Raw genomic sequence first — 54,803 nt, forward strand, 5'->3', positions numbered from 1 at the left:
GGGGAAGGCCTGTGAAAGCGCCTGTGCCGACTCGCGCAGGAAGTCGCCCGAAATGTCGATCGGCACATAAGCGGCGGGTTCGACGCAGCGCAGCAGCGTGGGTGTCTTGGTCGAGGAACCCGAGCCGAACTCGACCACTGCGCGCCCCGGTCCGGCGAGCCGGCGCAGTTCCGGGCAGAGGTCGTGCAACAGCGCGGTCTCGGTGCGGGTCGGGTAATATTCGGGCAGCTCCGTGATCTGCTCGAACAGCTGCGAGCCGCGGTGGTCGTAGAACCAGCGCGCCGGGATCGCGCGAGGGCGACGCGTCAGCCCGGCGAGCACGTCGGCGCGGAACTGGGGATCGGCGAGGCTGGCCTGGCCGTCGTCGATCTCGGGCTTGAGCATGTCAGAGGTCCTTCGCGAGACGAACGCCGGTGAACTGCCAGCGCTGATGGGGGTAGAAGAAGTTGCGGTAGCTGGCGCGCGCATGGCCGCGTGGCGTCGCGCAGCTGCCGCCGCGCAGCACGAACTGCCCGCTCATGAACTTGCCGTTATACTCGCCCACCGCCCCCTCGACCGGGCGGAAGCCGGGGTAGGGACGAAAGGCCGAGCCGGTCCACTCCCACACGTCGCCGAAGAAGGCGGGACCTTCGCTCGCGGGGCGCGGCTCGACCGCGCCGGCGCGATCGAGCTGGTTGCCGCCGACGGGATCATGGCTCGCCGCCGCGGCCTCCCACTCGAACTCGGTCGGCAGCCGCGCCCCCGCCCAGCTGGCGTAAGCGTCGGCCTCGTAGAAGCTGACGTGCGTGACCGGCGCGGCGGGATCGATCGCGCGGCGGCCGTCGAGGCCGAAGCGGGTCCATAGGCCGTCGCGATGCTCCCAGTAGAGCGGCGCACCGACGCCCTCGCGCTGCACCCAGGCCCAGCCATCGGCGAGCCACCAGCGCGGCGTCGCATAGCCGCCGTCGGCGATGAAGGCCGCCCATTCGCCGTTCGTCACGGTACGATCGGCGAGCGCGTGCGGCGCGAGCAGCGCGCGATGCCGAGGTCCTTCGCAGTCGAAGGCGAACCCCTCGCCGGCATGGCCGACCTCGACCACGCTCTCGCCGCGCTCGTTCCAGCCGATCGGCCCGGGCATCGCCACCGGCACCTTGCGCGCTGCCGGCCAGATCGCTGGCTCGAGCGGGTTCTCGCCGAAGAGATGGAGCATGTCGGTGACGAGCAGTTCCTGGTGCTGCTCCTCATGGTGGCAGCCGAGCGCGACCAGCTCGCGCGCCGCCTCCGGTAGTTTGGGGAGCGCGTCGAGCAAAGCGGCGTCGACCGCGGCGCGATAGCCATGCACCTCGTCGAGCGTCGGGCGCGTGATCATGCCGCGACGTGCGCGCGCGTGGCGGCGCCCCTCGGCCTCGTAATAGCTGTTGAACAGAAAGGGGAAGCGTTCGTCGTGGCGCTGATAGCCGGCGACATGGTCGCGCAGCACGAACGTCTCGAAGAACCAAGTGGTATGCGCGAGGTGCCATTTAGCCGGGCTCGCATCGTCCATCGACTGGACGGTCGCGTCGGCGTCGGAGAGCGGCGCCACCAGCGCCTCGCTCAACCCACGGACATGACGATAGCGCTCGCCCAGCGACGGATCGCCGGTCTTCGGCTCGGGCAGCGCTGCCATCGGATCGTCTCCCATCCGCCGCGCCCGACCCCACGCCAGCGCGACGCTCGCGGGCGCCTTATCCTAAGTTAACGATTGGCCCCCGCGATCCACAGAACGTCGCCACCCGCCGTTTTGTTCACCGTGCGGCACAGGACGAACAGGAAATCGGACAAGCGGTTCAAATACATGACAGCGGCGGGGTTCGCGTGCGGCAGTACCGCGACGGCACTGCGCTCGGCCCGGCGCACGATCGCGCGCGCGAGATGGAGCGACGCGGCCGCGCCGCCCGGGAGCACGAAGCTCGTCAGCGGCGGCAGATCGGCGTTGAGCGAGTCGATCTCATGCTCGAGCCGCTCGACCTGCGCCGGCACCACCCGCAGCACCATCTCGGACGGCGTAAAGTCGTCGCCCGGCGTGGCGAGATCGGCGCCAAGATCGAACAGATCGTTCTGCACGCGACGCAGCGCCGCCACGTGCCCGGCGTCGGACACCGTCTCGGCCGCGACGCCGATCGCGCTGTTGGCCTCGTCGACGTCGCCGATCGCGGCCATGCGCGCGTCGTCCTTGCGCACGCGGCTGCCGTCGACCAGCCCAGTCGTCCCCGCATCGCCGGTGCGGGTGTAGATGCGGTTGAGCTTAACCACCTTACCGAGTCAGGTGCGACCGGCGGCGAACAGCAGCACGACGACGACCAGCACCGCCAGCGCCTGGAATAGGATCCGCTGCTGCATCATGCGGTTGCTCTTGAGCTGCGCCGCCGTCGGGCCGCCGCCCTCGCCGCGCGCGTCGGCGGACGCTTCCTGGAGGAAGGAGACGATGCCGCGCACCAGAGCGACCACGGTGGCGATCATCGCCGCCACCAGCAGGATCACGAGGAAGGTGTTCATGAGGTGAAGGTAGGGACTACGGCGGCCTTTGGGAAGTCGCCCGCGCGCAGCCGCTCGGCCAGCGCGCGCCCGTCCTCGCCGCGTTCGCGCAGCACCGCCAGGGCGGGCGCCCCGTGGCGCTTGGCGAGCCGCTCGCCGTCCGCGCCGGTGAGCAGCGCGTGATGGTGCCAGCGCGGCACCGGCAGACCGAGCAGCGCCTGGAGCAGACGGTGGACGTGCGTCGCCGCGAACAGGTCGACGCCGCGCACGACGTCGGTGACACCCTGCGCCGCATCGTCGACGGTGACCGCGAGATGGTAGCTGGCGGGCGCGTCCTTGCGCGCGAGCACCACGTCCCCCAGCGCGAGCGGATCGCCCGGGACGATACGGCCTGCGTCGCTCCACTCCAGCGCACCGGTGCGTGCGACCGCCGCGGCCATGTCGAGCCGCCAGGCATGCGGGCGCGACAGGTCGGGTTCAACGATGGCGCGGCAGGTGCCCGGATAGAGCGGCGCGGCGCCGTGGGGTGCGCTCATCGCCTCGGCGATCTCGGCACGGGTGCAGAAACAGGGATACAGCAGCCCCATCGCGCGCAGCCGCTCCAGCGCGGCGGCGTAGCGATCCAGCCGCCGCGACTGGTGGATCACCTCCCCGTCCCACGTCAGCCCGAGCCAGGCGAGGTCGAGGAGGATCGCGGCAACATGCTCGGGGCGGCTGCGGGTGCCGTCGATGTCCTCGATGCGCAGCAGCAAGCGTCCGCCGCGCGACCGTGCATGATCGTGTGCCCGGATTGCCGAGTAAGCGTGGCCGACATGCAGCCGCCCGGTCGGCGAGGGCGCGAAGCGGGTGACCACCGGATCCATGCGCCGCGATGTGCGCGGCGGCAGGTCGCCGCGCAAGGGCGCCGCGACCAGATACGAGAAGGGGGCGGGCCGAAGCCCACCCCCCGAACGTCTCGTCGGTAAGACGCGATCAGAACTTGATGCGCGCGCCCACCACGAAGCGGCGGCCCAGAGCGTCGTAGGTCGACGGATAGGTGTTGCCGCTGTTGAACGAGGTCGACCCGACGGTGCCACCGACCAGCGGCGGATCCTTGTCGAGCAGGTTGGTGACCGTCAGCGTCAGGTCGAAATTGTCGGTGACGCCGAAACGGGTGGCCAGGTCGAGGTAGTTGTAGGCCGGGATGCGGCCGAAATTGACCTGACGGCCCGCCAGCGGGCCCGACTCGATCGTGCCGCTGAAGGTCGTCACGCCCGGCTCGACGCGCATCTTGTCGAGGTGACGCCACAGCAGCGAGATGTCGGCCGAACCGATCGACACCGTGGTGCGCTGGTTCCAGGTGAGCTCCGGCTGGAGCGAACCCGCCGACGAGCTCGGACCGGCCGAACCCGGCGAACCGCAGTTCTGGCCGTACAGACCGACGCAGCGCAGCACGTCCGAGCCCGGCGCCGCCTGGAACTGCGAGCGCGACGTCCAGTTGCCCTGGAAGCTCAGGTTCAGCTTGGCGACGCCCAGATCACGGCGGTACCCGACGTTCAGGTCGATGCCGTCGGTCAGGATCGTACCGGCGTTGCTCGGCGTGATGATCAGACCGCGCGTCGTCGCCGGATCACCGTCCAGCGCGCCCGTGACGGGGTTGCGGACGATGTTGAGGCACGCCGCGCTCGTCGCGCTGGCCGAGGTGATGCCGCTGCCAGCCTGATCGCCGAAGCACAGGTTGTAGGCGCTGCCCGCGGTGAGCTGCGAGATCGCGTCCCGGATCTTGATGTTGTAGTAATCGACCGAGATCGAGAGGCCCGGCACGAAGTCGGGCTGCAGCACCACGCCCACGGTGAAGCTGTTCGCCTTCTCCGGACGCAGGCTGAGGTTGCCACCCGCGGTGAAGTTGGCCTGCGCCGCGGTCGGCGTCTCGATGCTGCCGATCGTCGAGGCCGGGGCACCCTGCGCGATACACACCGCGGCGAGCGTCGCGTTGTTCACCGGCGCGGCGCCGGCGCACGCGTCATACGACAGGTTGGTCAGCGCGGTGCTCACCGGGTTGAACAATTCGCCGATGTTCGGCGCACGCACCGCACGCTGGTAGTTGCCGCGGATCTTCAGGCCGCCGAACGGCTCCCACGTGCCCGCGCCCTTGTAGGTCCAGGTATCGTAGCTGGGGCTGCCGACCGCATCCACCTTGTACGCCGAGTAGCGCACGCCGCCCTCGACCGTCAGGCTGTTGAAGAAGGGCTTGTCCTCGACGAGCGGGACGATGACCTCGCTGTACGCTTCCCAGACGTTGTAGCCGCCCGCGAAGGTCGGCGCCGCGCCGCCCGCACCGCCGAGCTCGCCCGCGGTCTGCGACAGCGTGTCCGAGTTCTGGCTGGCGGTGTACTTGCGATACTCGCCGCCGAGCGCGAAGCCGATCGGCTCGTTGGCGAAGGGCGAGGAGAAGCCGACGTCGCCGGTCAGCAGCGCGCGGACCTGCGCCAGCGAGGTGCGGTTCGACGAGGTGCTGTCCGCGGTGAGATACGACACCTGATCCGACGAGATCGAGCCCGCCGGGCCGAACAGGTTGACCGGGACGCAGCCCGTGCCCGCCGTGATGTCCGCGCCACCCGGCGCGCCAGCGAGGCAGGTCGTGGTGTTGGTGGCGAACGCCGCCGAGCGGAAGCGCGACGTCAGCGCGTAGTTGCGGATCGTCTGCGTGTTCTCGGACTCACCGTACGACCCGCCGAGATCGAGGTTGATGCGATCGGTGATGCCGATCTTCACGCCGGCGTTATAGTCGAAGATCGTCGTGACGTAGTCCGAGATACGCGACCCGGTCTCGGTGGTACGACGGTTGGTCGTGGTGGTGAAATAGCGGAAGTTGGGGTCGCTAGGATCGGTCGCCACCGCCGCCGCCGCGCACTGCGCCGCGGTAAGCTGCGCCACCTGCTGGTTCTGCGCGTTGAAGGTCGGGTTGTTGGCGCAGAACTGCGCGCGCGCCGCCGCCGGCAGATACGGGTTCGAGAACGGGATCGCGAGCGACGAGCCGAAGATGCCCGACGGCGCGATCACGGTGCTCACCGTGTTCTTCGAGAACAGACCGCGGCTGTAGACCTGCACGCTGTCAGAGACGTCGTAGTGGCCCGCGGCGTAGATGTTGTAGCGCTGGAACGGGACCTGGAAGACGTTGTAGGGGTTGAAGTTGAACGGCTGCACCGGCTGCTGCAGCCCGCCCGAGGTCGGGTTGATCTGGAAGTTGCCCGACTGGAAGCCGGCGTTGCCGCGGCCGGCGAGGCCGGCGAGGTTGAAGCGCGACGGCACCGTGGTGCCCGAACCGCCCGGCGAGCCGCTGGTCGAGGTGTAGCTGTTCTGCGAGAAACGACGCGCGTCCATGTAGACGGGGTCGGAATTCTGGTAACCGATCGACAGCACCGCGTTACCGCGACCGTCGTCGAAGTTGGCACCGACGGTCAGGTCGACGCGAGTCTGCTCGCCGTCGCCGCGCTCGGTGATGCCCTCCGAGACGTTCAGCTCCATGCCCGAGAAGTCCGAGCGGGTGATGAAGTTCACCACGCCCGACACCGCGTCGGCACCGTAGGTGGTGGCCGCGCCGCCGGTCAGCGTGTCGACGCGCTCGACCAGCGAGAGCGGGATGTTGTTGAGGTCGACGCGACCGACGGTGCTCGACGGCGCGATGCGCTTGCCGTCCAGCAGCACGACGTTGCGGAAGTTGCCGAGGCCGCGAAGGTCGACGAAGGCCGAGCCGCCGTTGCCGTTGTTCACCGCCGAACCGATCGACGGCGCCACGCCCGGCAGGTCACGCAGCAGCTCTTCCGCGGTATTACGCTGACGCAGCTGAATCTCTTCCTGCCCGATCACCGCGACGGGGCTGGACGCGACCAGGTTCGGGTTGCGAATCAGCGTGCCGGTGACGACGATGTCACCCGAGCTGGTCTCGCCGGCGGGCGGGGCCGAGTCCTGGCTCGAGATGCCGGCGGCCGGCGCGTTGGGATCGGTGCTCTGCACGCCCGTCTTGGGCTGGCTGGCGGGATCGGCGGTCTGCGCGGTCGCCGGGGCGGCGATGACCGCGGCGCCGACCAGCAGCGTCGAGGTGAGCAGGCGCGAACGATAGGCGTTCAGCATAGAGTTCAGTCCCCTTTTGTGGCCGGTTTTCCGGCATTCACAGAATGTGCTCCGGGCCGGCGCAGCCGCCCGGGATGGCGTTGGCTACCGTGAAGCCACGCTGCACAGCAACATGGCGCGCCTGTTCGATGGCGTTTTTGAAAGAGTGTAACTTCAATGACACAGATAAAGAATGGTGTGCTACCGGCGCTGGCGGGTCGGTGACCAGGGGAGGAGTGTGACGATGCGGCCACTTTGGACGGCTACCGCCAGCATGGCGGTCCTCGCGACGGCGCCGGTCAGCGCGCAGTCTGGCGGCGGCGCGCAGCGCGTGCTCGGCGACTTCGCGACCTGCCGTGCGATCACTGACGCGGGCGAGCGGCTCGCCTGTTATGACAAGGCGAGTGCCGCGCTCGAGCAGGCGGTCAAGCAGAACGACGTGCGGATCGTCGATCGCGCGGACGTTCGGCGCGCGCGACGCTCCGTGTTCGGACTCAATCTTCCCGATCTCGGTCTGCTGGGCGGCGGCGCCGACCGCGGCGAGACCGATCAGCGCGAGACGTTCAGCGAGATCAACACCACGGTCCGCAGCGCGCGCCCCGGCGCCAACGGCCGCGGCGAGATCACGCTCGCGGATGAGGGCAATCCGGTGTGGCAGACGACGGACGCCATGCCCTTCCCGCCCAAGGCGGGCGCCAAGGTGCGGATCCGCAAGGGCACGATGGGCGCCTTCTTCCTCAACGTCGACGGCCGCAGCTATCGCGCGCTGCGGCTGCGCTGAGCTAGCCGGCGGGCATCGCCCCCGCGACCGGCTGCGGATCGATCCGCGCGCCGCGCCACGTCATCGCCCAGTGCAGGTGCGGCCCGGAGGCACGACCGGTGCGGCCCACCAACCCGATGGGATCGCCTTGGCGCACATGCTGCCCCACTTTAACGTCGATCCGCGACAGGTGGAGGAAGGCGCTGGTCAGCCCGGCGCCATGGTCGAGGATCAGCAGCCGCCCCTCCAGCGTGAACGGCGGGTCGGCGGCGAGCGTGACCACGCCGTCGGCCGGGGCGACCACCGGCGTGCCCTCGCCGCGCGCGACGTCGACCCCGCCGTGATAGCTACCGGGCTCGCCGCGATAGATCCGTTGCGCGCCGAACAGCCCCGAGATCCGCCCCGTCACCGGCCAGCGGAAGCGCTGGCGCCAGCCCACTGAATCCGCACCGACGGCGCGTGCGGCGGCGATCTGGCGCAGCTCGGCGGGGCGGCGGCGCGCGAAATCGGCGTCTGGCACGGGCACCTTGGCGACGCGGTCGAGCCGCTCGAGCCGCCACGCGCGCTGCGTGAGCGGCAGCGTCGCGGTGAGCGTCCGCGCGCCGGGCAGCGCCGCGGTCAGCGTCAGCGCACCGGTGGCATCGCGGTCGGCGGCCACCAGGAACCGGCCGTCCGGCGCGAGCGGCACCGGCGCGCCGTCGAGCGTCAGGCGCACCGTCCCCGACGGCGCAGTGCCGAGCGCGACGCCGCCCTGCGCGATCGCCGGCGGAAGCCCGAGCCGGACGGGCGAGACCAGCTCGGGCGGTGGCGGCAGCGTCGGCCGGAGCGCCGGTTCGTCACGCGGGGCCGTCACCGGCTCGGGCGGGGCAGCGAGCGGCGCGGCCGTGGGCGACGGCACACAGCCGGCCAGCGCCGCCGCGCTCGCCAGCATCACCGCCATCGGTTGTCCGCTCACCGCGGCGCCAGCGCCTCGGTCGCGATCGCCGCGCTGGCGAAGGGGCGCTGCGTCGCCGCGTCCCAGTAGCGCAGGTCCTCCAGCGCGATGCGCGCGCCCGACACCGCGCACACGACATGGTCGCCCGGCACCAGCACGCGAAAGCCGTTGGCAAGATAGTGGAGCTTGGCGGGTCGGTCGGTGTGGCTCATCAGCATGGGGGCAACTCTCAGAACAGGCGCGGCTGATCGGGCTTCTCAGGATAGGCCCGCGGCGGCTTCGGCTCAACCTTGGCGGGGCGTGGCTCGCGCGGCGCCCCCTCCCCCACCTGCGCCGGCACCGCACCGTCGCGGAAGTGGAGCAGCAGCGCCCCTGCGGCGCACGCCGCCTCCGCGCTGGTCACCGTGCCGCCCGCCACGGCCTCTACGCGTACATAGCCGCGTTCCAGCAGCTTGTCCGGGTTGAGGCTCTCGACCAGCCGGCCCAGATCGGCGAGACGCGCCCGCCCCGCCTCCAACCGCCGCTCCAGCGCGGCGGAACGGATCGCGCCCGCGGTACGGTCGAGCTCGCCGCGCGCGCGAGTCACGCGCCGCTCCAGCCCGCGGTCCAGCCGCGCGCCCAGCTCGTCGAGCCGCTGGCGCTGCGGGCCGAGCAATCGATCGCGCGTCGGCATCACCCGCGCGAGCGCGTCAAGCCGCTCGCGCCCGCGCTCGACGTAGCGGCGCGCGCAGCGCTCGGTCCGCTGACGCATCGCGTCGAGCGACAGCCGCAGCTCGGCGAGCACGGGCACCGCGATCTCCGCCGCTGCCGTGGGGGTGGGCGCGCGCAGGTCGGCGGCATGGTCGCACAAAGTCGTGTCGGTCTCGTGCCCAACCGCGGAGATGATCGGGATCGAGCAGGCAGCGACGGCGCGCACCACGACCTCCTCGTTGAAGGCCCACAGGTCCTCGACCGAGCCGCCGCCGCGCGCGACGATCACCAGGTCGGGGCGGCGCACCGGGCCTTCCGTCGGGAGCGCGTCGAACCCGCGTACCGCCGCCGCCACTTCCTCCGCGGCGCCGGCGCCCTGCACCTTGACCGGCCAGACGATGACGTGCGTGGGGCAGCGGTCCTCGAGCCGGTGGAGGATGTCGCGGATCACCGCGCCGGTCGGGGAGGTGACGACGCCGATCGTGCGCGGCATGAAGGGCAGCGCCTGCTTGCGCTCGCGGTCGAACAGCCCCTCGCCCGCCAGCTTGAGCCGCAGCTTCTCCAGCAGCGCCATCAGCGCGCCCGCGCCGGCCAGCTCCATCCGCTCGATCACGATCTGATATTTCGAGCGGCCCGGATAGGTCGTCAGCCGCCCGGTCGCGACCACCTCGATCCCGTCCTCGGGGCGGAAGGCGAGCCCGGCGGCGCTGCCCTTCCACATCACGCCGTCGATCACCGCGGCATCGTCCTTGAGGCACAGATAGGCGTGCCCCGAGGTCGCGCGCTTGTAGCCCGAGATCTCGCCGCGCAGCCGGACATGGCCGAACTCGCCCTCAACCATGCGCTTTAGCCGTCCCGACAGCTCGCTGACGCTGACCGCCATCGCATTGTCGCCGGGCGTGGCCTCGGCTACCAGCCGGCCCGCCTGAGTATCGTAGAGGGGGTCGGCCATGAACATCCTGCTGGTGGGATCGGGGGGACGCGAGCACGCACTCGCGTGGAAACTGGCGCAATCTCCCCGTCTCGATACGCTCTTCGCGGCGCCGGGCAACCCCGGCATCGCGCAGCACGCCACGATCGCGGAGCTGGACGTCGACGATCACCGCGCGGTGATCGACTTCGTCCGCCGCCACCAGATCGGACTGGTCGTCGTCGGGCCGGAGGTGCCGCTGGTGCGCGGGCTCGCCGACAACATCCGCGCGATCGGCGTGCCCGTCTTCGGCCCCGGGCGCGAGGCCGCGAAGCTGGAAGGATCGAAGGGCTTCACCAAGGATCTGTGCGCGCGCGTCGGCATCCCGACGGCGCGCTATTTCAAGGTGACGACGCGCGACGGCGCGCTCGCCTGCCTCGACGATTTCGGCGAGACCTGCGTGATCAAGGCCGACGGGCTCGCCGCGGGCAAGGGCGTGGTGGTCGCGATGTCGCGCGCCGAGGCGGAGGCGGCGATCCGCGACCTCTACGCGCAGGGGCCGGTCGAGGCGGTGATCGAGGAGCGGCTGGAGGGGCCGGAGGCGAGCCTGTTCGTGCTGAGTGACGGCACCTCCACCGCGTCCTTCGGCTCGGCGCAGGACCATAAGCGCGTCGGCGAGGGCGACACCGGACCCAATACCGGCGGGATGGGCGCCTACAGCCCCGCGCTGGTGCTCACCCCCGAGCTGGAGGAGCAGGCACTGGGCGAGATCGTGCGCCCGACGATCGACGCGCTCGCCGCCGCGGGCACACCTTACGTCGGCGTGCTCTACGCCGGGCTGATGCTGACCGCGGATGGCCCCAAGCTGATCGAATATAACGTCCGCTTCGGCGATCCCGAGTGCCAGGTGCTGATGACGCGCTTCGCCGGCGATCTCGTCGAGGTGCTGCTCGCAGTGGCCGAGGGCAGACTCGCCGATCTCCCTGCCCCCGCCTTCGCCGACGACGCCGCGCTGACGGTGGTGATGGCGGCCGAAGGCTATCCCGGCGTACCGCGCACCGGTGGCGCGATCGGCGGGATCGACGCCGCCGAGGCGACCGGCGCGACCGTATTCCAGGCGGGCACGCGGCAGGACGGCGACACTTTGGTGGCGAGCGGCGGCCGCGTGCTCGCGGTGACCGCGACCGGCGCCGACGTCGCCGCCGCGCGCGATGCGGCCTATCGCGCGGTGGACGCGATCGACTTCCCTACCGGCTTCTTCCGCCGCGACATCGGAGCGAAGGCGCGCGCCGATGGTTGACCCGCAGATGCTGCCCGACGTTAGGACCCGCCGATGAACTCTTCCAGCTTCGCCCTGGAACCGATCTCGCAGGATCAGGTGCTCGTCACCGTCGCGCTCGCGTTGGTCGCCCTGCTGGCGGTGCTTACCGTCATAGGTATGATCTGGGGCGCGCGACTCAAGGCCCGGCGCCGCGCCGCCGAGGCGGAGGAGCAGCAGCGGATCGAGGAGCTACGCGCCGACGGCGTTGAGGTGACCAACACCGCCGACGGTGTGCCGCCGATCATGCGCGGGGACGACGACGCGCGTGGCGAGCGTCGCGCCGTGGAGCAGGAAACACGCCCGGTACCGCCTCCCACGGCGACCCGAGAGACGTCGCTCGACGAGGCACCGCCCGAGCGATCGCTCGCCGACGAACCGATCGTCGCCGCAGCGCCGCTCGACGCCTCGCCCGCCAGCACGGCGGCAGACGCGCCGGCGACGGTGGCGGACGAAGGCCCGGGAGCGCAGCCGATCACGCTGCTCAAGGGCCTCGGCCCCAAGATCGCGATGCGGCTGGGCGAGCTCGGCATCACGCGCGTCGACCAGCTCGCCTGGCTCGACGACGCGGAGGCGGCGCAGCTCGACGCGCAGCTCGGTGTCTTTGCCGGGCGGATGGAGCGTGACCGCTGGCGCGACCAGGCGCGTCTGCTCGCCCAGGGCGATCGCGCCGGCTACGAGGCGCAATTCGGGAAGCTGGGATGAGCGTCGCCTTCCGCCGCGAGAGCGACGACGAGCATCTCGAGCCGCGGTTCGAGCTGCCGATCCCCCCTGGACCCAATCTCGTAACAACGCGCGGTCGCGCGCTGATCGACGAGCGGATCGCCGATCTGGAGAGCGCGCTGGCCGCGGCCGAGGGAGAGGAAGCACGCAAGGCAGTGGCGCGCGATTTGCGTTACTGGAAAACTCGGCGCGCCACCGCGATCGAGACCGCCGCACGCGCCGACGGCGTGGTGGGGTTCGGCACCTGCGTGACCTTCACGCTCGACGGGCGCGAGCGGCGGGTGACGATCGTCGGCGACGATGAGGCCGATCCCGCCAGCGGGCTGCTCGCCCTGTCGGCACCGCTCGCGCGTGCGCTGCTCGGTGCGAGCGAAGGCGAGTCGGTCGCCTTCAACGGCCGCGAGGAAGCGATCGAGGTGCTGAACGTCGGCTGACCGTTGAGCAGATGCTCCGAGATAACGCACGTAGAGTAACTTAGCCGAACGCTGTTGCGTCGCATTCGCACCTTTGTCTAGGGCGTCCCCAGAGGGGGATCGCGCATGAACCAACAACTTTTCGCCGCCTTCATCGCCGGTGTCGCGCTCGCGCCGCTCACCGCGCACGCGCAGGACTTGGCGGCCGACGACGTCATCGTCACGGGTACGACCGCCACCGCGACCAAGACCGCCACGCCGCTCGTCGACATACCGCAGTCAGTAACGCTGCTGGACCGCCGACGGCTCGACGATCGCGCGTCGCGCACGCTCAACGAGGCGCTCGCCTATGTTCCCGGCGTGAACACCGGCAGCTACGGTTTCGACCCGCGCTTCGACGCTTTCTTCGTCCGCGGCTTTCAGGCGACCTACACCGGCGTGTTCCGCGACGGGCTGCGTCAGCTCAACAGTCCGCTCGGGCTGTGGCGCAACGAACCCTTTGGCATCGAGCGACTGGCGGTCGTACGCGGCCCCGCCTCGGTGCTGTACGGCGCGAGCGGCGCGGGCGGGCTGGTCGACGTCACCAGCAAGCGGCCGCGCGCCGAGCGCTTTGCCGAGGTGCAGGGCATGGTCGGCAGCTACGACCGGTATCAGCTCAACGCCGACGTCTCCGCGCCGATAAGCGACGATGTCGCGCTGCGGCTCACCGGCGTGGCCCGCGACAGCGGCACCTCGCTCGCGGGCTTCGACGACGACCGCTACTTCCTCGCGCCCGCCGCCACCGCGCGGCTGGGCGATGCTACCGATCTCACCGTGTTGGGCGAGTATATGCGGTCGCGCACGGGGGCGAGCGCGGCTTTCTACAACGACGCCGGCGGCGTGACCCGGATCCCGCTGAGCGACCCGCGCTTCAACGACCTGACCCATCGCCAGTGGCGCGCGGGCTACGCGCTGGAGCACCGCTTCGGCGACGCGGTGTCGTTCCACCAGAACCTGCGCGTGCAGGACGTCACCGTCGACATGGCCTATTCCTACGTCACTGACCCGACCGCGCCGATCACCCGCCTCGGCGCGCGCGCGGCGGACTGGACCAAGAGCGTCAACCTGGACGACCAGCTGCGCGCCGAGCTGACCACCGGCGCGGTACACCACCGGCTGCTGATCGGGCTCGACTTTAATGACGTTCGCTACCGCAGCGCCGAGGGCTTCGGCACCGCCCCGCTTACCGACACCAACCTGGCGCGTCCGCCGCTGGTGCCGACGACGCGCCAGCGCTTTTCCCAGATCGGCGTCTACGCGCAGGACGAAGTCGAGGCGGGCGCGCTCGGGCTTACCGCCGGCGTCCGCCACGATTGGCTCGACGCGCGCACCGATGTGCCCGCCGCGCCGACCATCGAGCGCGACGACCGTCGACTGAGCGGCCGCGTCGGCGCGACGCTGCGCGTGGCGAAGGGCGTAACACCCTATCTGAACTGGTCGACCTCGTTCGAGCCGAACGTCGGCCTGCTTCTCGACGGCACGCCGGCGCGGCCGACCGGCGCGCGGCAATATGAGGGTGGCGTCAAATGGAACCCGAGGAGCGGCGTGCTGCTCAGCGCTGCCGCGTTCGACATCCGCCAGCGCGACGGCGTCGTGTTCGACGCCTCGACCGGGATCAACCGCCAGGTCCAGCTCGATCTTCGCTCACGAGGTGCGGAGCTGGAAGCCTCCGCCCGCATCGCGGCCGGGCTCGACCTCACCGCGGCCTATGCGCTCACCGACATGCGCATCCGGCGCGGCGCGGCGGGTACGATCGGCAATCACCTGTCGGCGACACCGCGCCACAGCGGCTCGCTCTGGGCGGACTATGCGCCGGCGGGCCGGGGTTTCGGGCTCGGTGCGGGGATGCGCTACCTCGGGCCGAGTTGGGGCGATGACGCCAATGCGATCCAGAACCACGCGCGCACGTTCGCCGACGCGGTGATCCATTATGACGTGCCGTCGCGCGCGCCACTGCGGTTCCAACTCAACGCCACCAACCTGCTGGGCGCGGAGCCGGTCACCTGCGCGGCGGGCTTCTGCTACCGCGATCAGGGGCGAACCGTCTTGGCGAGCGCGCGCTACCGCTTCTGAGCGGTCGGCAGGGGTTCGCTGCCATGCCGCACGGTGCGTCCGGCGAATGGTCGCGCTCGCCACTCCCCCCGTTATCCTGAACTCGTCTCAGGATCCACCGCGCGGCGCACTCGGCGGCCGCGGCGCTCGCCGACGCGTGGATCCAGAAACAAGTTCAGAATGACGCCATGGATGATGCTGTGGCGGCGGCAAGAAGACGAAGTCGAACCGCGAGTTAGGGTCGATCCACGCTCCGGCCACCGCGCTCACGCCTCGCTGACGAGCAGCTTGTCGATCCGGCGTCCGTCGAGGTCGACCACCTCGAACTTCCAACCCTGCTCCTCGAAGCTCTCGCCCTCGGCAGGCAGCTTGCGGAACGCCGCCAGCGCCAGCCCGGCGACGGTGGCATAGTCGCGGTCCTCGGGCAGATCGATGCCGAGCCGCTCCGCCAGCGCGTCGGCCGCCATCGTCCCCGCGACCAGCAGCGAGCCGTCGTCGCGCTCGACCACGTTGGGCGCCTCATCGGGATCGGCGTCGGAGACGAACTCGCCCGCGATCGCGGCGAGCAGATCGGCCGGGGTCACGATCCCTTCGAAATGCCCGTATTCGTCGTGGATCAGCGCCATCGGCACCTCGGCGCGGCGTAGCGCGTCGAGCGCGTCCATCGCATCGATCTGGTCGACCACCACCGGCGCGCGCCGCATCAGCCGCGCCACGTCGAGCGTCTCGCCGCGGAACAGCGCCATCGCCACGTCGCGCGCCTGCACCACGCCGATGACCGAATCGATCGAGCCCTCCGCGACCGGCAGCCGGCTGTGCGCGACGTCGAGCAGCTTGGCGCGAATCGCGGCGTCGTCGAGCGAGACGTCGATCCACTCCACCTCGGTGCGCGGCGTCATCACCTCGCGCACCGGCCGATCGGCGAGCCGCACCACGCCCGAGATGATGGAGCGCTCATGCTCCTCGATCACGCCAGACTTGCTCGCCTCGGCGACGATCAGGTGCAGCTCCTCCGCGGTGACCTGATCCTCGTTCTCGCGCGTCAGCCCGAGCAGGCGGAAGGCCAGCGCACTGGTCGAGTCGAGCAGCCACACGATCGGCTTGGTGAAGCGCGCCAGATAGGCCATCGGCAGCGCGATCAGCGCCGCCACGGTCTCCGGTTTGCGCAGCGCGAACTGCTTGGGGACGAGTTCGCCGACGATCAGCGAGGCATAGGTGGTGAGCCCGATCACGAGGATATAGCCGAGCCGCTCGGCCGCTGCATGACCCAGCCCGAGCGCCTCGAGCCGTGCCGCGGTGGGCGTGCCGAGGCTCGCGCCGGAATAGGCGCCCGCGACGATGCCGATCAGCGTGATGCCGATCTGGACAGTGGAGAGGAACTTGCCGGGATCCGCGGCCAGCTCGATCGCCGTGGCGGCGCCGCGCCGGCCGCTGCGCGCCATCGCCTCCAGCCGCGCCCGGCGCGCGGACACGATCGCCAGCTCGCTCATCGCGAACACGCCGTTGAGCGCGACCAGCGCCAGGATGATGACGACGTCGATCCAGGGGAACGGCGGTAGCATGTTCGTGGCGCCCTCTTGGCGGTAAAGCGTGCGCGCGACAATCCGCAAAGTGGCGGTTCGCTCCGTCATCGCGCATTCAGCGTGGCAGGAACAATGGTCGCGCGCGTCGGGTTGTCCGGCATTGATCTGGGGAAAGGGAAACGCATGAAGCTCTCGTCGAAGCTGGTCGCCGCCGTCTCCGCGCTGTCGCTGGTCTCGGTCGCGGCGTGCACCACCGATCCGGAGACGGGCGAGCGACGCATGTCGAAGACCGCGATCGGCGGGCTGGGTGGCGCGCTCGGCGGCTATCTGCTCGGTGACCTCGTCGGCGGGCGGCGCGACCGGACCGAGAAGATCATCGGCGCGGGCCTCGGCGGGATCGCGGGCGCGGGCGTGGGCGCGTACATGGACAAGCAGGAGCGCGAGATGCGCGAGCGCACCCGCGGCACCGACGTGCAGGTGACGCGCCAGGGCGACGATCTGCTGCTCAACATTCCGTCGGGGATCAACTTCGCGTATAACTCGGCGAACGTGCAGCCGCAGTTTCGCGGCACGCTCGACAAGGTAGCGAGCGTGCTGGCGGATTACCCGCAGACCTATATCGACGTGTACGGCCACACCGACTCGACCGGCAGCGATTCGTACAACCAGGACCTGTCGGAGCGGCGCGCGACCTCGGTGGCGGACTATCTGTCGAGCCACGGCGTGCAGGCGGCGCGAATCGCGACGCGCGGCTTCGGCGAGACCCAGCCGATCGAAACCAACGACACCGAGCAGGGCCGCGCCGCGAACCGGCGCGTAGAGATCAAGGTGGTGCCGATCTCGCAGAATGACGTGCCGCCGCGCTGAGGTGGCGGCGGCGAGGCGCGGCCGGTGCGGCCGCGCCGGTGCACCCGCGACCCTGGGCCCCTGTCTGCGCAGGAGCACGGCCCCCCCCCGGCGGCGCGCGCGCCCGATCAGCGCGGCGACAGCAGCTTGGTCCAGCGCGCGTCGAGCCGCGCCTGCGCGCTGGTACGCGGCACGCGCGTCACGAGCGAGAGCCCGCGCAGGCTGATGCTGTGGCCGCTGAACAGATGGCCGCTGATCGAATAGCCGATGTCATAGAGCGCGACATCCTCGTGCGGTGCACCGTCGACGAGGTAGCGCGTGACGATCGCCACCGGCATCTGCTCGTCGCCGCGGCTGTCGTCGGGGCGGTGGGCCCCGGCGCGCGCCTTCTTCAGCGCACCCTCGAACCAGTCCCCCTCGATCCGCGGCTCGCCCGTGGTCTCGACCGGGTCGAGCCCGAGCGCGGAAGGGAACAGCAGGGTCTGGCTCTGCACTGACTGCGCCTCCGCGGCCGGTCGCAGCGTGAGTCGGTCCTTCGACGCCGCCGATGCCACCAGCGTCAGCGTGGCCGCGCGCGAGGAGGCGCGCGTCGATTCCTCGGCCTTGGCGACCTTGTCGTCGCGCCGGTCGCTCCAATTGCTCCACAGGGTCAGCGCCGAGATCAGCACCGCCGCCAGCGCGAGCACCTCGCCCAAGGTGATCCAGCGGCGTCGGATCGCCGCCGCCTCGACCGCGCGCTTCTCGGCGCGGGTGCCGGCGTCATCGTTCCGGTTCGGTGGCAGCTCGCTCATGCCTCGCCTTCGATCATCGCGCGCGACCCGGGTCAAGCGGGCACGGCGCGCCGCGCGACCCGGACCGGCCGCGAATTCTTCGCAACGTGCTCTATATACGGCCGTATATAGCGTCGTTATGGCGCGACGTGTCGCGGACGGGGCCGAACCCGCCGCCGAAGGGGTTCCGCTGCATGTCGATCCGTCTCTCTGCCCTGCTGCTTACCGCGGCGGCGCCGCTCGTCGCGCTTCCCGCCGTCGGCCAGTCGCTGCCCGCCCCCGGCGCCACCACGCAGGGCGAGGAGGATGACGCGACGGACGGCCTGGCCGACGTGACCGTCACCGCACGGCGGCGCGCCGAGAACGCGCAGCGCGTGCCGGCGGCGCTGTCGGTGGTGGGCGGCGCGCTGCTTGACCAGAGCTACACGGTGAACACACAGGGGCTGACGACACTGATCCCCAGCCTCAACTATTCCTCGGCCAACCCGCGTAACACTGCCTTCACGATCCGCGGGCTCGGCTCCAGCGTCGTCGCGGTGAGCCAGGCCAACGACGGGCTGGAGCCCGGCGTCGGCTTCTACGTCGACCAGGTCTATCACGCGCGCCCCGCCACCGCGGCGTTCGACTTCGCCGACATCGAGCAGGTCGAGGAGCTGCGCGGGCCGCAGGGGACGCTGTTCGGCAAGAACACCACCGCGGGCGCGCTCAACATCACCACGCGCGCGCCGAGCTTCACCCAGGAGGGTTTCGCCGAGCTGTCCTACGGCGAGTACAACTTCGCCCAGGCGAAGGGCTGGGTGTCCGGGCCGATCACCGACAGCATCGCCTACCGGATCTCGGGCGTGTCGACCCGGCGCGACGGCGTGATCGACAACGTGCGCACCGGACGCGACACCAACACGCTCGGCACGCAGGCGGTGCGCGGGCAGCTGCTGTTCAAGCCCGACGACACCATCCAGATGCGCGTGATCGCCGACTTCACCAACTTCCAGGCCTATTGCTGCGGGCAGGTCTATCTGCGCACGGGCACGAGCCTGCGCGCCGCGAACCGCCAGTTCGGCGGCCCCAACGGCCTCGCCGCACAGTTCGGCTATGCGCCCGCCAGCACCAATCCTTATGATCGCAAGACCGACATCGACGGGCCGCTCGGCGTCGACACCAACGAGGGCGGCGTCAGTGCGATCACGGACTGGAACCTCGGCTTCGCCACGCTGACCTCCGTCACCGCCTGGCGCTTCTGGAATTGGGACGCGGAGAACGACCGCGACTACACCGGCCTTCCGGTGCAGCTGTCGCAGCACATCCCCTCGCGGCAGGACCAGTACAGCCAGGAGCTGCGGCTCGCCTCGAATGGCGCCGGACCGCTGTCCTATGTCGTCGGCCTCTACGGCTTTCGCCAGCGGCTCACCGGACGCCCCATCAGCATCTACGGCCCAGCCGCGGCGCGCTACCTGATCGGCACGACCACCGGCGCCAACAACACGCCGGTGCCGTCCAACCTGCTCGACGGCTACGGCCAGGACGGGCGCACCGACTTCCGCAGCCTCAGCTACGCCGCCTTCGGCGAGGTCAATTACCGCATTATCCCTACGGTCACCGCCACGCTCGGGCTGCGCTACACGCAGGAAGACAAGGATGGCTATTACACCACCACCGTCTCGGGCGGTCCCGCGACCACGAGCACCGCGCTGATCAACGCGCGGCTCGGCGTGCTGCGACCGCAGCGCTACGAGGCACACGACAGCGACGGCAGCCTCTCGGGCCGCGGCAATCTCGCCTGGCAGGTGACCGAGCAGACCATGGCCTATGCGAGCTACGCGCGCGGCTTCAAGTCGGGCGGGATCAACATGTCCGGCCTGCCGCTCGACAACAACAACCGGCCGGTGCTCGCCACCGCGGTGGTGCGGCCCGAGCGCAACGAGACCTACGAGGTCGGGGTCAAGAACACGCTGTTCGACCGCCGGCTGATCCTCAACGTCGACGCCTTCTACACCAAGGTGCACGACTTCCAGGCGACCGTGGTCGAGAACTCGCTGACGCAGACGGTGCAGCTGCGCGGCTATCTCTCGAACATCCCCGAGGTGACGGTGAAGGGCGTCGAGGCCGACGTCACCGCGCTGATCCTGCCGGGGCTGAGCGCGCGCACCAGCGCGGCCTATTCCGAGGGCGCTTACAGCGACTATCCCGCCGGCCCCTGCCCGCTCGAGGTGCAGACCGCGGCGACCGCGCAGTGCAGCCTCACCGGCCGCCGGCTCGCCTCGCTGCCGCGCTTCGCCATCACCGCCGGGCTCGACTATGTCCGCCCGGTCGGCGGCGGCGCGCTGACGCTCCACGTCGATACCGCGTCGCGCAGCGGCTACAATGGCGATCCCGGCCTCTCGCGCTTCACCTATATCCGCGGCTACAATCTGACCAACGCCAACATCGGCTATCGCTTCGCCGACGGGCTGGAGTTGATCGTCTGGGCGCGCAACCTGCTCGACGCCGACTACATCCAGAACCTGACGATCCAGGCGGGCAACTCCGGCCTGATCCTCGGCAGCCCGAGCGATCCGCGGACGATCGGTGGAACAATGCGCTTTAGCCTGTGAGCGCCGAAGCGCAACGATCGCTGGGCAACTTCCCTGACATCTGGTAAGGCCAATCCCGACCGGCATAGCCGGCTAGGACAGGGAGGGTGAGGATGGCGGCATGGTCTCGTCGCGGCGCATGGGCGCTGCTGGTCTCGTCCACGCTGGCGGGGCCGCTCGCGGCACAGGCGCCGGCGCCGCTCGCCTGGATGGCGCCCACCCTGGTCGAGCAGCAGCGGACCGCGCGATCGGACGATGCGCGCGAGGCGGTCGCGCGCGAGCGCGCGCGCGCGCTGGTCGGCGCGATGACGCTGCCGCAGAAGATGCAGCAGCTCACCGGCAGCAAGCCTTCGGTCCTGCCCGAGTTGCCCACCTGCTTCGGGGCGCGGCACGTCGACGGCATCGCCGCGCTGGCGATCCCCACCTTCCGCATCACCAACGGCCCGGTCGGCGTCGGCCAGAACGACTGCGTCTCGCTCGCGGTGCGCGACTCGATGAGCTCGGACCGGCGCTCGATGTTCCGCGCCTACAGCGATCCCAGCTCGGCCAAGGCGACGGCGCTGCCCTCCGGCATGGCGGTCGCCGCCTCGTTCGACCCGCGCGTCGCCGCCGATTTCGGCGCGGTGATCGCACGCGAGATGAACGACCTCGCGCTTCACGTCTTCGAGGCGCCGGGGATGAATCTGGCGCGGTTGCCGATCCTGGGGCGCAACTTCGAGTATTTCGGCGAAGACCCCTTTCTCGCCGGCACCATGGCAGTGGCCGAGATCCGTGCGGTCCAGGCCGGCAACATCATCGCCATGGCCAAGCATTTCGTCGCCAACGAACAGGAGACGAACCGCATGACGATCCAGGAGAACGTCGATGAGCAGGTTCTGCGCGAGCTGTACCTGATCCCGTTCGAGATGAGCGTCAAGGACGCCAAGGTAGCCGCGGTCATGTGCTCGTACAATTTCCTCAACGGTCTGCAGGCATGCGCCAACAAGCCGATGCTGATGGGGGTCCTTCGCGACGATTGGGGCTTCACCGGCTACGTCCAGACCGACTTCTTCGCGCAGAAAAGCACCGCGCCCGCGCTGGACGCGGGGCTTGACCACGAGATGCCGACGCCGATCCACTGGGCGCCCGACAAGCTCACTGCCGCGCTCGCCGAGAACGCGATCGCGCCGGCGCAGATCGATCGCGCGCTGGAGCGCCGCTACACGCAGATGTTCAAGGCCGGCGTGTTTGACCGCGCGCTGCGCCAGTCGCCGATCGACTATGCCGCCGGCGGACGAGCCGCACGCTCGATCGGCGCGCGCGCCGCGGTGCTGCTCCAGAACAACGGCGCGCTTCCGCTGCCGCGGACCGCGCGCACGATCGCGCTGGTCGGCAAGGCGAGCCAACCCTATGCGCAGCAGGCCATCGCGGGCGGCGCGATCCTAGGCAAGCCGATGGGCGCGGGCGGCGGCAGCTCGGACGTGGTACCCGCCTACACGGTCACGCCGATCGACGGCCTGCGCGCCGGACTGCGCGCGGCCGGCCGCGCCGACGCGGCGGTCAGCCTGATCCTGGTCGACGACGCCAACCGCGCCGCCACGATCGATGGCGAGGCGGTGGCGTTCGACGCCGCGCTCGCGCGGATCGCCGCGGCCGACGCGGTGGTGGTGATGGCGGGCACCAACGCCGAAGAAGGCGCCGACCGCGCCAGCTTCACGCGCAAGGACGGGCACGAACTCGCCCAGCCCGCCGCGGCCGGCCTGTCGCTCGACTGGTACGTCGCCAAGCCGAGCGCGATTGCCACCGCCGATGGCGAGCCCGCGAACCCCGCCGCCTCGAGCGGGACGGTGGCGATGCTCGCCGCGATCCTGGCGGCGCGCTCGACCACCGCGGCGACGATGCCGGCCAAGACCGTGCTGGTGCTCAAGGACAATGCCAGCGTCGCGCTGGATCCGGCGCTCCTCGGCGCGACCGGCCCGTCGATCCTCGAGGTCTGGTTCCCCGGCCAGGAAGACGGCGGTATCGTCGCCGACCTGCTGCTCGGCCGCGCCGAACCGACCGGGCGCCTGCCGGTCACGTTCCCGATCGCCGGACACGGCTTCCTCGACTCGATCGCGCCCGCGCAATTCCCCGGCATCCCCGCGGGCGACGGCAAGACTCAGACGGTGACCTACAGCGAGGGGCTGGAGATCGGCTACCGCTGGTATGACTCGCACTGCGCCTCGACGCCGTGCGTCGCTTTCCCGTTCGGCTACGGCCTGTCGTACACGCGCTTCGCCAGCGAGGCGCCGCGGCTCGAGCCTATTGGCGAGGACAAGGTACTGCGCGCGAGCGTCACGGTACGCAACACCGGCGCGCGGCCCGGGACCGAGGTGGTGCAGGCCTATCTGTCGCTGCCGCCCAGCGCCGACGCGGTGGGCGCGCGCCAGCCGCCGCGTCGGTTGGTGGGGTTCGAGCGGGTCACGCTCGCGCCCGGCGAGTCGCGGCGCGTGACGGTCACTGTCGACCCTGCGGCGAGCCATCATCCGATGAGCGTGTGGAGCAAGGCCCAGCACACCTGGGTGACGCCGCGCGGCCGCTACATGCTGCGGCTCGGCACCTCGTCCGCGCTCGGCGACTTGGTCGAGGCGGGCAGCGTCACGCGCTGACTGGTCCTCAAACGAGAAGGAGGACGGCGCCGCGGGGCGCCGTCCTCCCTTGCTCCAGGATCGGCGGCGGTGCCGCCGACGTGGATCAGATCGCCTGGCTGAAGCGCACCGCGGTGCGGCGGCGACGCATCGCATAGCCGACCACGCCGAAGCCCATGATCATCATCGCCCAGGTCGCCGGCTCGGGCACCGCCGAGTTGACCGGGGTGAAGGTGGCCTGGCCGCCGTACGCGCCGTTGCCGCGCGACAGGCCGGTGACGACGAGCTTGTTCAGCTGGCCGGCCACGATCGGCACGTTGTTGATGAAGGCAACCTCGAACGCGCCGCCCGCGGTCTTGGTGATGGTCGCCGCGATGTCATTGATCGTCACCGAGGTGAAGTCGAGATCGTTGGCCGAGAAAAGGTCGGTCACGCTGGTGGTCACCGTGCCGCTGCCCAGACCGTTGGTCGGCAGGGTGAAGGTGAAGGTGTCGGTGAAGGTACCCGCCTTGAGGCCCTCGACGCGGAACGCGCCCGAGAAGGTGCCGTTCGGGCCGGCGGTCGCCTGGAAGTTGGGCGAGCCGACCGGATAGGTGGCGGCTTCGGCCGAAACGGCGCCCAGCGCAGCGGCGGCCGCCATGGTGATGGCAACGAGGCTTTTCATAGGAACTCCCTTTGATTCGAGTCGGCCTGATTTCATCTGCCTGGCCGCGATATGACACAGCCGCTCCGGAAGGATGAACAAAAAATTAACGATAGCTGCTCCCATTCGGGGCATTTGCGTTGCAACAAAAAAACGTTGCGTTGCGGAACTTCCGCGTGGCCGGCCCGAGCGTCCATCCGAGAAATCGCACGACTCACCTTTCGCCGCCTCGGACCGACTAGGACCTGTTAACTAAATCTGCTCTAGCGAGAACGCCGTAACGAACTCGCTCAACGTGCCGATGAAACACGAACGATAAAACCAGGGGTCCAATCTAGTTCTGATGCGGATCAGTCGTGCGCCTGTCCTGGCGGTGGCTGAGAGGATTAGCCTGTTAGTGATGTACGTACGGCATCTGGCAATCGCTGCTGGATATCGAGCGGGATAGTGTGTCTGCGGCGACCATCGCGTCCGCGGCGATGAGAGCGCATGTCCAATATTCAACTGCCCAACCGGTTCCTCGATCCAAAGGTGATGTATGCCTCCACGCTCCCTTGACCTGGGCCGACACATCGACGGCTCATCTGCTAATCTGCTTGAGAGCACGTTGGCTCCACTCCGCCAGGCGTTCCACTTCTCGACCATGATCGCGGGCAACGACGGACAGAATCACGCGCTGGTGATCAAGGTCGCCGCCGGTGAGGCCGACCGCGCCGCAGCACGATCGCTGCTCAACAAGCGCTACGGCTGGCGCGGCTACGGTGAGTCGCACAGCATCCCGACCAGCGCGACCCACTCGACCTTCACCGCCTTCATCGACGGCGAGCTGGTCGGCACGCTCACGCTCGGGGTGGACTCGTCCGCCGGAATGGAGATCGATCACACCTTCCGCAACGAGCTCAACACCTATCGCCGCGTGCCCGGCGCGCAGCTGTGTGAGCTGACCAAGTTCGCGTTCGAGACGTCGGTGCAGTCTAAGGCAATCCTCGCCGCTTTCTTCCACTTCATCTTCATCTACGGCGAGTGCCGCTACGACTGCACCGACCTGTTCATCGAGGTGAACCCGCGTCATCGCCGCTTCTACGAGGCGATGCTCGGTTTCGACCGCGTCGGCGGGCTGAAGGAGAATGAAGGGGTCGGCGCGCCGTCGCAGCTGATGCACCTGGAAGTGGCGCAGATTCGTGCGCAGGTCGCCGACTATACGCGCGCGGCCGGCGGCGTCAGCGAGCGCTCGCTCTACCCCTTCTTCCTCTCGGGTGAGATCGAGAGCGACGTGCGGCTGAAGATGGAGCGCGGCGGCCTCTCCGCCTCGCAGGCGCATCGCGCCGCGGCGATCGCGAGCCAGCGGCAGCCGAACGCGATCGACGCCGGCGCGACGATCGGCCACGCCTGAGGGATAAAGGCCGGCGGTCATGTCGCCGCTGGATCCGCGATGGTCTGCTCGTCGCAGCTCGACGGACCTTCCCGCTCGCGAAGCTCGGTCGTCTCGCAGTTCCGCCGGCGATTGACTTGAAGTTAGTCTGACGCGGCTCGACCCGAGCTCGATCGCGCACTAGGAGCGGCGCCGATCGCGCGATGGGGCATGGCGAGGGATGGCGCTTCACACCTGGTGGCTGTTCGTAGGGGCTGTGCTCCTGCTCTCGGGAACGCCGGGACCCAACATGCTCCACGTCATGTCCCGCTCGGTGCAGCTGGGCCTGCGGCGCAGCGTCGCGGCGATGGCGGGGTGCCTCGCCGCGGTCGTGTCGGTGCTCGCGGCGTCGGCCGCGGGTCTCTCCACGCTGCTCCTGGCGGTGCCTGGCGCGTTCGCGGTGCTGCGCTACGCCGGCGCCGCCTACCTCGTCTATCTCGGGATCAGGGCGTGGCGCGCCGAAGCGGCGCCGATCGATGTCGGCGCGGGCGAGTTGGTGGCGCGGGCATCGCGTGCGGCGCTGTTCCGCGGCGGCTTCGCGATCGGCATCAGCAATCCCAAGCTCATCCTGTTCGCCGCGGCGTTCCTGCCGCAATTCATCGATCCGGCGCGCGCCAAGCCGCCGCAATTCCTCCTGCTGGTGCTCAGCTTCGCGATGGTCGAGGCGGGCTGGTACGCGGCCTATGCGCTCGGCGGGCGATCGCTGGCGCGGTACCTGACCCGTCCGGCGATCCGCCGCGGGTTCGACCGGCTCACCGGCACGATCTTCATCGGCTTCGGCCTCGCGCTCCTTCGCGCCCGGCCGGCTTGATCAGCGCCGCGACGGAGGCCTACCGTCATCGCGGGGAGCGACGCACATGACGGACAGGATTGGAGTCGGACTGATCGGCTACGGCCTCGGCGGCCGCGCCTTCCACGCACCCTATCTCACGACGACGCCGGGGCTGGCGCTGCGCGCGATCGTCTCGCGCGATGCCGCCAAGGTCCATGCCGACTGGCCCAGAGCGCTGGTGCTCCCCGACGTGGCGGCGCTGCTCGCCGACGAGTCGACCGCGCTGGTCGTCGTTTCCAGCCCGGACCATCTCCACGCCGCGCATGCCGAGGCGGCGCTGGCGGCGGGCAAGCACGTGCTGGTCGACAAGCCGTTCGCCACATCGCTAGGCGAGGCGCGCGCGCTGATCGCGGCGTCCGAGCACGCCGGGCGGCTGCTCACCGTCTTCCACAACCGACGCTGGGATGCCGACTTCCTGACGCTGCGCGGGCTGATCGCGGATGGGGCGCTGGGCGAGGTGGTGAACTACGAGAGCCGCTTCGATCGCTGGCGGCCGGAGCCCGCGCCGACCTGGAAGGAGGCGCGTGCGGGCGGCTCGTGGCTCGATCTCGGGCCCCATCTGGTCGACCAGGCGCTGCTGCTGTTCGGCCGCCCGAGCGCGATCACCGCCGACATGGCGACGCTGCGCCGCGACGCGCCCGCCCCGGACTATTTCCAAGCGACGCTGCGCTATCCGGACAAGCGCGTGACGCTGCACTCGAGCAAGCTCGCCGCTGACCACGGCCTGCGCTTCACGGTCCACGGCACGCGCGGCAGCTGGGTCAAGCATGGGCTCGACCCACAGGAAGCGGCCACGGTCGCCGGTCAGCGGCCGGGCGGCGCCGACTGGGGCCATGACCCGCGCGACGGCTTGCTCACGCCCGGCGAACCGGGCGCTGCGACGACGCGCGTGCCCAACCGGCGCGGCGACTATCGCCTGTTCTGGTCGGCGCTGACGGCGGCGATCCGCGGCGAAGGGCCGAACCCCGTGCCGCCGCATGAGGCGCTCGGGGTGATGGAGGTGCTCGACGCCGGGCTGCGAAGCGCGGCGGAGCGGCGCGAGATCGCGCTCTGACACGGCGGATCGCTTTCCTCCGTCGCTCGCGCTGCTAGGCTAGCGCCAAAGAGGGAGAGAGATGCGCGCGATCCTGTTCACGGCGACACTGGCACTCGCGAGCGTCGGGAGCGCGGGCGCTCAACCCGCCGCCGATCCCCGATCCGCGGCAACACCGTTCCGGCTGGAAGGCCCGTTTGAGCTTCACTCGCGCGTCTACCCGGGCACGGTGCGGCGATATTGGGTCTATGTCCCACCGCGTTACGATCGCGGAAAGCCCCCAAACCTGCTGCTCTTCCAGGACGGCCAACGCGCGACCAACCCGACCGGCTCGCTCAGGGTGCCGGCGGTGCTTGACGCCTTGATCCGCGACAGCACGCTGCCGCCGACGCTCGGCATCTTCGTCACGCCGGGACATCGCGCCGCGGCCTATCCGACCGATCTCGGCATGCAGAACCCCGACCATCGCGTTGAGGAGTACGACTCGCTCTCGGACGATTACGCGCGCATGACGCTCGACGAGCTGCTGCCGGCGGTGGCGCGGCGCTGGCGGTTCGCCGATGATCCGCGTCGCCGTGCGATCGGCGGCACGTCGAGCGGGGCGATCGCCTCCTGGACGGTGGCGTGGCGACACCCGGAGGCGTTCGGCAACGTCCTCAGCTTCATCGGCAGCTACACCTCGATCGGCCTGCGGCTCGGCAGCGACGGCGCGCCGGTGGCGCTCGGCGGCGACGTCTATCCAGGGCTGATCCGCAAGTCGCCGATCCGCCCGATCCGCGTCTTCTTCCAGGACGGCAGCGCCGACCTCGACAACGAGCACGGCAACTGGTTTCTCGCCAACCAGCAGATGGTCAAGGCGCTCGCCTGGGCCAACGCGCATGCCGACGAGCAGCACCGGCCCGGTCCGCGCTACGACGTGCGATACCAGTGGACCGCGGGCGGCCATTCGGACGCGGACGGCGGCGCGCTGCTGCCCGAAGCGCTGCGCTGGATCTGGCGCGATCGGCCGGGGGCGCGGTGAGCGGGTGGAGCAGCGGTGAACGATCCGCCGCGCCGATCATTGAGCGGCGGTTCTCCCTTCTGCGATCCGGAGCGAATCGACCATGAAGACCAGCGGCAACACGATCCTGATGACCGGCGGCGGCAGCGGCATCGGCGAGGCGCTCGCGCATCGTTTCCATGACCGCGGCGACACCGTCATCATCGCCGGGCGCCGGCGCGAGGCGCTGGAACAGGCCGCGGCGGGTCGCGAGCGGATCCACACCGTCACGCTCGACGTCGAGGACGCCGCCGCGATCGACGCCTTCGCGCGCCAGATCGTCGACGACTTCCCAGCGCTCAACGTGCTGTTCAACAACGCCGGTATCATGAAGTTCGAGGATCTGACCGGGCGCCGCGACCTCGCCGACGCCGAGGCGACGGTCGCGATCAACCTGCTCGGTCCGATCCGCCTGACCGACGCGCTCATCGATCACCTCAGCGCGCAGCCCGACGCCGCGATCGTCACCGTCACTTCGGGGCTCGCGTACGTCCCGCTGGTGGCGGCGCCGACCTATTCGGCGACCAAGGCGGCGATCCACTCCTATACGGTCTCGCTGCGCACGCAGCTCGCGGGCAAGGTCGAGGTGATCGAGCTGGCGCCTCCGGGGGTGCAGACCGACCTGACGCCGGGCCAGGCCAACCGCCCGGGCTATATGCCGCTGGAGGCGTTCGCCGACGCGGTCGCCGCGCAGTTCGCGCAGCAGCCGACGCCGCGCGAGATCCTGGTCGACGAGGTGCAGTTTCTCCGTCAGGCCGAGCGCGAGGGCCGTTTCGATGAGACGTTGAAAACGCTCACCGAGCGTGCCGCGCAGCAGCGCGCCGCCGGCGGCTCCTGATCGCGCGCCCGGCGGCAGGGCCCCGCGCCGCTACCAGCCCATGCTGCCGGGCACGCCCTTGAATGGGCCGACTACGTCGGGTGTGATCCAGCCGCCGTAGAAGCCGCCCGGCTGCGGCAACACGATATCGCCGTCAACGGTGCACCGGTCCAGCGGTGCGGCGTAGAAGGCGAGATGATCGCGCAGCGGCGCGAAGCCGCGCGTCGGGTCGGGGTAGCTCCATGCCACATCGTGCACCAGCGTCTCGCCAACCGCGAGATGCCAGTAGACCGCCTCGCCCTTCCACTCGCAGAAGGAGCGTCGCGTTGATGACCGCAGCAGCTCGCGCGCGACGTCGTCGGGCGGCAGGTACCAGCTCGGCGGGTGGCTGGTCTCCAGCGTGCGGATCGCGGCGCGCGTATCGGCGACCTTCTCGCCGCGGTGGACGATCCGGACATGACGACCGCTCCGCTCCGCCACCGCGGGGCGCGGGTAGTCCCACACGCTTTCCTGCCCCGGCCCCACCGGTTCGCGCACCGGCCTCATGCGGTGCCCCGCCCGGCCCAGCGCTGCAGCCGCGGGCGCACCCGCAGGAAGCGAAGATAGAGCTGCTCCAGCAGCGCCAGCACAGCCGGGCTTCGTGCCGCCACCCCGAGCGGGCGCAGCAGCGGGATCGCGCTCCACATCGCCGCGAACGCCGCCGCACCCGAGACGATCGGCCCGTCCTCCTCGCGCGCGTGGGAGCGCGCGAGCATCGCGGCGCGATCGAGCGGGCAGGTCGCCGCCGTGGCGTCGACGAAGTCGATCCGTCCGCGACGGTCGAGCCGGCGCATCAGCGCGATCTCGCGCCGACACAGAGGGCACGCACCGTCGTGCCAGACGGTGACCCTGCTCATCGACCGCGCGCCGAATTGGCGCGACGGATTCGCTCGGCCAGCAGCGTGGCGAAGCCGAGCCAGCCGACATAGGGCACCGCGGTGGCCGCGGCGGTCCGGTCGGCCCGCGCCGCGGTGACGACGAGCGCCGCGCCCGAGGCGAGCATCGCGCCCGAGGCGGCGGCGCTGGCGCCGAGCCGCTGGCGGCGAAAGAACAGCTCGCTCCAACCGCCGATCATCGCGCTGTTGGCGAGCCACAGCGCGACGGCGGCGTCGCGCCGACCGCTCGACGGCCGGCGCAGCAGCCGATAGCCGCCGACCGCAAGTGCCGCCTCGAGCGCCGGCCAAACCGCGCCGAACACCGCGTCCGGCGGCGTGATGTCGGGCTTGTCGAGCTTCTGATACCAGCGCCGGATGTTGGGATGCGTCCGGTCGGGCGCGTTGCGGCGCCCCAGCACCGCGCTCGCGCCGAGCACCAGCCCGACCAGCCCGAGCGCGGCGACGGACGACCAGCCTCCCGGGTCTGCCGCCTTGGCGTCGATCGTTTCCGACGCGGGCGGTGCGTCTGTGGCACCGGGCGCGGGGTAGTGCGAGAGATCGGGCTCGGCCGCGTCGCCGCCGCCGAACAACCGGCCCGTCACCGCGGTGACCGCGGGTTGACTGGCCAGCGCCAGCGCCGCGTGCAGTAGGCGGATGCCGGCGCGGCTCTGCGGGTTGGCGAGCCGCGGGACGAGCTTGGGCACGCCCTGCGCCTTCTCAACCATCGGCCGCATCGCCTGCTCATAGGCGGCGAAGGCGGCGGGAACGTCGCGCGCGCGCGTCAGCTCTCCCGCCAGCACGCGCGCACCCGTGACCGCGAGGGTGGTGCCAACCCCTCCGAGCGGGGTCACGCACCAGGCCGAGTCGCCGCACAAGGCCACTCGGCCCGCCGACCAACGCTCCATCCGCACCTGACGCAGCACGTCGAGATAGAAATCGGGCGTGTCCCGCATCCCCGCGAGCACGCGCGGCGCCTGCCAGCCGGCATCGGCGAAGGTCTCGGCCAGCCACGCTTTCTGCCGATCGCCGCCCCATTCCTCCTCGCCCTCCGGCGGCTTCTGCACCGTCAGCATCGCGCGCGTCGTGCCGTGGCGGTCGGGGCGGAGCGACACGCTGCGCCCGCCCGGCGCATGATACCAGCGCCACCGCCGGTCGTCGTCGGCGGTGCGCGGGATCGTGAAGTAGGCGATGGTCATGTCCATCCAGCGCGGCCGGTTCTCGCCCGCGAAGACCAGCTCGCGTGTCGCCGAGCCGACACCCTCCGCGACGATCACCGCGTCGTAGCGCTCGCTCGTGCCGCTTGCGAAGCTGACGTCCGCCGACTCCCCACTCTGGTCGATCGCGACGACATGGTCGCCGAAGCGATAGCGCGCCCGCTCGCGCGCGCCGTCGTAGAGCAGGCGGGAGAGGTCGCCGCGCAGGATCTCCATCTCCGCGGTCGGCCCGTCGCGCTCCAGTTCGTCAGCGAGGAATTGTGCCGCGATCCGGCCGTCAGCCTCGACCCAGGCGGTCCCCTCCTCGCCGGTGCCCTGCGCGAGGGCGCTCTCTTCCAGTCCCATCTGCCGCATCACCGCCCGACCCACACCGCGGAAGTCGACGTTCTGGCCGCCGTCGCGGAACGCCGGCGCGCGCTCGACCACGGTGACATCGAACCCCGCGCGCCCGAGCCACCAGGCGAGCGTGTTGCCAGCGACGCTCGCGCCGGTGATCAGGACCTTGCTCGACACGCGCCATTCTCCTTCGCGCCGCCAACGCGGCAGCGCGCGAAAGGGGCCAGGGCTCCTCCGCCCTCGCCTTCGGGGCGGGTGCACGCAGCGGAGGCGGCTCCTCGCGCGTTCAACTTCACGGAGAGGAGAGATCGTATGTCATCGATCGACAAGCAGAAGCGGCTGCACTTCGACGTGGTCAACGTCGGCCTGCGCGCGCAGGCGACGGCGGTGGGGCTGGTGCAGCTCTGCGTCGAGCTGCGCGCCGCCGGCGTGCTGCCCGAGGCCGCGCTCACCCGCATCAAGGACGCGATCGCCGACGAGGTCTCGGTCGCGGGGCCGCGCCGTCGCGGTCAGCAGGACTATCGCCGCGAGGTGCGCGATCGGCTCGACCAGCTCTTCGCGGGCGAAGCCAAGGTCGGCTCGGCCGAGGCGCTCTCGTTCGGCGAGCGGCCCGAGTCGTGACCTGGTGGCCGGGGGTCAGCCCCGGCTATCGCGGCGTGTCGGATCAGGCGCCGCGTCGGGAAAGCGCAGCGTCACGCGAAGGCAAGGACGCGTATCCCCGATCTCGACCGATGCGCCGAGCCGCTGCGCCGCCGACCGCACGATCGCGAGACCGAGTCCGCTGCCATCCTGGCCCGCGCTGGTCGTCGAGCGCGTGAACCGCACTCCCGCCCGCGCGATGTCGGCGTCCGACAGGCCGGGGCCGTCATCGGCCACCACCGTGCGACACCGACCGCATCGCGATCGATCGCGATCACCACGTTGCCGGCGCGATCGAGCTGACCGCTCGCTACGAAAATCTCGACTATAAGGATCTGGCGACCGGCGGCCGCAGATGGGCCGCGACGCTGGGCGCCAATTGGTACCTCAACAGCTTCACCCGCATCCAGGTCAACGCGATCCACTGGGACACCGACAACCGCGCCGGCGCGGTCACCGGCGCCGACGACGGCGAGACCGTCAGCGCGCGCGTCGCCGTCACCTTCTGATCGCCTCCGCACACAGGATCTCCCGCGATGAACCTCGCCCTGCTCGGCTTCCTGATGGTGGCCACGTTCATGACGCTGATCATGACCAAGCGCATGACCCCGCTGGTCGCGCTGATCGTCGTCCCCACCGCCTTCGCACTGCTCGCCGGCTTCGCCGCGGGACTGGGCGAGATGATGATCGACGGCATCAAGAATCTCGCGCCGACCGGCGTGATGCTGCTGTTCGCGATCCTGTTCTTCTCGACCATGACCGACACCGGCCTGTTCGATCCCCTGGTCAACCGGCTGCTGCGGCTGGTGCACGGCGATCCGCTCAAGATCCTGGTCGGCACGGTCGCGCTGTGCGCGATGGTGAGCCTCGATGGCGACGGCTCGATCACCTACATCATCACGATCGCCGCGCTGCTGCCGTTGTACAAGCGCTACGACATGAACCGGCTATACCTGTGCTGCTTGCTGATGACGACCAGCGGCATCATGAACCTGACGCCGTGGGGCGGCCCGACCGCGCGTGCGGCGAGCGCGCTCAAGCTCGATCCCGCGACGCTGTTCCTGCCGCTGATTCCGGGCATGATCGCGGGCCTCGTCGGTCTCGTCGCGCTCGCGGTCTATTTCGGCCGCGAGGAACGCCATCGCATCGGGCAGCTGCACGCCACGGCGCCGACGAGCTTCACCGGCATGGCGGTGTCGCAGTTCCCCGAGGCGCGCCGGCCGCGGCTGCGCTGGTTCAACGCCGCGCTGACGGTGGCGCTGCTCGCCGGCCTCGTCTCGGGCGTGCTGCCGCTGTCGGCGCTGATGATGCTGGCCTTCGCGGTGGCGATGATCGTCAACTACCCGCAGGTGGCCGAGCAGAAGGAGCGCATCGCCGCGCACGCGGGCAACGTGCTGTCGGTGGTGTCTTTGATCTTCGCGGCGGGCATCTTCACCGGCATCCTGTCGGGCACCGGCATGGTCGAGGCGATGAGCAAGGAGGTGGTCGGCGTGGTGCCGCCCGCGCTCGGGCCGTACATGGCGCCGATCACCGCCGCGCTCAGCCTGCCCTTCACCTTCTTCATCTCGAACGACGCCTTCTACTTCGGCATGCTGCCGATCCTGGCCGAGGCGGGCGCGCACTACGGCGTCGAGCCGATGGCGATCGCTCGCGCCTCGCTGATGGGCCAGCCGGTCCACCTGCTGAGCCCGCTGGTTCCGTCTACCTATCTGCTGGTGAGCCTGGCCGGAGTCGATCTCGCCGACCACCAGCCCTTCACGCTCGTCCCGGCCGCCGCGGTCTGCGCGCTGATGACGATCGTCGGCATGCTGGCGCTCGCCTTCCCGCTGGTCGGCTGAGCGCTCCCGTTCGTCGTCCCGCATTCGGGGAACCGATCATGACCGCCAAGCCGTTCCCGCTCGGCCTCCTGCCGGCGATGGGATGCGACGGCCAGCTCTGGGCGCGCCAGGTGACCGATCTCGCCGACCTCGCGCATCCCAAACTCGGTGATCTGACGGTCCACGACACGCTCGAGGCGATGGCGGCGCGCGTGCTCGCGAACGCACCACCGCCGATGGCCGTCGCCGGGGTCAGCCCCGGCGGCTATGTCGCGCTGGAGATGATTCGTTAGGCGCCCGCGCGCGTCGAGCGGCTCGCGCTGTTCGGCACGCGCGCCTCGATGCAGATGCGGCGGCGCAGCGTGTGGGAGCCGAACCTGCTCGCCACCGCGCCGCACGCCGATCGTCAGCGGCCCGGTTCAGGCGATGGCCGAGCGAGTGGGTGCGGTGATCTTCCAGCGCCAGCAGCGCGCACTGCTCGCCCGTCCGGACATCGCGCCCGCGATCGCCGCGGTGCGCGTGCCAGCGCTGGTGGTGGCGGGCGACCGCGATCGGATCTGCCTGCCCGAGGACGCGCGCGCGCTCGCCCGACAGGTAACCGGCGCACAATTCCATACGATCCGCCACTGCGGCCATCTCGCGCCGATGGAGCGGCCCGGCGCGGTCACGATGCTGCTGCGCGAGTGGCTGCGGCGCTAGGCACGACTGCCGTCCGCGCGCACGAGATACCAGACGCCGTCCACCAGCCGCACGCTCGTCGGCGCCTGACTCGCGGCGTTCGCTCGGGGTCGCGGGAGCGGCGGACGCGGCATGATCTCCACCTCTATCTCAAAGCGCTTGATCAGCCGGTACAGAGTGGTCCGCCCCACGCGCAGCTGGCGCGCGGCGTGTGAGAGATTGCAGCGATTGTCGCGCAGCGCGGCTTCCACGGCCGAGCGCTGCGCGAACGCCATCGTGCCCTCGATCTGGCATTCCTTCATCGTCAAGATGGTCCTTGCTTGGCTCGTCGCGCGGCTGTTCACCGCATCACGCTCGCGCGGGGACGTCGGACGATCACTCCAGCAGCGCGTTCCCCGGCCGCCGGGCGTCATGGCCTCCATTGCGGTACAGGATGTCGACGATCGTCTCGACCGGGATCGCCGCGTCGCTGCCGACCCAGAGCAGAACGCCGCCGCGCCCCAGGTGACGATCGTAGTAGGCGGCCTCCTCCGCGGTGACACCGTACGGCGCCAGCAGCTCCGAAAGCGTCGTCGCCGGCGCGCCAGCCGCGGCGCCGAGCGCTATCGCGCCCGGTACTGCGGAGGCGGCGATCGCACCGGCGGCCACCAGCGGGCCGGCACCGGGGATCGCGAGCGTCGCGACCCCGACGCCGGCGCCGGCGGCGTCACCGCCGAGGATCGCGCGCAATACGCCGGCACCGTCATCGCCGGCGCTTGCGCCCGAGCGACCTCCGTTCTCTAGCGTGACGCGCCGCAACATCAGCGACAGCTCGCGGTCGCGAACGCCGACGCCACGCAGGTCGGACACGGCGTGATGCGCGTCCGCCTGCGCGTCGAAGATCGCGGAAGCGATGCGCGGCATCGTCTCCGCCGCCCGAGTCAGCGCACCGAGCCGCGGCGAAAGAGGTTGACGATGCCGAGCAGCACGATCGCACCGAGCAGCGAGACCAGCACCGACTGGATGCTGAGCACGCCGCTGGTGATCGGTGCGCCGCCGATCAGCGGGGTGACGATGAAGCCGGCGAGCACCGCGCCGACGATGCCGACCACGACGTTGAGGAAGATGCCCTGCTGTCCGTCGGTCCGCATGATCACGCTGGCCAGCCAGCCGATCACGCCGCCGACGACGAGAAGTATGATGAGGCCCATGACGATGACTCCGATTGAGGGTTGGTGCCGCATCAACGGGAGGCGCGGACGACAAGTTCAGCGAGCGCGGCGCCTGCCGGCCGACGCACTAGTGCGGCTGCACTAGGCCGGCTGGTGTCGCACCGGGAACGGTACGGGGGTGACACGGTTGATGGCGGATGCCGAGCGCCGCTCCTCTCTCCGCCTCGCCGACGCTCCGTCACCTCGAGCAGCTGATCGCTCAGCTGCTCGACGGCGTGATCCTGCTCGACCCGAGCGGGACGGTGCTCACCGCCAATGCCGCCGCGTTGGCCATGCACGGCGTGACCGAGGTGGGCGAGCTGGGCGCCACCGCGGACGATTATGCGCGACGCTTTACCATGTGGGACGCCGAGCACCGGCAGCTCAAGCATCGCCAATATCCGCTTTTCCGCGTGCTGGCCGGCGAGCCGATGCCCGATCTGATCGTCGAGGTCGCGCCGGCGGGATGCGAGGAGGCGCGCTGGGTCCACCAGGTGCGCGACGTTGTCATGGACGTCGACGGCGGCGAGCCCGACTATCTCGCGATCGTGCTGTGCGACGTGTCGAAGCGCTTCGATGCCGAGGCGCGCTTTCGCGCCATGTTCCGCGCCAACCCCGCGCCGGCATTGATCGTACGGCAGCGCGACTTGAGGATCGCCAACGTCAATCCCGGCTTCCTCGCGCTGACCGGCTTCACCCGCGAGCAACTGGTCGAGCGCTCGCTGTTCGGGCTCGGGCTGCTCGGCGGCCTGCCGAGCCGCGCCGAGGTGCGCGGCCTGATCGACGCGGGCCAGGTGATCCCGCAGACCGAGGCCGAGCTGCTCTGCGACGACGGCAGCCGCCGCCTCGTCATCTTCGCCGGGCAGCCGATCGACGTGACTGACGAGGACGTGCTGCTGCTCACCTTCGCCGACCTTCAGCCGCGCCGCGAGGCCGAGCGGTCGCGCGCGGTGAGCGAGCGCAACCTCGAGGCCGTCTTCGACATGGCACCGGTCGCGATGGTGATCGCCGACGCGGCGCATCGCGTGCTCCGCGTCAACGCGGCCTTTCACGCGCTGTCGGGCATCACGGTCGAAGCGGGCGCCAACGTGCCGGTCGACGCGCTCGGCTGGTGGCAGGACGACGAGGCGCGCTCGGCGATGGAGCGCGAGGTCGCGGAGCACGGCGCTGTGCACGCCGGGGAGGCCGGCTTCGTCGCGCGCGACGGCAGTGAGCTGCGGTGCAGCGTCGCGGCGGAGCGGATCGACGGCGACGACACGACGCGGGTGATCTGGGTATATCAGGACGTCACCGAGCGGCGCCGCAGCGAGGCCGAGCTCGCCGGCGCGATCGACGAGGTGCTCAAGGACACGCGCTGGCTCAGCCGATCGATCCTCGACAAGCTCGCCACGCTGCGCCGACCGACCGCGCAGCTGGCGCCCGCCGACCTGACCGCGCGCGAGCGCCAGGTGCTCGACCTGATCTGCGACGATCTGGATGACGCCGCCATCGCCGAGCGGCTGGCGATCACGCGCAACACGGTGCGCAACCATGTCGCCCGGATTTACGAGAAGACCGGCGCCACCCGCCGCAGCGGGGCGGTCGTCTGGGGACGGGAGCGCGGCATGGGGACGCATCGGCCATGAGGGACGTTCGTTGAGCACGATCTGGGACGAGCATGCGGTCGCGTCGATCATGGGCAGCGACGGCTTCAGGGTCATCGTCGACGAGGGGCGGCTCGACCGCGTCGTCGATCGAATCGTGGATGCCCGACTCAATCCCCGCGACATCCGCATATCCCTGCCCAATCGCCCATGCCGCCCGTGCAGCTTCGTCGAGGGCGAACTGGCGGAGCTGGTCAGGCGGCGACGCGTCATGCTGGCCGAGCGTGCGCGTGCCGGGTGACGCCACCGCGACCCGGCGCAACGAACCCCCGTCAGTCCCGTTTGAGGTCGGCCATAGCGGAGCGCGATCATGACGGAGAAGAAGGGCAAGGGCAGCGCGACGGCGCAGAAGGCCAACGCCAAGGCGGCGAAGGAAGGCGAGAAGAACCCGCGCAAATCATCCGCTGCACAGGCGGAGCTGGGCAAGAAGGGCGGCAAGTCGAAGAAGTCGTAGCCGCACCCCGGAACGCGCAGAACGCGACCGGCGCGGTCATCGCCGGCCCGGCGAAACGTCCTCAGCGGCAGCGCGTTGCGGTCACATGATGGCGAACAACCTGCTCATCGCCTTGTCGTTGGCGGCAGCGGCTCCCTCCAGCATCGCGGCGATGAGGTGGGAGAAGCGCGTGCTGCTCGTCGCCGCGTCCGAAGAACAGGATCCGAAGCTTGAGCAGCAGCGACGGATCATCGCACGATGGAGAGACGCCGCAGCGGAGCGCGATCTCGCCGTGGTCGAGATCACGGGCGACAGGGTGACAGGCGCGAGCGACTCAGCTGCAACCCTGAGAAAGCGCTTTCGCCTTCCGGCAGACGGCTTCGCGGCCCTCCTGATCGGCAAGGACGGTGGCACCAAGCTTCGCCAGACACGCCCGATATCCGCGGCGGTTCTAGAGGAGACGATCGACGCGATGCCTATGCGTCGCCAGGAACGTCGATGATCCCGGTCGGAGCGGCGCCGAGCGCCATTCGCGTCCTGGACACATCGCGCCGACGCGGACTCAATACCACCGCCAGTCCGCTGCCGCGGCGCGGCACCCCCCGCCCGCCCCGCTGCGATAGGCGCGGCCTCGCACCACGCGCCCGGTGTGGGCGCCCGTCGGTCGACCATCGCGCAGCGCGAAGCGACCGTTGACCAGGACGGTGCTGACACCCGTCGCCAATCGCGCCGGCTGCTCGTACGTGGCGCGATCGGCGATCGTCGCCGGGTCGAACACCACCACGTCGGCGAAGAGCCCGGCGCGCAGCCGGCCGCGGTCGGCGATCGCGAGATGGTCGGCGGGTAGACTGGTCAGCCGCCGCACCGCCTCGGCGAGCGTCAGGTCATGCGTGTCGCGGACGTAATGGCCGAGCAGTCGGGCGAAATTGCCGTAGGCACGCGGATGATCCCTGGTGCGCAGGAAAACGCCCTCGGGCGCGGGCGCGGCCTCGTCCGAGCCGAAGCTCATCCACGGCTGGCGGATCGCCTTGCGGACATTGTCCTCGCTCATCAGGAAATAGGCGATGCCGACGCGCGAGCCGTCCTCGACCACCAGGTCCATCGCGGTCTCCTCGGGCGAGCGACCGCGCTCGCGCGCCACCGCCGCCAGCGTCTTGCCCGCGAGCGGCTTGAGCTTGGGGTTCTTGAAGCCGAGCAGCAAGGTGCCCTCCGCTCCCGCGCCGGCGAGCAGGTTCTCCCAGTCTCTCGGGTGCGGGTCGCGCATCGCGGCGGCGACCTTGGCGCGCGTCGTCGGGTCCTTCAGCCGCGCGATCCACGCGTCGAGCCCGCCCGCCTGCACCCAGGGAGGCATCGCCGCGTCGAGCCCGGTCGCGCCGGCGGTGTAGGTGTACATGTTGGCGGAGACGCGCACGCCGCGGGCGCGCGCCGCCTCGATCGCGGCGATGACGCGGTCGATCTTGCCCCAATTGTCGCGACCGGCCTGCTTGAAATGGTAGATCTCGGCGGGCACGCGCGAGGCTTCGGCGATCGCGATCGTCTCGGCGACGCCTTCGTCCAGCCGGTCGCCCTCGCTGCGCATGTGGACGGTGTAGATCCCGCCGCACGCCGCCGACACCTCAGCCAGCGCGATCAGCTCGGGCGTCTTCGCGAAGGTCGCGGGCGTGTAGATCAGCATGTCGGTCAGCCCGAGCGCGCCCTGCTCCATCGCCGCTCGCACCAGCCCGCGCATCCGCTCGAGCTGCGCCGGTGTCGGCTGGACGTCGTCGGCGCCCAGCACCGCCTCGCGCACCGTGCCCGCGCCGACGAAGGAGGCGACGTTGGGCGCGATCGCGCGGCGCGACAGCACGTCGAGATAGCCGCCGAGCGTCGTCCAGGTCACGGGATAGCGGACGTCGCCCTGCTCCTTGACCATGTCGCGCCGCATCGCCGGGCTGAGCGGCCCCATCGAGAACTCGCCCATCACCTCCAGCGTGACGCCCTGCGCCAGGTCGGACAGCGCGCGGCCGTCGACCAGCAGGCTCTCCTCCGGGTGCGCGAGCATGTTGACGAAGCCGGGCGAGACCGCCTTGCCGCGCGCGTCCAGCTCCGTCGCGCCGCGCCCCGCGACGTGCGCCGCGACGAGCGCGATCCGGTCCCCCGCGATGGCGACGTCGCCGACGAAGGGCACGCCCCCCGACCCGTCGTAGATCGTGCCGCCGCGGATCACGACGTCGTAGCGCGGCGGCGACGTCGCGCCCGCGAGCGGCAGCGGGGCGAGCAACAGGGCAGCGAGCGATACCAGGCGCTTCATGGCGGCTCCTCGGCGAAATCGGGTCAGATCGGCAGCTCGGACGTGGACTTGATCTCGGACAGAGCCACGGTGGAGGTGATCTCCTGCACGCCGGGCAGACGGCTGAGCTTGTCGAAGAAGAAGCGCTCGTAGGCGTCGATGTCGCGCGCGACGATGCGCAGCATGAAGTCGGTCGTGCCCATCAACACATAGGCGTCGAGCACCTCGGGGAAGCCGCGGATCGCCTCGGCGAACTCGTCGAGGTTGGCGCGGCCGTGCGCGTTGAGCCGCACCTGCGCGAAGATGTGCGCGCTGAGCCCGACCTTGCGGCGGTCCACCAGCGCGACGCGGCCGCGGATCACGCCCTCGCGCTCGAGCCGGTCGATGCGGCGCCAGCACGGCGAGGCGGACAGGCCGACCTTGGCGGCGATCTCGGCGACGGTCTGCTGCCCGTCGCGCTGCAACTCGCGCAGGATGCGGCGCTCATAATCGTCGAGCTGGGTCATTCGTGCCGCGATCCGGGCCGTTGCGGGATGAACATGCCCCAGCGTAGCGGCAACGGCGCGGATGAGGAGACCTTTTCCGCCGCGCCGCTGCCATCCTGAGCGCCAACGATCCGACCGAGGCTATACCGCATGACCGTCCGCTTCCTCGTCGCCGGTGAGGCCTCGCCCGACCTGCCGCTGCGCGTGCTCAACCTGCTCGCGCTCCGCTCGATCGCGTTCGACGCGGCGTCGGTCCAGCGCGACGGCGACACGTATCGCATCGGCGTCGCGGTGAGCGGGCTCGAGGACGGCGTCGCCGAGTTGCTCCTCGCCAAGATGCGCGCGCTGGTGCTGGTGGAGAGTGCCACGCTCAGTAGTTGAGGCTCCAGCCGATCAGATGCGCCATCGCGGCGACCCATAGCAGCCCCAGGAACGCCAGCGCGACCAGAGCGGCGCGCAGCCGCACGCCCCAGCCGAACGCGCCGCGGAACGCCTCCACCAGGTTCCACACCCCGATCAGCGCGGCCGCGATCGGGATCACCGCGGCCACCTGGAGCAGCCGGATCAGGCCGTCCAGCGTGGCATTGTAGGCGTCGACCTGCTGGCTCAGGATCGGCGCGACGACGGTGTACCAGCCCGCGACATAGGCGAGATCGACGACCGCGGCGACGCGCACCAGCAGCCGCGCGCGCGCGGCGCGCCCGGTCACCACCGGCGACGCGGCGTAGCGGCGGCGGATCCACCAGCCCACAGGCCAGGCGATGGCGGTGAGCAGCAGCACCAGCAGCGACAGGCCGGCGGCCGTCTGGAACATCGTCGAGTCCCGCGCCGCCGGCACCGCCTGGAGCACGCCCACCGGGTTCTGGCTGTCGACGATGGTGCGGCGTCCGCGCAGCTCGGTCACGCGCAGCAGCCGCGTGCCGTCGACCGCGCGCCACAGCCCCGGCGCGATCTCGCGGAAGCGCTTGCCCTCGATCGAGGAGACGCTGATCGTGCCGTCGTCGTTGGCGCTGACCACGTCCTGCTGGAGCAGGTAGAACAGGCTGATGAAGCCGGTTTCGACGCGGCGCGAGCTCTCGTAATGGCCCGCCAGCGCGCGCGCGTCCGTCGCGGCGCTCGCGATCGCGGGCGGCAGCGGTGCGGGAGTTGCCGGAAAGTAGCGGTCCATGAACAGGTCGAACAGCCGCTCGCGCACGCCGTAGACTGCGTCGCGCTCGCCGCGGCTGCTGAAGCTCATGAACAGGCCGACGTTCTTCTCGGGCAGCAGCGCCAGGTCGGTGTGGAAGACGATCGTGTCGCCGCCGTGGCCGATCACGGTCGTGCCGTTGCGTTGCATCCAGAAGAAGCCGTGCGCCATTGTGTCGAAGCCCGCGGCGGGCGGGGTCGGCGGGCGGTGCATGAACGCGACCGTCTCGGGGCGCAGGATCTGCGCGCCGCGGTAGCTGCCGCCGCCGAGGTGCGCGAGCATGAAGCGCGCCATGTCGTCCGCGGTGGAGGCGACGCTGCCCGCCGGCGCGGTGCCGACCAGCTCATAGGCGTGCGGCGGCCCGTCGCTGGTGGCATAGCCCTTGGCGGCGAGCGGCGCGAGCGCGGGCGGCAGCGGCTGGACGAAGGTGGTGTGCGCCATGCCCAGCGGGCCGGTGATGTGGCGCGCGACATAGGCCTCGAAGGGCTCGCCCGAGACGCGCTGGACGATATAGCCGGCGAGCGCGACGCCATAGTTGGAATAGGCCGGCGCCTCACCTGGCTTGAACAGGAACGGGCGCGTGTTCTCCTTGAGGTAGCGCTCGGTCGTCTTGAGCAGCTTGGGGTCGCTGGCGAGCAGGTCCTTGAGCCCCTCCTCGAAGCCGCCGCGGTGCTGCATCAGGTCGTTGATCGTCACCGCGCGCCCCAGCGGGGTGATGCGGAAGTCGAGGTAGCGGTTGACGTCGGCGTCGAGGTCGATCCTGCCTGCCTCCACCAGCTGCATCACCGCGGTCCAGGTCAGCAGCTTGGAGGTCGAACCGATCCGCATCAGCGAGCGGCGCGGGTCCATCGGCGTCTTGGCGGCGACGTCGGCGTAGCCGTAGCCCTTCTCGAACAGGACCGCGCCGTCCTTGACCACCGCGACCTGCGCGCCCGCGATCTTCCCGGCCTGGAGCGCGGCGGGCATGTAGCCGTCGAGCCAGGCACCGACGTCGGCGGCGGTGAGCTGCGGCGTCGTCGCGGGCGTGGCCGGCGCCGGCGGCGCGGCATCGCCCGGCGCAGCAGGTGGTGCGACCGGCGGGCGTTGGGGCGGCGTCGCGGCGACGAGCAGCGCTGGGAGGAGCGCCAGCAGGAGCGTCTTCATCGTCATCCTTTCACCTCACGGGCTCGGGCTCGAACAGCAGGTCGGCATAGTCGAAGCTGAAGTCGGCGATCGGCGACACCGGTCGCGCGGTGATGCGCGCCACCTTGCCCGCGGCGTCGAGCGCGAAGGTGAGATAGGCCGGCTCGATCGCGGGATCGTCGAAGCGGGCCACGAACGTGTCGTACTGATAATGTTCGAGCCGCCCCGCCATGCGCGGCGTCGGCACGAAGCGCACCGTCAACCCGGCCGCATCGCCGCCGACCTCGATCGGGCCGTACCAACGATCGACGTAGCGCCCGGCGTAGCGCGCCAGCGGCAGCGACGGCCCGATCTTGGCGGGCGTCGCCGCCTCGGCGCGCACCGCGGCCTCGGCCGCGGCGATCCGCTGCGCGCGATAGCGCGTGAAGCGCGTCGGCCAGTCCTGCCGTTTCGCTCCGAGATAATGGTCGATTAGCTCCCACATCAGCCCGTGCCGCGGCGCGGCTTCCTCGCTGTTGAGCTCGATCGCGAAGCCGACGTGGCGCGCCGGGATCAGCAACACCACCGAGGTCATGCCGAACAGCCCGCCGGCGTGCCACACGATCCGCTCGCCGCGATAATCGCGCACCTCCCAGCCGAGCGCGTAGGCGTCGAAGGTCGGCGTGGTCGCCGCGACGGGCTCGGGCAGCGGGGCGATCGGGATTGGCGTCACCGGCGCCCACATCTCGCGCCCCGCCGCGGCGGAGAAGACGCGCGTGCCGTCCGCCGCGACCCCGCCGCTCAATTGCACTTGCAGCCAGCGCGCCATGTCGGTGGCGCTCGCCGCGATCAGACCGGCGGGGGCGGCGGCCTGGGGAAGCTGGTCGCGCTCATCGAGCCCGCGCATCGTACCGGTGCCGCGCACCACGCCGCCGAAGCGCGCGTGCGGCAAGGCGCGGTTGGGCAATGCCCAGAAGGTCGCCAGCTCCCCGGTCGCGCCCACCATGCCGGCGGGGGCGAGCACGTGCGCGCGGACGTAATCCTCCCAACGTTGCCCGCTCACCGCCTCGATCAGCTGGCCGGCGACGGTGTAGAGGACATTGTCATAGGCATAGCCGCTGCGGAAGCTGGTCGCGGGCGCGATGTAGCGCAGCCGCCGCACGATCTCCGCGCGCGAATAGCTGCCGCGCGGCACGTACAGCAGGTCACCCGCGCCGAGCCCGAGACCGCTGCGATGCACCAGCAGGTCACGCACCGTCATCTCGCGCGTCACCCAGGCGTCGTACATCTGGAAGCCGGGCAGATGGTCGACGACGCGGTCGTCCCAGCCGAGCGTGCCCGCATCGACCAGGGTCGCGATCGCCGCCGCGGTCATCGCCTTGGCGGTGGAGCCGATCAGGAAGGCGGTGTTCGCGTCGACCCGCTCGGGCGCGCCTTGCCGCCGTACACCATAGCCTTTGACGAGCGTCACCTTGCCGTCCTCGACGATCGCCACCGCCATGCCGGGCGTGCCCGAGGCGCGCATCACCTGCTCCACCCGCGCATCGAAGCCCTTGGGCGGCGCAGCGAACGCGGGCGCGGCGACGAAAGCGGCGAGCAGAACGGTCGCGGCGTATCTCATGCGCTCGGCTCCGGCTGGGCCGACCTGCCGCGCCCCACGATGGTGAGCAGCAGCAGCGGCACGACGTAAATCAGGATCAGCAAGGCCGCGAGCAGCCGGTAGCCGCCCGCGATCAGCCCGACCAGCCCGACGCGCTCGGCCAGCAGCATGCACGGCGCCAGCAGCGCCAGCGCGAGCAGCGCGCGCGTCGCGGGCGACAGCGCGTCCCGCCCGCGCGCGCGCGCGACCCGCTCGTTGACGGCGTGGACCGCACCGGTGCCGCTCTCCAGCAGCGCGGCGAAGATCATCAGCTGGAAGCCGAGGTGGAACAGTGGGTGACCGAGCCGCGTGAGAATATAGTCGGACGGCAGTACCGCGTTCGCGATCTCGGGCAGGAACGCCGCCATGGTGACGAAGAACAGCAGCGCGGGCAGCATCGCCAGCGGCGCCGCAAGCGCGCCCGCGATCACGGCGTCGCGGCCCGAGCGAAAGTGGCGCGTCACCGGCAGCACGATCACCGCGCCGACGATATTGTAGCCCGCGTAGGTCAGCCCGCCGAGCGTCCAGCCCGGCGCGGGCGGCCCGGCAGCGGCGAAGGCGTCGGCGATCCGCCCGCCCACGCTCGTCAGTGCGAGCAGCAGGAACAGCGCATAGGTGGCGTAGAGCAGCACCGAGACCCAGAGGAAGACGCGTTCGACGCCCGCGTTGCCCCATGCGACGCAGGCGGTGATGCCGGCGAGTAGCGCCAGCGTCCCCGCCAGCGGGGGCAGTCCCAGCGTCGCCGCGCCGATCTCCCCCGCCGCGGCGCCGAACACCGCGAGCACGACGACGATGAACAGTGCATAAGCGGCCTCGAACAGCACCCAATAGCGCCCCAGCAGCGCCTGGAAGAAGGTGCGATAGTCGCGCGCGCCGACCGCGTGCGCGAGCCGGAAGGTGGCCGCGGCGACGACGCCCCAGATCAGCGTCGCCAGCGCCATCGCCAGCACCCCGCCCCAGGCACCCGCGGGCAGGAAGAACTCGGCGAGCTCGCGCCCGGTGGCATAACCGCCCCCGATCACCACCGCCTTGAACGCGAGCCCGGGCAGCACGAACCGCCGGAAGCGGTCGGCCGCGGCGGGGCTCAGGCGGCGCATGCGTCGAGCAGTCGCTCGAAGGCGTCGCCGCCGCGGATCGGGTCGGCCGTTTGCAGGCCGAGCCGTTCGGCCGTGTGCGCGATCTCCGCCGCCGCCTCCTCCGCGGCCATGCCAGCGGTGTTGAGGCTGACGCCGGCGCAGCGGATCGCGGGGTTGGTCAGCCGCCCCACCGCGATCGTCTGCTCGATCACCGCCTCGATCGAGGGCACGCCATAGCCCGGAGTGCCGAGGATCTGCGCGCGTGTTGGCTGGTGGCAGACGACGAACAGATCGGGCTGACTGCCGTGGAGCAGCGCCAGCGACACCGCGGCGTAGGAGGGGTGGAACAGCGATCCCTGTCCCTCGATCACGTCGAGGTGCGTCGGCGCGTTGGCGGGGCTGAGCAGCTCGGCGGCGCCGGCGGCGAAGTCGGCGACCACCGCGTCGATCGCTATGCCCTCGCCCGCGATCATGATGCCGGTCTGCCCGCTGGCCCGGAAGGTCGCGTCGTGCCCGCGCGCCCGGAGCCCGCGCGCGATCGCCAGCGCGGTGTATTTCTTGCCAAGCGCGCAGTCGGTGCCGACGGTTAGCAGCCGCCGCCCGGTACGCTTGGCACCGGTCGCGATCGGCAGCGCGGGCGGCGGCTCGCGCACGTCGACCAGCCGCGTGCCCGCGCGCGCGACCGCCTCGCGCAGCGCGGCGATGTCGCCGAGCCGGGTGTGGAGCCCGGCGACGAGGTCGAGCCCCGCCTCCACCGCGGCGAGCAGCTCGGGCATCCACGCCGCCGGGATCACGCCGCCCTGGTTGGCGACGCCGATCACCATCGCACGCGCGCCCGCCGCCGCCGCGTTTGCTGGCGTCATCCGGGGCAGCCCGGTGGAGACGGTCGCGGCGGGCAGCGCGTGCTCGGCGAGGCACTTGTCCGCCGCCCAATCGCGCAGCCCGAGCGCCGTCTTGGCGAAGCCCGGCTCGGTCGCGTCGCCGAGGAACAGCAGGTAGGGCGCCGCCAGCGCGTGCACCGCGCGCGGGGGAGAAGCGGAAGCCTCGCGCACGATCAAAACCCGACGCCCAGCGTCGCGCCGATCGTGCGCGGCTGGATCGGGCTCACCTCGATCGCGCCATTGGGGCGGGTCGGATAGGTCCCGGCAGAGATCAGCCCGCGCGAATCGCCGATGTTGCGCGCATAGACCGACAGGTCGAACCGCCCCAGCGACACGCCGGCGCGCAGGCTGGCTGTGGTATAGCCGTCGAAGGTGATGCGACGACCGAACAGGTCGCGATAGGCCGCGTCGAAATTGCCGAGCCGGTCGCTCACCGTCGACACGTCGGCGCCGACATAGGGCCGCGCGCCGTCCCAGTCCCAGCTATATTCGGCCGACACGTTGGCGTTCCAGGTCGGGGCGAACGGCAGTTGGTCGCCGTCGCGCCCGCCGTTCGAGGTGTCGCCACGCAGCCGCGTGTTGTTGTAGGCGACCGTGGTGGTGACGGTGAAGCCGCGCGTCGGGCGCAGCGTAGCGGTCGCCTCGACGCCGTAGCTGCGCGCGCCGCGTCCGTTGGCGTCGGCCGAGATCGGGCCGGCGTCGGTCTGGAAGGTCGCGACGATCAGCGTCTTGTCCCAGTCGAGGTAATAGCCCGACAGGTCGATGCCGAAGGTCCGGTCGGCGGTCTCGGCGCGGATGCCGGCCTCGTAGCTCATCAGCGTGTCGGCGTCGGTCTGCAGCGGATAGTCGGGACCGGCGCCGGGCGGCACCACGTTGGGGCCACCCGGGCGATAGCCCTTGGCGACGCGCGCGTAGACCTCGCTGTGCCGCGCGAACTCGTAGCGCGGTGACACCGACCAGGTGAACACGCCCTCCTTCGAGGTCGCGCGGTTCTGCGACGGACCGTTGAACAGCGCGCCGTCGAGCGTCTGCGTGGTGCGCTGGTCGTTGTGGCTGTAGCGGCCGCCCGCGGTGAGGTCGAATGTGTCGCTGAAGTGCAGCGTCGCGCTGCCGAAGCCGGCGAACTCCTTGTAGGTCGAGTCGAGCTGCGCCAGCACCAGCCCGTTGAAGCCGGGGATCTCCGGCACCGGCGTGACCGGGCGGCCGGTCGCGGTGTCGAAGGGGTAATAGCGCTGGTACAGCTGCCCCGGCTCGCGCGTGTAATAGCCGCCGACCAGCCACTCGAACGTGGCGGAGCCGTTGGAGGCCAACCGCAGCTCCTGCGTAAATTTCTTCTGCGTCGAGCGGTTTGGATAATAAATGCCGTAGGCGTCGGGCGCGAGACCGTAGATTGCGGAGGACGCATATTGCGCCAGGGTGATCCCGCCGAGATCGCTGTACGACACGTCGCTGCGGTCGGTAGCGACCTGGCGGCTGTAGCTGGTGACCGAGGTGAAGCTGGCGAAGCCGAGGTCATAGTCGAGCGTGCCGGTGTACAGACGGTAGCTCACCTCGTTGCGGTCGGGGAAGAGCTGGTAGCGCACCTCGCGCCCGCCGGTGCTCGCGCCGGTGAACGGGTCGGCGGTGATGGGGCGCAGCGTCGCTGCGTCGGCGTCGAAGGCGTTGCGTGAGTCGACCTCGATGTTCTGCAGCACCGCGGTGAGCCGCAGCGACAGCCGGTCGCTCGGCTTAAGCAGCAGCGAGGCGCGGCCGCCATAGCTGCGCGCGCGGTTGACGTCCTCGTCGGCGATGCCGATCGCGTCGATATAGCCCGCGGTGCGGCGGTAGAAGCCGCTCGCGCGCAGTGCCACCGCGTCGCCGAGCGGCACGTTGACCAGCGCGTTGCCGTAATAGCCGGTGCCGCCGTCGCGCACCGTCTCGACGCCGCCCTGCCCGCGCGCCTCCCACTCGCCCAGCTTGGGCGCGACGGTGACATATTTGACCACGCCGCCCAGTGAGTTGGCGCCATAGAGCGTGCCCTGCGGCCCGCGCAGCACCTCCAGCCGCTCGATGTCGAACGTGTCGAAGTCGCCGGCCAGCGTGGCGCCGTTGGTCTGGCCGGTGCTCGAGCCGAACGGGGTGTCGTCGAGATAGACCGCGACGGTCGGGCTGGCGCCACCGGCGTTGATGCCGCGCAGCACGACGCGGGTCTGGCCGGGATTGCCCGACTCGAACGACAGGCCGGGGACCAGCGCGGCATAGTCGGCGATGGTACGTGCCTGGCGCTGCTCCAGCGCCTCGCTTCCCAGCACCGACATCGACTGCGGCACGTCGGACAGGAGCTGCTCGCGCTTCTGCGCGGTGACGATGATGTCGCCGACCTGCACGGCCTCGCGCTCGGGCGGCGCGGCTTCTGGTGACGCCTGCTGCGCCGCCGCCGCCCCGCCGAGGAAGAGCGCCAGCGCGCTCGCGACCGACGCGCTACGACGAATGTTCCTCATCGCTTCCCCCTCGATGTTGCCAATCAGGATGCTAGTGTCCTGATTGGAGAATAGTCAACCGGAAATCAGCGCCGTTCGCCGACCCTGATCACCGCGATAGACGCCGGATCGATCGCCGCCAGCAGCGCCGCGGCGAGCGCGGCCAGCCCGGCGAGCAGCAGGAAGAAGGCGCCGTGCCCCAGCGCGGTCCAGGCGGTGCCGACCAGCCCGGCGGCTAGGCTGCCCGCGAAGGTGGCGAGGTACCAGGCCGCCACGGTGGTGGCGCCCATCCCCGCGGGCGCGAGCCGCGCGAACAGCCCCAGACCGGTCGGCAGGATGTGCAGCTCTCCCACCGTTAGCAAAGCGAAGAACAGCGCGAGCCACAGCCAGTGCGAGGCGCCGCCGCGCGCCGCCAGCGCGGCGAGCAGGAGATAGGCGCCCGCGACGATCAGCGCGCCCACCGCCATGCGCCGCACCGGCCGCTCCGCGCCGCCGCGCTCGGCGCGGCGCCGCCAGCGCGCCAGCAGCGGCGGGGTCATCGCCATCACGAACAGCGGGTTGAGTGACTGAAACCAGGTCATCGGTACGATCGCATCGCCGGCGCGCCGATCGACCCCGCTGTCGGCCCACAGCGCCACGGTGTTGCCGACCTGCTCATAGGCGGCGCGGAAGACGGTGACGCACAGCGCCACCGCGACGAGCAGCAGCGCCGCCTCGCGCGTGAAGCGGCCGCGCGGCGCGGCGTGGCGCGCCGGCGCGGCGCGCGCGGAGGCGGGCAGGTAGCGCTGACCCCACAGGTAGATGCCCAGCCCCGCCACCATGCCGACCCCGGCCGCGCCGAAGCCGTAATGCCAGCCGTACAGCTCGCCCAAAGTTCCGCACAGCAGCGGCGCGAGGAAGCCGCCGATGTTCACGCCGACGTAATAGACGTTGTACGCCCAGCCGACGCGCGGGTCGCCGGGCGTGTAGAGGTCGTCGATCTGGCTCGGCAGGCTCGGCAGGAACAGCCCGTTGCCCAGCGCGATCGTCACCAAGGCGACGTAGAAGAGCGGCTCGAACGCCATCATGAAATGGCCCAGCGCCATGATCGATCCGCCCAGCACGATCGCGCGCCGCTTGCCGAGCAGCCGGTCCGCGATCACGCCGCCGAGGATTGGGGTGAAATAGGCGCAGGCGGTATAGGCGCCGTAGATCAGCGAGGCCTGTGCCTGCCCCATCATCAGCTGCTTGGTCATGTAATAGACCAGCAGCGCGCGCATCCCGTAGTAGGAGAATTGCTCCCACATGTTGGTGAGGAACAGCACCGTCAGCCCGCGCGGCTGACCGAACCAGGTCGGCGCGGGCGGCGCGGCGCTCACCCGCCCCATACCTCCGCGCCGGCGTAGAGCAGGCCGTCGTCGTAGCGCACGCCCGGCGCGCGGTCCTCGGCGAGGAAGGTGGGGCCGTCGAGGTCGACCAGGTCGGCGAGCTGGCCCAGCACGAAGCCTGGCGCGGTGGCGAGGCTGGTGCCGATCATCGTCCCCACCATCACGCCCAGCCCGCGCCGGCGCGCCTCGGCGGCCATCAGCAGCCCCTCGGTGAGCCCGCCGCACTTGTCGAGCTTGATGTTGACCACGTCGAAGCGCCCGACCGCGCCGGCCACGTCATCGAGCGTCAGCAGGCTCTCGTCCCCGGCGATCGCGATGGCGGAGCGGTAGCCGTCGAGCGCAGCCTCGGCGCCGCGCGCGAGTGGCTGCTCGAGCAGCGACACGCGGTGCGGCAGCAGCCCCTCGACCAGCGCGTCGAGCTCTTTGCGTGCAAAGCCCTGGTTGCCGTCCACGCCGAGCCACACGTCGGGGCGTGCTTCCCGGATCGCGGCGACCCTCGCGAGATCCAGCGCCAGCTCGCCGGTCAGCTTCACCTTGATCGAGCGCGCCCGTGCATAGCCGCGCGCCACCGCCGCCATCGCATCGGGCGTGTCGGCGCTGACGGTGAAGGTGGTGACGATCGGGCGCGGCGGCTCGCTGAGCCCGGCGAGCCGCCACACCGGCGTGCCGCTGCGCCGCGCCTCCAGCTCCCACAGGGCCGCGTCGACAGCGTTGCGCGCGCCGCCAGCCGGCATCAGCGCGCGCAGCTGCTCGCGTGTCGGCCCCGCCTCGACTGCCGTGCGGGCCGTCTCGACGTCCGCCAGCATCTTGGCGAGATCGTCGCCGAGGTAATAGGCGCCGGCGCCCTCACCGCGTCCCCGGTGGGTACCGTCGTCGAGCGTGACGACCAGCACCTCGGCGGTCTCGAAGACATAGCCCGAGATGCGGAAAGGCTGCGCCAGCCGCAGCGTCGCGGTCTCGGTGGAGAGCCGCAGCATCAGTAATGCACCGTGAGCGCGAGCAGGTGGAACACCACGGCGACCCACAGCACCACCAAGGTAGCGAGCAGCAGCAGCACCGCCCACAGCTTGCGCGTCCACGGCCGGTCGCCGCGGAGGGTCACCACCGCATTCCAGCCCGCGATTCCGACCGCTCCGACGAACACGACGATGCTCGCGAGCTGCAGCAGCGTGAGCGAGGCGTCGCTCGGCGCGCTGTCGCCGAACAGCACCGAGATCAGCCAGAACCAGCCGCCCAGCACCAGCAGCACCGCCAGCGCCATCACGCGCGTCGCGCGCGCCGCGCGCAGCGGCACGCCGGCGAGCGGCGCGACGGCCTGATAGCGCCGCCGCAGGTACCAGTTCGCGGGCCAGAACAGCGTGGTCAGCAGCAGCACCGCGAGGCTGGCGTAGAGCGCGGGCAGCAGCCAGGCGGCGTCGCGGTAGGCCGGCACGCGATCCCACACCATGAAAGGCGAGACCAGGTCGAAGCTCCACCGCACCGGCTGCCCGTCGACCAGCTGCGCCGCGAGCCGGTCGTGCCCGGCGGGATCACGCCAGACATAGGGCGCCACCTCGACCCAGGTGACCGGCACGCCGTTGGCGCCCTTCAGCGAAGGGATGATCAGCCGCCCCTGCGCGTCGGCGCCGACCTCGGCCTGGCCGAAGAGGTTGGCGATATCGACGAAATTGGTGAAGGACGAGCGGCTCACCTGCCAGTGGCCGGCGAGCGCCGCGGCATGCCGGCGCGCGGTGGCCGCGTCGACCCGGCCGGCCGGCAGCGTCGCGCCGGGGAAATAGCGGTCGGCGAAGTCCTGGAACAGCTGCCCGCGGGCGACATGCGCCGCACCGTCGCGCCCGGCGGAGTTGAACGAGACGTACAGCCCGGTGCGCTCCGCCAGGAACAGGTGGAGCGAGGTGTGCATCTGGTTGGTGTCGCCCAGGTGCGCGATCACGCGGCGGCCGTTGATGTTGGTCTCGAAGAAACCCAGCTCCATGCGGTTGAGCGGCGGGATCAGCGAGCGCGGGTTCACCTTGCCGGGCGGGCTGTCGTGCATCAGCGCCGCGGTCTCTGGACTCAGCACGCCGCGCCCGCCGTCGAGGTGCGCGATCATGAACTTGGCCATGTCGAGCCCCGAGGCGGAGAGCGACCCCGCGGGGCCGGGCACGACGATCTCGAACGGCTTGGGATCGCCCGAGCCCAGCGGATAGCCCTGCGCCATCAGTCCGCGCAGCCGCGGCGGCAGCGGCTGGCGAAAGCTCGCCGTGCGCATGTCGAGCGGCCGAAAGATGCGCTGCTCGACATAATCGTCGAACGGCATGCCGCTGACGCGCTCGACGATATAGCCCGCCAGCGTCGTCGCCCAGTTCGAATAGGCTGGGGTCGTGCCCGGCGCGTAGACGCGCGCGGGGACGTGCCGCTTGAGGTAGGCGCCGATCGGCTCGACGTCGCGCGCGTCATAGGTGATCAGCTTCTTGTTCGCCTCCTCGAACCCGGCGGTGTGGGTCATGATCTGGCGCAGCGTGATCGGCTGGCCGCGATAGGCGGGGATGCTGAAATCGAGGTAGCGGTTGACGTCGGCGTCGAGGTCGAGCCTGCCCGCCTCGACCTGCTGCATCACCGCGGTCCAGGTGACCAGCTTCGACACCGAACCGGGGCGGAACAGGGTCAGGTTCGGGTCGACCGGGCGGCGCTTCGCCACGTCGGCATAGCCGTAGCCGCGCGCCGCGATCACCTGGCCGTCGCGCACCACCGTCACCACCGCGCCCGCGATGTCGCCGCTGTGAAGCGCGTATGGCATGTAGCCGTCGAGCCAGGCAGTCACGTCCTCGCCGGTGAGCGCGCGACCGCTCATGGGCGAAGCGGAGGCGGTGGGCGCAGCCGGCTGCGCCACCGTCGGTGCGCCTGGCTTCACCGGCGCCTGTGCTGGCGCGAGCGCGGCGATCGCCGCCGCGCCGATCGCCGCCGACAGCCACGCGAGCATCCGTCCCGTCCCCATTGCCGCCGTCTCCGCTTGTCGTTATCCTCAGGTAACATCCTGATCAGGACAAGGTTATCCTGTTTAGGCGCTTCGTCAATGGCCTCATGGAGGACGCGTTTTGCCGACATCGCCCCCGACCCTGGGCGCGCTCCTCAAGGGGCTCCGCGCGCGCGAGGGCTGGACGCTCAAGGAGATGAGCGCCAAGTCCGGCATCCCGGTATCGACCCTCTCCAAGATCGAGCACGACCGGCTGACGCTGACCTATGACAAGTTGCAGGCCCTCGCCCGGCGGCTCGGCATGCGCATGACCGACCTGTTCGCCGAGGAGAGCGAGGAGGCGGCGCAGCCAGTCACCGCGCGACGCAGCCTCGGCGACGTGGCGCATTCCGTGCGGGTAGAGACGCCCAACTACGACTATTATTACCTCTGCACCGAGCTGCGGCGAAAACGCATGATCCCGGTCGTCACCAAGATCCGCGCGCGCTCGGCCGAGCAGTTCGGCGAGCTGGTGCGCCACTCCGGCGAGGAGTTCCTCTACGTGCTGAGCGGGCGGGTGGAAGTGCAGACCGAATTCTACGATCCGGTCTCGCTCGAGCCGGGACAGGCAATCTACATCGACTCGAGCATGGGCCACGCCTATCTCGCCGCGACGGGTTGCGAGGAGGCCGAAGTGCTGGCGGTGATGTCGAGCGCCGAGGAGGAACTGATGGAATCATTGCTGACGCTCCACCACGGCCAGCGCGGCGCCGGCGCCGAGAATGAGAACGACGCGCCCGCGTCGCCGCGCCGTCGCGGAGGCGCCCGATGAGGGCCGCTCTGCTCGCCGCCGCGACGTTGCTCGCCGCCACGCCCGCCGCTGCGCAGGACTATGCCGCCCGCGTCGCGCGCGTGCTCAAGGCCACGCCGCTGATCGACGGCCACAACGACTGGCCCGAGGCGCTGCGCGAGCGCGAGGGCGAGAAGCGCTGGACCATGGATCTGCGCGACCTTGGCGCGAGCGACCCTGCCTACAACACCGATATCGCCCGGCTGCGGCGCGGGCTGGTCGGCGGCCAGTTCTGGTCGGTGTGGGTCTCGCCCGACCTGGCCGGCAAGGAGCAGGTGGAGCAGACGCTCGAACAGATCGACCTCGTGCGCTCGCTCGCCGAACGCTACCCTGACACGTTCGCGCTGGCGCGCACCGCCGACGACGTGCGGCGCGCGCACGCCGCGGGGCGGATCGCCTGCCTCATCGGCGTGGAAGGCGGCGGACAGATCGACGGCAACCTCTCGGTGCTGCGCGCCTATGCCGCGCTGGGTGCGGGCTATCTCACCCTCACCCACTCTCGTACGATCGACTGGGCCGACTCCGCCACCGACGATCCGCGCCATGACGGCCTCACCGACTTCGGACGCAAGGTGGTGCTCGAGCTCAACCGACTCGGCATGCTGGTCGACCTGTCGCATGTCAGCGAGAAGGTGATGCGCGACGCGCTGGCGGTGACGCGCGCGCCGGTGATCTTCTCGCATTCGGGCGCGCGCGCGATCAACGACCACCCGCGCAACGTGTCGGACGATGTGCTGCGGCTGGTCGCGCGCAACGGCGGTGTGGTGATGGTCGACTATGCGCCCGGCTATGTCGCCGACGCCTACCGCCGCTGGTCCGCCGACTCGCTGGCCGAGAAGGCGCGGCTCAACTCGCCGCCGTACAATGGCCTGGACATCGGCCAGCCGGACAAGGCCGCGGCCGACTACGCTACCTGGCTCCGCGCGCACCCTGCCCCGACGGTGACGCTGGCGCAGGTGGCGGATCATATCGACCATGTGGCCAAGGTGGCGGGGGTCGACCACGTCGGGCTGGGGTCCGACTTCGACGGCGTCGGCGCGACCTTGCCGAAGGGACTCGGCGACGTGTCGACCTATCCCGCGCTGCTCGCCGAGATGATGCGCCGCGGCTGGTCCGACGCGGACGTCGCCAAGCTGGCAGGCGGCAACGTGCTGCGCGTGATGGAAGGGGCCGAGCG

Annotated in this window: 54 protein-coding genes (2 of these 54 running past the window's edge); 25 read left to right on the forward strand and 29 right to left on the reverse strand. The window is 70.7% G+C overall.

Going from position 1 to position 54,803, the window contains the following annotated elements; all coding sequences use genetic code 11:
* The 6 genes from egtD to KZ820_RS05625 all read right to left on the reverse strand — a co-directional run.
* Nucleotides 1–384 carry the start of an L-histidine N(alpha)-methyltransferase gene (egtD, locus tag KZ820_RS05600; protein ID WP_219747592.1) on the reverse strand. It extends 594 nt beyond the left edge of the window, so only the first 384 of its 978 coding nucleotides appear in the window; it begins with the start codon at nucleotides 382–384; its stop codon lies beyond the left edge, outside the window.
* 1 nt (nucleotide 385) lies between these two features.
* A complete protein-coding gene (gene egtB / locus KZ820_RS05605; protein ID WP_219747593.1) occupies nucleotides 386–1,645 on the reverse strand; it encodes an ergothioneine biosynthesis protein EgtB in 1,260 nt (419 codons plus the stop codon).
* 68 nt (nucleotides 1,646–1,713) lie between these two features.
* Nucleotides 1,714–2,271: a cob(I)yrinic acid a,c-diamide adenosyltransferase gene (locus KZ820_RS05610; protein ID WP_219747594.1), complete on the reverse strand. Its 558-nt coding sequence runs from the start codon at nucleotides 2,269–2,271 to the stop codon at nucleotides 1,714–1,716.
* Nucleotides 2,272–2,280: 9 nt separating this feature from the next.
* Nucleotides 2,281–2,514 (reverse strand): twin transmembrane helix small protein, encoded by a 234-nt coding sequence (locus tag KZ820_RS05615; RefSeq protein ID WP_219747595.1) that lies wholly within the window; start codon nucleotides 2,512–2,514, stop codon nucleotides 2,281–2,283.
* Entirely contained in the window at nucleotides 2,511–3,356 is an 846-nt protein-coding gene (gene gluQRS / locus KZ820_RS05620) for a tRNA glutamyl-Q(34) synthetase GluQRS (RefSeq protein WP_219747596.1), read from the reverse strand. The genes KZ820_RS05615 and gluQRS overlap by 4 nt, the downstream gene beginning before the upstream one ends.
* A 109-nt stretch (nucleotides 3,357–3,465) precedes the next feature.
* A complete protein-coding gene (locus tag KZ820_RS05625; RefSeq protein WP_219747597.1) occupies nucleotides 3,466–6,606 on the reverse strand; it encodes a TonB-dependent receptor domain-containing protein in 3,141 nt (1,046 codons plus the stop codon).
* Between the two features lie 223 nt (nucleotides 6,607–6,829).
* Between KZ820_RS05625 and KZ820_RS05630 the strand changes: the two genes are divergently transcribed.
* Nucleotides 6,830–7,366 carry a hypothetical protein gene (locus KZ820_RS05630; protein WP_219747598.1) on the forward strand — a complete coding sequence of 179 codons (537 nt, stop codon included), beginning with the start codon at nucleotides 6,830–6,832 and terminating at the stop codon, nucleotides 7,364–7,366.
* Nucleotide 7,367: 1 nt separating this feature from the next.
* Here the strand turns inward: KZ820_RS05630 and KZ820_RS05635 are convergent, their stop codons facing one another.
* From KZ820_RS05635 to xseA, 3 genes are read right to left on the reverse strand one after another with little or no spacing between them, the layout of a single operon-like run.
* Nucleotides 7,368–8,300 (reverse strand): peptidoglycan DD-metalloendopeptidase family protein, encoded by a 933-nt coding sequence (locus tag KZ820_RS05635; RefSeq protein WP_308462133.1) that lies wholly within the window; start codon nucleotides 8,298–8,300, stop codon nucleotides 7,368–7,370.
* Complete coding sequence (locus tag KZ820_RS05640) at nucleotides 8,297–8,497, reverse strand: DUF2093 domain-containing protein (RefSeq protein WP_132910035.1); 201 nt, start codon at nucleotides 8,495–8,497, stop codon at nucleotides 8,297–8,299. Before KZ820_RS05640 ends, KZ820_RS05635 begins: the two co-directional genes overlap by 4 nt.
* 11 nt (nucleotides 8,498–8,508) lie before the next feature.
* Entirely contained in the window at nucleotides 8,509–9,921 is a 1,413-nt protein-coding gene (gene xseA, locus KZ820_RS05645) for an exodeoxyribonuclease VII large subunit (RefSeq protein ID WP_219747599.1), read from the reverse strand.
* Between xseA and purD the strand changes: the two genes are divergently transcribed.
* From purD to KZ820_RS05665, 4 genes are all read left to right on the forward strand, one after another.
* Nucleotides 9,920–11,179 carry a phosphoribosylamine--glycine ligase gene (gene purD, locus KZ820_RS05650; RefSeq protein WP_219747600.1) on the forward strand — a complete coding sequence of 420 codons (1,260 nt, stop codon included), beginning with the start codon at nucleotides 9,920–9,922 and terminating at the stop codon, nucleotides 11,177–11,179. The genes xseA and purD overlap by 2 nt on opposite strands.
* Before the next feature lie 33 nt (nucleotides 11,180–11,212).
* The gene (locus tag KZ820_RS05655; protein ID WP_219747601.1) at nucleotides 11,213–11,902 is read left to right on the forward strand and encodes a helix-hairpin-helix domain-containing protein; all 690 of its coding nucleotides are present in this window, start codon (nucleotides 11,213–11,215) and stop codon (nucleotides 11,900–11,902) included.
* Nucleotides 11,899–12,354, forward strand: a complete 456-nt coding sequence (locus KZ820_RS05660; RefSeq protein WP_219747602.1) for a GreA/GreB family elongation factor — start codon at nucleotides 11,899–11,901, stop codon at nucleotides 12,352–12,354. The genes KZ820_RS05655 and KZ820_RS05660 overlap by 4 nt, the downstream gene beginning before the upstream one ends.
* Nucleotides 12,355–12,459: 105 nt before the next feature.
* Complete coding sequence (locus KZ820_RS05665; protein ID WP_219747603.1) at nucleotides 12,460–14,445, forward strand: TonB-dependent siderophore receptor; 1,986 nt, start codon at nucleotides 12,460–12,462, stop codon at nucleotides 14,443–14,445.
* A 245-nt stretch (nucleotides 14,446–14,690) separates the two neighbouring features.
* Here the strand turns inward: KZ820_RS05665 and KZ820_RS05670 are convergent, their stop codons facing one another.
* On the reverse strand, nucleotides 14,691–15,986 hold the full coding sequence (locus KZ820_RS05670; protein ID WP_219747604.1) for a hemolysin family protein: 1,296 nt from the start codon (nucleotides 15,984–15,986) through the stop codon (nucleotides 14,691–14,693).
* Nucleotides 15,987–16,130: 144 nt separating this feature from the next.
* Between KZ820_RS05670 and KZ820_RS05675 the strand changes: the two genes are divergently transcribed.
* Nucleotides 16,131–16,814 carry a YiaD family glycine zipper/OmpA-like lipoprotein gene (locus KZ820_RS05675; protein ID WP_219747605.1) on the forward strand — a complete coding sequence of 228 codons (684 nt, stop codon included), beginning with the start codon at nucleotides 16,131–16,133 and terminating at the stop codon, nucleotides 16,812–16,814.
* Nucleotides 16,815–16,921: 107 nt separating this feature from the next.
* On the opposite strand, the gene KZ820_RS05680 is transcribed toward KZ820_RS05675, so the two are convergent.
* Nucleotides 16,922–17,584, reverse strand: a complete 663-nt coding sequence (locus KZ820_RS05680) for a hypothetical protein (protein ID WP_219747606.1) — start codon at nucleotides 17,582–17,584, stop codon at nucleotides 16,922–16,924.
* A 173-nt stretch (nucleotides 17,585–17,757) separates the two neighbouring features.
* Between KZ820_RS05680 and KZ820_RS05685 the strand changes: the two genes are divergently transcribed.
* On the forward strand, nucleotides 17,758–20,154 hold the full coding sequence (locus tag KZ820_RS05685; RefSeq protein ID WP_219747607.1) for a TonB-dependent receptor: 2,397 nt from the start codon (nucleotides 17,758–17,760) through the stop codon (nucleotides 20,152–20,154).
* Nucleotides 20,155–20,246: 92 nt separating this feature from the next.
* Nucleotides 20,247–22,760: a beta-glucosidase family protein gene (locus tag KZ820_RS05690; protein WP_219747608.1), complete on the forward strand. Its 2,514-nt coding sequence runs from the start codon at nucleotides 20,247–20,249 to the stop codon at nucleotides 22,758–22,760.
* An 85-nt stretch (nucleotides 22,761–22,845) separates the two neighbouring features.
* Here KZ820_RS05690 and KZ820_RS05695 read toward each other — a convergent pair whose 3' ends face one another.
* The gene (locus KZ820_RS05695; RefSeq protein ID WP_219747609.1) at nucleotides 22,846–23,403 is read right to left on the reverse strand and encodes an FxDxF family PEP-CTERM protein; all 558 of its coding nucleotides are present in this window, start codon (nucleotides 23,401–23,403) and stop codon (nucleotides 22,846–22,848) included.
* A 586-nt stretch (nucleotides 23,404–23,989) separates the two neighbouring features.
* Here KZ820_RS05695 and KZ820_RS05700 point away from each other — a divergent pair.
* From KZ820_RS05700 to KZ820_RS05720, 5 genes are all read left to right on the forward strand, one after another.
* The gene (locus KZ820_RS05700; RefSeq protein ID WP_219747610.1) at nucleotides 23,990–24,775 is read left to right on the forward strand and encodes an N-acyl amino acid synthase FeeM domain-containing protein; all 786 of its coding nucleotides are present in this window, start codon (nucleotides 23,990–23,992) and stop codon (nucleotides 24,773–24,775) included.
* A gap of 199 nt (nucleotides 24,776–24,974) precedes the next feature.
* Nucleotides 24,975–25,604 carry a LysE family translocator gene (locus KZ820_RS05705; RefSeq protein WP_219747611.1) on the forward strand — a complete coding sequence of 210 codons (630 nt, stop codon included), beginning with the start codon at nucleotides 24,975–24,977 and terminating at the stop codon, nucleotides 25,602–25,604.
* Nucleotides 25,605–25,650: 46 nt separating this feature from the next.
* Nucleotides 25,651–26,679: an oxidoreductase gene (locus tag KZ820_RS05710; protein WP_219747612.1), complete on the forward strand. Its 1,029-nt coding sequence runs from the start codon at nucleotides 25,651–25,653 to the stop codon at nucleotides 26,677–26,679.
* 61 nt (nucleotides 26,680–26,740) lie between these two features.
* Nucleotides 26,741–27,679, forward strand: a complete 939-nt coding sequence (locus KZ820_RS05715; protein WP_219747613.1) for an alpha/beta hydrolase — start codon at nucleotides 26,741–26,743, stop codon at nucleotides 27,677–27,679.
* Between the two features lie 82 nt (nucleotides 27,680–27,761).
* Nucleotides 27,762–28,535, forward strand: a complete 774-nt coding sequence (locus KZ820_RS05720) for an SDR family oxidoreductase (protein ID WP_219747614.1) — start codon at nucleotides 27,762–27,764, stop codon at nucleotides 28,533–28,535.
* A gap of 30 nt (nucleotides 28,536–28,565) precedes the next feature.
* On the opposite strand, the gene KZ820_RS05725 is transcribed toward KZ820_RS05720, so the two are convergent.
* The 3 genes from KZ820_RS05725 to KZ820_RS21765 are packed head-to-tail and all read right to left on the reverse strand — an operon-like array spanning nucleotide 28,566 to nucleotide 31,155.
* Nucleotides 28,566–29,060, reverse strand: a complete 495-nt coding sequence (locus KZ820_RS05725; protein ID WP_219747615.1) for a DUF427 domain-containing protein — start codon at nucleotides 29,058–29,060, stop codon at nucleotides 28,566–28,568.
* Nucleotides 29,057–29,410 (reverse strand): thiol-disulfide oxidoreductase DCC family protein, encoded by a 354-nt coding sequence (locus KZ820_RS05730; protein WP_219747616.1) that lies wholly within the window; start codon nucleotides 29,408–29,410, stop codon nucleotides 29,057–29,059. The genes KZ820_RS05725 and KZ820_RS05730 overlap by 4 nt, the downstream gene beginning before the upstream one ends.
* Nucleotides 29,407–31,155 carry a tryptophan-rich sensory protein gene (locus tag KZ820_RS21765; protein WP_308462134.1) on the reverse strand — a complete coding sequence of 583 codons (1,749 nt, stop codon included), beginning with the start codon at nucleotides 31,153–31,155 and terminating at the stop codon, nucleotides 29,407–29,409. The genes KZ820_RS05730 and KZ820_RS21765 overlap by 4 nt, the downstream gene beginning before the upstream one ends.
* A 135-nt stretch (nucleotides 31,156–31,290) precedes the next feature.
* Between KZ820_RS21765 and KZ820_RS05745 the strand changes: the two genes are divergently transcribed.
* A complete protein-coding gene (locus tag KZ820_RS05745; RefSeq protein ID WP_219747617.1) occupies nucleotides 31,291–31,599 on the forward strand; it encodes a hypothetical protein in 309 nt (102 codons plus the stop codon).
* Between the two features lie 15 nt (nucleotides 31,600–31,614).
* Here KZ820_RS05745 and KZ820_RS05750 read toward each other — a convergent pair whose 3' ends face one another.
* Entirely contained in the window at nucleotides 31,615–31,974 is a 360-nt protein-coding gene (locus KZ820_RS05750) for an ATP-binding protein (RefSeq protein ID WP_373369013.1), read from the reverse strand.
* Here KZ820_RS05750 and KZ820_RS05755 point away from each other — a divergent pair.
* The 4 genes from KZ820_RS05755 to KZ820_RS05770 all read left to right on the forward strand — a co-directional run bounded on the left by KZ820_RS05755 (nucleotide 31,875) and on the right by KZ820_RS05770 (nucleotide 34,133).
* Nucleotides 31,875–32,126: a porin gene (locus KZ820_RS05755; RefSeq protein ID WP_219748126.1), complete on the forward strand. Its 252-nt coding sequence runs from the start codon at nucleotides 31,875–31,877 to the stop codon at nucleotides 32,124–32,126. The two genes, KZ820_RS05750 and KZ820_RS05755, sit on opposite strands and share 100 nt — an antisense overlap.
* Before the next feature lie 27 nt (nucleotides 32,127–32,153).
* On the forward strand, nucleotides 32,154–33,455 hold the full coding sequence (locus tag KZ820_RS05760) for a CitMHS family transporter (protein WP_219747619.1): 1,302 nt from the start codon (nucleotides 32,154–32,156) through the stop codon (nucleotides 33,453–33,455).
* Nucleotides 33,456–33,493: 38 nt separating this feature from the next.
* A complete protein-coding gene (locus tag KZ820_RS05765; RefSeq protein WP_219747620.1) occupies nucleotides 33,494–33,727 on the forward strand; it encodes a hypothetical protein in 234 nt (77 codons plus the stop codon).
* Nucleotides 33,728–33,860: 133 nt separating this feature from the next.
* Nucleotides 33,861–34,133 (forward strand): alpha/beta fold hydrolase, encoded by a 273-nt coding sequence (locus KZ820_RS05770; RefSeq protein ID WP_219747621.1) that lies wholly within the window; start codon nucleotides 33,861–33,863, stop codon nucleotides 34,131–34,133.
* On the opposite strand, the gene KZ820_RS05775 is transcribed toward KZ820_RS05770, so the two are convergent.
* The 3 genes from KZ820_RS05775 to KZ820_RS05785 are packed head-to-tail and all read right to left on the reverse strand — an operon-like array spanning nucleotide 34,130 to nucleotide 35,302.
* On the reverse strand, nucleotides 34,130–34,456 hold the full coding sequence (locus KZ820_RS05775) for a helix-turn-helix domain-containing protein (protein ID WP_219747622.1): 327 nt from the start codon (nucleotides 34,454–34,456) through the stop codon (nucleotides 34,130–34,132). The genes KZ820_RS05770 and KZ820_RS05775 overlap by 4 nt on opposite strands.
* A 31-nt stretch (nucleotides 34,457–34,487) precedes the next feature.
* A complete protein-coding gene (locus KZ820_RS05780) occupies nucleotides 34,488–35,015 on the reverse strand; it encodes a hypothetical protein (protein ID WP_219747623.1) in 528 nt (175 codons plus the stop codon).
* Nucleotides 35,016–35,032: 17 nt separating this feature from the next.
* Complete coding sequence (locus KZ820_RS05785) at nucleotides 35,033–35,302, reverse strand: GlsB/YeaQ/YmgE family stress response membrane protein (protein WP_183921243.1); 270 nt, start codon at nucleotides 35,300–35,302, stop codon at nucleotides 35,033–35,035.
* 158 nt (nucleotides 35,303–35,460) lie between these two features.
* On the opposite strand from KZ820_RS05785, the gene KZ820_RS05790 reads away from it, so the two are divergent.
* The 4 genes from KZ820_RS05790 (at nucleotide 35,461) to KZ820_RS05805 (ending at nucleotide 37,880) form a co-directional block, all read left to right on the forward strand.
* Entirely contained in the window at nucleotides 35,461–36,927 is a 1,467-nt protein-coding gene (locus tag KZ820_RS05790) for a PAS domain S-box protein (RefSeq protein WP_219747624.1), read from the forward strand.
* Between the two features lie 10 nt (nucleotides 36,928–36,937).
* A complete protein-coding gene (locus KZ820_RS05795) occupies nucleotides 36,938–37,186 on the forward strand; it encodes a hypothetical protein (protein ID WP_219747625.1) in 249 nt (82 codons plus the stop codon).
* 69 nt (nucleotides 37,187–37,255) lie between these two features.
* A complete protein-coding gene (locus KZ820_RS05800; protein WP_219747626.1) occupies nucleotides 37,256–37,399 on the forward strand; it encodes a hypothetical protein in 144 nt (47 codons plus the stop codon).
* Between the two features lie 85 nt (nucleotides 37,400–37,484).
* Complete coding sequence (locus KZ820_RS05805) at nucleotides 37,485–37,880, forward strand: DUF4174 domain-containing protein (protein ID WP_219747627.1); 396 nt, start codon at nucleotides 37,485–37,487, stop codon at nucleotides 37,878–37,880.
* A gap of 60 nt (nucleotides 37,881–37,940) precedes the next feature.
* On the opposite strand, the gene KZ820_RS05810 is transcribed toward KZ820_RS05805, so the two are convergent.
* A complete protein-coding gene (locus KZ820_RS05810) occupies nucleotides 37,941–39,668 on the reverse strand; it encodes an N-acyl-D-amino-acid deacylase family protein (RefSeq protein ID WP_219747628.1) in 1,728 nt (575 codons plus the stop codon).
* A 23-nt stretch (nucleotides 39,669–39,691) separates the two neighbouring features.
* Complete coding sequence (locus KZ820_RS05815; protein WP_219747629.1) at nucleotides 39,692–40,153, reverse strand: Lrp/AsnC family transcriptional regulator; 462 nt, start codon at nucleotides 40,151–40,153, stop codon at nucleotides 39,692–39,694.
* 129 nt (nucleotides 40,154–40,282) lie between these two features.
* Between KZ820_RS05815 and KZ820_RS05820 the strand changes: the two genes are divergently transcribed.
* Nucleotides 40,283–40,513 carry an ACT-like domain-containing protein gene (locus KZ820_RS05820; protein ID WP_219747630.1) on the forward strand — a complete coding sequence of 77 codons (231 nt, stop codon included), beginning with the start codon at nucleotides 40,283–40,285 and terminating at the stop codon, nucleotides 40,511–40,513.
* On the opposite strand, the gene KZ820_RS05825 is transcribed toward KZ820_RS05820, so the two are convergent.
* From KZ820_RS05825 to KZ820_RS05860, 8 genes are all read right to left on the reverse strand, one after another.
* Nucleotides 40,503–42,461: a serine hydrolase domain-containing protein gene (locus KZ820_RS05825; RefSeq protein ID WP_219747631.1), complete on the reverse strand. Its 1,959-nt coding sequence runs from the start codon at nucleotides 42,459–42,461 to the stop codon at nucleotides 40,503–40,505. The two genes, KZ820_RS05820 and KZ820_RS05825, sit on opposite strands and share 11 nt — an antisense overlap.
* Before the next feature lie 10 nt (nucleotides 42,462–42,471).
* The gene (locus tag KZ820_RS05830; RefSeq protein WP_219747632.1) at nucleotides 42,472–44,040 is read right to left on the reverse strand and encodes a serine hydrolase; all 1,569 of its coding nucleotides are present in this window, start codon (nucleotides 44,038–44,040) and stop codon (nucleotides 42,472–42,474) included.
* Nucleotides 44,037–45,155, reverse strand: a complete 1,119-nt coding sequence (locus KZ820_RS05835; protein WP_219747633.1) for a YkvI family membrane protein — start codon at nucleotides 45,153–45,155, stop codon at nucleotides 44,037–44,039. Before KZ820_RS05835 ends, KZ820_RS05830 begins: the two co-directional genes overlap by 4 nt.
* Entirely contained in the window at nucleotides 45,143–46,186 is a 1,044-nt protein-coding gene (locus KZ820_RS05840) for an N-acetyltransferase DgcN family protein (protein WP_308462135.1), read from the reverse strand. Before KZ820_RS05840 ends, KZ820_RS05835 begins: the two co-directional genes overlap by 13 nt.
* Before the next feature lie 2 nt (nucleotides 46,187–46,188).
* The gene (locus KZ820_RS05845; protein WP_219747634.1) at nucleotides 46,189–48,495 is read right to left on the reverse strand and encodes a TonB-dependent receptor; all 2,307 of its coding nucleotides are present in this window, start codon (nucleotides 48,493–48,495) and stop codon (nucleotides 46,189–46,191) included.
* A 65-nt stretch (nucleotides 48,496–48,560) separates the two neighbouring features.
* Nucleotides 48,561–49,841 carry a peptide MFS transporter gene (locus KZ820_RS05850; RefSeq protein WP_219747635.1) on the reverse strand — a complete coding sequence of 427 codons (1,281 nt, stop codon included), beginning with the start codon at nucleotides 49,839–49,841 and terminating at the stop codon, nucleotides 48,561–48,563.
* On the reverse strand, nucleotides 49,829–50,818 hold the full coding sequence (locus tag KZ820_RS05855; RefSeq protein ID WP_219747636.1) for a dipeptide epimerase: 990 nt from the start codon (nucleotides 50,816–50,818) through the stop codon (nucleotides 49,829–49,831). Before KZ820_RS05855 ends, KZ820_RS05850 begins: the two co-directional genes overlap by 13 nt.
* Complete coding sequence (locus tag KZ820_RS05860; RefSeq protein WP_258047745.1) at nucleotides 50,818–52,803, reverse strand: serine hydrolase domain-containing protein; 1,986 nt, start codon at nucleotides 52,801–52,803, stop codon at nucleotides 50,818–50,820. Before KZ820_RS05860 ends, KZ820_RS05855 begins: the two co-directional genes overlap by 1 nt.
* A gap of 115 nt (nucleotides 52,804–52,918) precedes the next feature.
* On the opposite strand from KZ820_RS05860, the gene KZ820_RS05865 reads away from it, so the two are divergent.
* Nucleotides 52,919–53,608, forward strand: coding sequence for a helix-turn-helix domain-containing protein (locus tag KZ820_RS05865; RefSeq protein ID WP_219747638.1), 690 nt, complete (start codon nucleotides 52,919–52,921; stop codon nucleotides 53,606–53,608).
* Nucleotides 53,605–54,803, forward strand: partial view of a dipeptidase gene (locus KZ820_RS05870; protein WP_219747639.1) — the 5' portion only. It continues 31 nt past the right edge of the window; only the first 1,199 of its 1,230 coding nucleotides appear in the window; the start codon lies at nucleotides 53,605–53,607; its stop codon lies beyond the right edge, outside the window. Before KZ820_RS05865 ends, KZ820_RS05870 begins: the two co-directional genes overlap by 4 nt.

The sequence above is a fragment of the Sphingomonas citri genome, assembly GCF_019429485.1.
Classification (GTDB): domain Bacteria; phylum Pseudomonadota; class Alphaproteobacteria; order Sphingomonadales; family Sphingomonadaceae; genus Sphingomonas; species Sphingomonas citri.

What these genes read in the sequence shown, in the direction of transcription:
- egtB (WP_219747593.1), bottom strand. Translation starts at nt 1,645, where the DNA reads ATGGCAGCGCTGCCCGAGCCGAAGACCGGCGATCCGTCGCTGGGCGAG.
- KZ820_RS05615 (WP_219747595.1), bottom strand. Translation starts at nt 2,514, where the DNA reads ATGAACACCTTCCTCGTGATCCTGCTGGTGGCGGCGATGATCGCCACC.
- gluQRS (WP_219747596.1), bottom strand. Translation starts at nt 3,356, where the DNA reads ATGGATCCGGTGGTCACCCGCTTCGCGCCCTCGCCGACCGGGCGGCTG.
- KZ820_RS05625 (WP_219747597.1), bottom strand. Translation starts at nt 6,606, where the DNA reads ATGCTGAACGCCTATCGTTCGCGCCTGCTCACCTCGACGCTGCTGGTC.
- KZ820_RS05630 (WP_219747598.1), top strand. Translation starts at nt 6,830, where the DNA reads ATGCGGCCACTTTGGACGGCTACCGCCAGCATGGCGGTCCTCGCGACG.
- KZ820_RS05640 (WP_132910035.1), bottom strand. Translation starts at nt 8,497, where the DNA reads ATGCTGATGAGCCACACCGACCGACCCGCCAAGCTCCACTATCTTGCC.
- purD (WP_219747600.1), top strand. Translation starts at nt 9,920, where the DNA reads ATGAACATCCTGCTGGTGGGATCGGGGGGACGCGAGCACGCACTCGCG.
- xseA (WP_219747599.1), bottom strand. Translation starts at nt 9,921, where the DNA reads ATGGCCGACCCCCTCTACGATACTCAGGCGGGCCGGCTGGTAGCCGAG.
- KZ820_RS05655 (WP_219747601.1), top strand. Translation starts at nt 11,213, where the DNA reads ATGAACTCTTCCAGCTTCGCCCTGGAACCGATCTCGCAGGATCAGGTG.
- KZ820_RS05660 (WP_219747602.1), top strand. Translation starts at nt 11,899, where the DNA reads ATGAGCGTCGCCTTCCGCCGCGAGAGCGACGACGAGCATCTCGAGCCG.
- KZ820_RS05665 (WP_219747603.1), top strand. Translation starts at nt 12,460, where the DNA reads ATGAACCAACAACTTTTCGCCGCCTTCATCGCCGGTGTCGCGCTCGCG.
- KZ820_RS05670 (WP_219747604.1), bottom strand. Translation starts at nt 15,986, where the DNA reads ATGCTACCGCCGTTCCCCTGGATCGACGTCGTCATCATCCTGGCGCTG.
- KZ820_RS05675 (WP_219747605.1), top strand. Translation starts at nt 16,131, where the DNA reads ATGAAGCTCTCGTCGAAGCTGGTCGCCGCCGTCTCCGCGCTGTCGCTG.
- KZ820_RS05680 (WP_219747606.1), bottom strand. Translation starts at nt 17,584, where the DNA reads ATGAGCGAGCTGCCACCGAACCGGAACGATGACGCCGGCACCCGCGCC.
- KZ820_RS05685 (WP_219747607.1), top strand. Translation starts at nt 17,758, where the DNA reads ATGTCGATCCGTCTCTCTGCCCTGCTGCTTACCGCGGCGGCGCCGCTC.
- KZ820_RS05690 (WP_219747608.1), top strand. Translation starts at nt 20,247, where the DNA reads ATGGCGGCATGGTCTCGTCGCGGCGCATGGGCGCTGCTGGTCTCGTCC.
- KZ820_RS05695 (WP_219747609.1), bottom strand. Translation starts at nt 23,403, where the DNA reads ATGAAAAGCCTCGTTGCCATCACCATGGCGGCCGCCGCTGCGCTGGGC.
- KZ820_RS05705 (WP_219747611.1), top strand. Translation starts at nt 24,975, where the DNA reads ATGGCGCTTCACACCTGGTGGCTGTTCGTAGGGGCTGTGCTCCTGCTC.
- KZ820_RS05710 (WP_219747612.1), top strand. Translation starts at nt 25,651, where the DNA reads ATGACGGACAGGATTGGAGTCGGACTGATCGGCTACGGCCTCGGCGGC.
- KZ820_RS05715 (WP_219747613.1), top strand. Translation starts at nt 26,741, where the DNA reads ATGCGCGCGATCCTGTTCACGGCGACACTGGCACTCGCGAGCGTCGGG.
- KZ820_RS05720 (WP_219747614.1), top strand. Translation starts at nt 27,762, where the DNA reads ATGAAGACCAGCGGCAACACGATCCTGATGACCGGCGGCGGCAGCGGC.
- KZ820_RS05725 (WP_219747615.1), bottom strand. Translation starts at nt 29,060, where the DNA reads ATGAGGCCGGTGCGCGAACCGGTGGGGCCGGGGCAGGAAAGCGTGTGG.
- KZ820_RS05730 (WP_219747616.1), bottom strand. Translation starts at nt 29,410, where the DNA reads ATGAGCAGGGTCACCGTCTGGCACGACGGTGCGTGCCCTCTGTGTCGG.
- KZ820_RS05745 (WP_219747617.1), top strand. Translation starts at nt 31,291, where the DNA reads ATGTCATCGATCGACAAGCAGAAGCGGCTGCACTTCGACGTGGTCAAC.
- KZ820_RS05760 (WP_219747619.1), top strand. Translation starts at nt 32,154, where the DNA reads ATGAACCTCGCCCTGCTCGGCTTCCTGATGGTGGCCACGTTCATGACG.
- KZ820_RS05765 (WP_219747620.1), top strand. Translation starts at nt 33,494, where the DNA reads ATGACCGCCAAGCCGTTCCCGCTCGGCCTCCTGCCGGCGATGGGATGC.
- KZ820_RS05770 (WP_219747621.1), top strand. Translation starts at nt 33,861, where the DNA reads ATGGCCGAGCGAGTGGGTGCGGTGATCTTCCAGCGCCAGCAGCGCGCA.
- KZ820_RS05780 (WP_219747623.1), bottom strand. Translation starts at nt 35,015, where the DNA reads ATGCCGCGCATCGCTTCCGCGATCTTCGACGCGCAGGCGGACGCGCAT.
- KZ820_RS05785 (WP_183921243.1), bottom strand. Translation starts at nt 35,302, where the DNA reads ATGGGCCTCATCATACTTCTCGTCGTCGGCGGCGTGATCGGCTGGCTG.
- KZ820_RS05790 (WP_219747624.1), top strand. Translation starts at nt 35,461, where the DNA reads ATGCCGAGCGCCGCTCCTCTCTCCGCCTCGCCGACGCTCCGTCACCTC.
- KZ820_RS05800 (WP_219747626.1), top strand. Translation starts at nt 37,256, where the DNA reads ATGACGGAGAAGAAGGGCAAGGGCAGCGCGACGGCGCAGAAGGCCAAC.
- KZ820_RS05805 (WP_219747627.1), top strand. Translation starts at nt 37,485, where the DNA reads ATGATGGCGAACAACCTGCTCATCGCCTTGTCGTTGGCGGCAGCGGCT.
- KZ820_RS05810 (WP_219747628.1), bottom strand. Translation starts at nt 39,668, where the DNA reads ATGAAGCGCCTGGTATCGCTCGCTGCCCTGTTGCTCGCCCCGCTGCCG.
- KZ820_RS05815 (WP_219747629.1), bottom strand. Translation starts at nt 40,153, where the DNA reads ATGACCCAGCTCGACGATTATGAGCGCCGCATCCTGCGCGAGTTGCAG.
- KZ820_RS05820 (WP_219747630.1), top strand. Translation starts at nt 40,283, where the DNA reads ATGACCGTCCGCTTCCTCGTCGCCGGTGAGGCCTCGCCCGACCTGCCG.
- KZ820_RS05825 (WP_219747631.1), bottom strand. Translation starts at nt 42,461, where the DNA reads ATGAAGACGCTCCTGCTGGCGCTCCTCCCAGCGCTGCTCGTCGCCGCG.
- KZ820_RS05830 (WP_219747632.1), bottom strand. Translation starts at nt 44,040, where the DNA reads ATGAGATACGCCGCGACCGTTCTGCTCGCCGCTTTCGTCGCCGCGCCC.
- KZ820_RS05835 (WP_219747633.1), bottom strand. Translation starts at nt 45,155, where the DNA reads ATGCGCCGCCTGAGCCCCGCCGCGGCCGACCGCTTCCGGCGGTTCGTG.
- KZ820_RS05845 (WP_219747634.1), bottom strand. Translation starts at nt 48,495, where the DNA reads ATGAGGAACATTCGTCGTAGCGCGTCGGTCGCGAGCGCGCTGGCGCTC.
- KZ820_RS05850 (WP_219747635.1), bottom strand. Translation starts at nt 49,841, where the DNA reads ATGGGGCGGGTGAGCGCCGCGCCGCCCGCGCCGACCTGGTTCGGTCAG.
- KZ820_RS05855 (WP_219747636.1), bottom strand. Translation starts at nt 50,818, where the DNA reads ATGCTGCGGCTCTCCACCGAGACCGCGACGCTGCGGCTGGCGCAGCCT.
- KZ820_RS05860 (WP_258047745.1), bottom strand. Translation starts at nt 52,803, where the DNA reads ATGCTCGCGTGGCTGTCGGCGGCGATCGGCGCGGCGGCGATCGCCGCG.